Source organism: Mesorhizobium sp. L-8-10, from assembly GCF_016756635.1.
In the GTDB taxonomy this organism is placed as follows: Bacteria; Pseudomonadota; Alphaproteobacteria; order Rhizobiales; family Rhizobiaceae.
The window spans coordinates 8353736-8409889 of sequence record NZ_AP023263.1 but is presented as its reverse complement, the minus strand read 5'-3'; the positions used below and the strand labels follow the sequence as shown (position 1 = coordinate 8409889).

The following is a 56154-nucleotide window of genomic DNA, read 5'->3' as shown; positions in this document are numbered from 1 at the left end:
TCGACATAGTGATCCTGCATCGACAGATAGGTGACGTCGCCGCGCAGATGCGGCGGCAGCCGGTCGAGCAGCTTCGGCCGCGCCTTGGCAGCAACAGCCGATCCCGGAGATGGTTCTTCTGACAACGGGACTGTCGGGGAGGAGACAGCTGGAGTGGAGGCCGTCCTGGCCGCCGGTTGCCCGTTGTCGATAAGACCGAACAGCACGGTGACGGCGCCAGCGATGAGGCTGCAATTGACATAGAGGGTAAGGATGTCGCCGGTCGCGGTGGTGGGCTCGTCGAAGATCGCCATGTTGAGCAGCACCACGATCGCCGTCACCGGGAGCCCGGCCGTCAGCCCGGCAAGCGCGATTCTCACCGGCCGGTTCCCGACATCTCCGAGCAGGAAGTGGAAAAGCAGGCCGATGGACAGATAGCCGGCGAGGAAGGTGGCCAGCGCCGTGGCGAACCAATAGGCGAGGCGCGGCGCCAGAGCGAGGTGTTCATAGGTGTCGAACGGGCCGGCGACGCCGAGCACGATCGACACGGCAACGATCACGCCCCAGAAGCGCGGCGCGACGATCAGAACCTGCATTCTACGAAGCGCGAATTGCAGAATCCCGTCCTTCACGTACCCGACCGTCCGTTTGCGAAGATGCCTTTGATGCCGAAGCACCCGCCCGTCATGGTGCCGCCGACAAAGGGCCTGCGGCAACCGGGTCCTGGACGCAGATAGCCCGAGCGCTCGGGCGCTTCAACATGTCGGGAGAATTCGATGACGCTCCAGCCGCTCCTCGAGGCGCAGCCGGCGATCCAGATCCATGCTTTCGCCGCAATATCGGCCTTCCTGCTCGGCGCGGTGGTGCTGTTCCGCCGCAAGGGCGACAAGCTGCACCGGCTCGGCGGCCGCGTATGGGTGGCGCTGATGCTTGTGGTGGCGCTGTCCTCCTTCTTCATCCATACGATCCGGCTATGGGGCGTCTGGAGCCCGATCCACCTCTTGTCGATCGGCACGCTCCTGTCGCTGGCCTACGCGGTCCGCAAGGTTCGCGGCGGCGACGTCGTCGCGCATGCCGCAGCCATGCGGACCACCTATGTCGGCGCTCTCATCGTCGCCGGCGCCTTCACGCTGGCGCCCGGGCGAATCATGAACGAGGTCGTCTTCGGAAGGGCAGGTTCTGCCGACGCCGCGGGCTCGGGAGTAGCGGCGAGCCATCAAGGACCGACCGTTGTCGGCATCGTCACCCTCACGCCGCTCTGGGTCTGGCCGCTGCTTCTCTATGTTCTTTATGCCGGCTGGGAGGCGACCAGGGACCGTGTGGTCGCGCCCTGGCGACCGCTCGTGATGCCCGCTGTGGCCGCCGGCCTCGCGCTCCAGGAACTGTTCTCGCCAGGCCTTTCGCTTGCGGGTCTGGCCGCCTTTGCCGTCGGCGCGGCGGGCGGGAGCGTGGCCGGCCTTGTGCTCGGCCGACGTCGGCCCGCGGAGCGGCGTGGCGACGGCAGGTTGGCGCTCAAGGGCGACTGGGTTCCGCTCCTGCTGCTTCTTGGCATCTTTGGCCTGCGTTATGCGATCGGCGTCGCCCTCGCCATCCATCCCTCCCTTGGCCAGGATATGGGGTTCCTCGTGGCAAGGTTCGCACTCACAGGGCTGTTTGCCGCCATGATGATCGCTTTGACCATCGCCGCGCTCCCTGCCGGGACGGTCCGCCTGGCCGGGCTGGCCGGCCGGGCGGTTCAGCCCTCTGCCGGCAAGTGAACGGCCGCGAGCTTGTCGGGATTGCGCACGACATAGATCGCCGCGATCAGTCCGTTCTCGTCGATCGCGAGCCCGACCGTCTGGTCGAGCTTCCCGCCGATATCGATCAGCAGGCCGGGCGCGCCGTTGATCGAAGCGGCGCGCATGCCGACCGCGCTCGGATCATAGAGCTTGTGGTAGAGGCCGAAGAGCAGTCGCGCCACCTTGTCCTGTCCGGTAACGACGTTGAGCGCCGAACGCGCTCTGCCGCCGCCGTCCGAAACGAACTCGACGTCGCGCGCGAGCAGTTGCTTCAAGGGGCCGAGATCGCCGGTCTCGGCGGTGCGGGCGAAGCCGGCGACGAAGCTGTCGACGTCCTGCTGCCTGGCCTGGAAGCGCGGGCCGCCGCTCCTCAGCATCTTGCGGGCGCGTGACGCCATCTGCCGGCAGGCGGCCGGCGAGCGCTGAAGCGTCTCGGCGATCTCGTCGAAGGACAACTCGTAGAGATCGTGCAGGAAAAGCGCCGCCCGCTCCAGCGGCGACAGCCGCTCAAGCGCCCGCATCACGGCGAAGGAGATGTCGAGCGCGACGTCGCCGGCATGTTCGTCGATGCTGCCGGCGGCTTCGACCAGCGGTTCCGGCAGCCAGGGACCGACATAGGTCTCGCGCCGTTTCTGCGCCGACTTCTGCCGGTCGAGGCAAAGATTGGTGACGATCCGCGAGAGGTAGCGCCCGGAATCGACGGGATCGGCAGATGCGGCGAAGCGCAGCCACGCGTCCTGCACGATGTCCTCTGCCTCGCTGACCGAGCCGAGATAGCGGTAGGCGAGCCGCAGCAGGCGCTTGCGCTGGCCGAGATAGGCGGCCAGCCTTTCGTCTTGCATACCGGCCTCGTCAGGATCCTGCACCCGCCTTCTCCAATGCCGCTGTTTCGGCGCGAAGCGCGGCGACGACCGGCTCGCAGGCGTTGCCATAGCCCATGCCGCGCTTGAAGAGCGGATAGAAGAGACCGGAAACCGTCGCTGCCGCAAGCCCGGCGATGCCCTGTCTGCCCCAGCGCCGCTCGCATTCGGCGGCGATTTCGGCAAGTTCGGGATCGTTGGCGATGATTGCCGCCGCGTAGCGCGCTGCCAGCTTCATGTCGGGCGGTGCACCGGGCGAGCCTGTGAGGAGATCCGCGACGTCGGCTCGGGCCACACCGGCCTCGACTGCCATATCCACGACAAGCCGCAGGCACGATCCGCAGTCCGCCCACTTCGTACCGGTCAGCTTGGCGGCAAAATAGACGTTGGCCGGCAGGCCGAAGCGATGGCGCGTGAAGCCGTTGGCGAGGCCGAGCTTCAAGGCGCCAACGGCGTCGATATCGGCGAGCTCGCGCATATAGGCCGTGTCGTATCCGTAACGATTTTCGAATTGCGCGAACTGGCGCTTGAGCAGGGCGGCGAGCATCACGCGGCCCTCCCGGCAGGCGTGGCGCCGGCGCGTCCGAGTAGCGCGCAGAACGGCAGGAAGCCGGGTACCAGGATGACGAGCGTGTCGCGAAGTGCCGCCGCCGGCGTCGTGCCGTGGGTGATCATCTCGACGAGATGCAGGCCGGCGTGACCGCCGAGGAAGACCAGCGCCGGAACAAGCACGGCGGTGCCACCGGTCTTGGCCGCGAGCCAGAGTGCCGCGGCCGAGGCAAGGAAACCGAGACCGATGTCGCGGATGAAGTGGGCGTTGGCCGGCCCGGTGTCGACGACGCCGGGAACGGCCGCATACCAGGCCTCCGGCATGGCCAGCATGAACAGGCCGTTGAGGCCGTGGTAGACGCTGAGAAGGACAAAAAGAAGACGCATGGCTCGATACCTCCATATCCTCCCGACGAGATAGGGTGGCCGTGTGTGACATCGCCGGCGAAATTATTCCGGAAGGCGACGTTGGTAGGCGATGACGCGATCGTGTTTCCGCAGGGCTTCCGCGCTCCGCTTTTCCGTCATCAAACTGTCAATGCCCGCCTTTATGCCGACCCCGAAACGCCCGCCGGGCGCTTCTACCCAGACATCGGAGAGGTCGAGGCAAATGAGCAAGCATCCGCACGAATTCCGCACCAGCCTGCTGGAAGAGAATGACGGTCCCGGCCACAATCCCACGGCGAACCCGACCATGGGCGAGATCATCGCCACGCGGTTCTCGCGTCGCGCGCTGCTGAAAGGCTCGCTCGCCGTCTCGGCGATCGCCGCGACCGTGTCGCCGATCGCCCTGATCACCGCCGACAATGCCCGCGCCGAAGGCGGCTCGGCCTTCACCTTCGCCGAAGTCGAGGCCGGCATCGACGAAAACCACCACGTTGCCGAAGGCTATGACGCGGACGTGCTTCTGCGCTGGGGCGATGCGGTGCTGGCGGACGCGCCGGAGTTCGATCCGAAGAACCAGACCGCCGAAGCCCAGGCCAAGCAGTTCGGCTACAACAATGACTATGTCGGCTTCATTCCGATCGATGGCTCGGCGACGCACGGCCTGCTGGTGGTCAACCACGAATACACCAACGAGCACCTGATGTTCCCCGGCATCGTCACGATCGCCGAAGGCAAGGTGAAGGTCGCCGACGCCGACCAGAAGCGCGTCGACATCGAGATGGCCGCCCATGGTGGCACCATCGTCGAGATCCGCAAGGTGGACGGCAAGTGGCAGGTCGTACGCGACGGCAAGCTCAACCGGCGCATCACCGCTGCCACCGAGATGGAGCTCACCGGCCCCGTCGCCGGCCATGACAGGGTGAAGACCAACGCCGACCAGACCGGCACCAGGGTGATCGGCACCGTCAACAACTGCGCCGGCGGCGTGACCCCCTGGGGCACCTACATCATGGCCGAGGAGAATTTCCACGGCTACTTCATCGGCGAACTGCCGGCCGGCCATGCAGAGGCCGCCAACTACGAACGCCTCGGGATTCCCGAGGGCGCCTATTCCTGGGGCCAGTTCTACGACCGCTACGACATCTCGAAGGAGCCGAACGAGCCGAACCGTTTCGGCTGGATCGTCGAGGTCGACGTCGAGGATCCGACGTCGGCGCCGAAGAAGCGCACCGCGCTCGGCCGCTTCAAGCACGAGGGGGCCGAGTCGATCGTCGCCAAGGACGGACGCGTCGTCTTCTATCTCGGCGATGACGAGCGCTTCGACTATGTCTACAAATTCGTGACGGCCGGCACCTACAATCCGTCGGACCGCGCCGCCAACATGACGCTGCTCGACGAGGGCACGCTTTTTGTCGCCAGGTTCTCCGAGGACGGCAGCTTCGAATGGATGCCGCTGGTCCACGGCCAGGGCCCGCTGACGGCCGAGAACGGGTTCGACAGCCAGGCCGACGTGCTGATCGAGACCCGCCGCGCGGCGGATCTGCTCGGCGCCACCAAGATGGACCGTCCCGAAGACGTGCAGCCCAACGGCGTCAACGGCAAGGTCTATGTGATGCTGACCAACAACACCAAGCGCAAGGACGAGCAGGTCGATGCCGCCAATCCGCGCGCCAAGAACGCCTTCGGCCACATCATCGAGCTGGCCGAGGAGGGCGGCGACTTCACGGCCGCCAAGGGCAAGTGGGAAGTGCTGCTGAAATGCGGCGATCCCGCCGTCGCCGAAGTCGGGGCGACCTTCTCGACCGGCACCTCGCCCAATGGCTGGTTCGGCATGCCCGACAATTGCGCGGTGGATGCCGCCGGCCGGCTCTGGGTCTCGACCGACGGCAATAGTCCCAAGGCGACCGGGCGCACCGATGGCTTGTGGGCAGTGGACACCGAAGGAGCGGCACGCGCCACTTCCAAGCTGTTCTTCCGCGTGCCCGTCGGCGCCGAACTCTGCGGCCCGCTGTTCACATCAGACGACGAGACCGCTTTCGTGGCGGTCCAGCATCCGGGCGACGGCGGTGAAGACTGGGAGAAATTCGGCCGGCCCTCCTACTACGAGGACCTGTCGACCCGCTGGCCCGACTTCAAGGACGACATGCCGGTTCGGCCGGCCGTTGTCGCCATCACCCGCAAGGGAGGCGGCAAGATCGCGGTCTAGCAACGAGGCGGAAACTAACGGTTTGGGGGCCGTCGCGGTATCGTGGCGGCCTTCATCTTATCGCGGGCCGCCGCATGGCGAGGGAAGCTCACGCGATTAGCGGGCGTCCGTTCACGGCCATCCAGGCATTGTAATAGGGAGGCTCGCCGGTCACTTCGCGTCCGAGCCAGGGCGGGAGGTCGCGATCGGCGACGGCTTCCGGCGTCTCCAGTTCCGCAAGCACGAGGCCAGCCAGGTCGCCGGCAAAGACGTCCACCTCATAGATCCGATCCCGATGCACCACGTGGTGGCGCGTCTTTTCGATCACGTGCCCGACCGCGAAGGCCAGCATCTCCTCGGCGTCCTCGATCGGGATAGCATATTCGAATTCGTCGCGCTCGCGGCCGTGATCGCCGAACTTGAGGGTCAGCATCGCTGAGGCCCCGTCGCGGATACGCACGCGAACGGAACGATCCGCCGAGGCGTCGAGATAGAACTGGCGGATTCGCACCACTTTCCCGACGCCGTCACGCCAGGCATCGTCCCTCACCAGAAACTTCCGTTCGATTTCCTTGGCCATGACGCCGAATAAAGCGTGCCGGGCAGGATCTTGCAACGGCCTTGACTTTAATCAATCGTTTGATTAAACTTGTGCAAGCCGAATTTAGAAGAAGGTTTGCCATGGATCCGGTTCCCGCCACCTCCGCGGAGCAGACGCGCCGGGCGCTTGTGCATGCCGCACTGAGGCTGTTCGGCGCAAAGGGTTTCGACGGCACGTCGACGCGCGACATTGCGTCGGCGGCCAACGCGAATATCGGTTCGATCGCCTATCATTTCGGTGGCAAGGAGGGGCTGCGCGCCGCCTGCGCCGCCTTCATCGTCGAGACCATCCGGTCGATCGCCAGTCAGGCCCTGTCGCCCGGCACGGAAGGGCCGATCGGAAAAGCGGCCGCGGTCGCACAGCTGAACGCGGCGATCGAACGCATGGTGGCTTTCGTGGTCGCGCAGCCGGCGGCGGGAGAGATCGTCCAGTTCGTCCTGCGCGAGCTCGCCCACCCCACCGCGGCGCTCGACACGATCTATGACGGGGTGTTCGAACCCTTGCACAGGCGCCTCTGCGGACTGTGGGCGGAAGCGACCGGCGAAGACGCCGAGAGCGAGGCCACCAAGATCGCGGTCTTCACCATGATCGGGCAGGTCATCTACTTCCGGATCGGACGGGAGGCGGTGCTGCGCCGCATGGGTTGGAAGGAGTTCGGCTCCCAGGAGGTGAGGGAAGTGACCTCGGCGGTCAAGGGCAATCTCGCGGCGATACTGGCCGCGAGGAAGGAACCGGGGCGATGAGCGTGCTGTGTTCGATCCCCTATGTCGCCATGCTGTTTTCAGCCTGCAACCCGGCGCCGCTCGCCGTCGGCTATGTCGAGGGCGACTATGTGCTGCTGGCTCCGATCGACGTGGCGCAGGTGCGCGAGGTTTCGGTCAAGCGCGGCGAGCGGGTCGAGGCCGGGGCGCCGATTGCAGCGCTTGAATCGGACGACGCGACGATCGCCGTGGCGCGTGCCGAGGCGGCGCTCGCCCAGGCCGAGGCGCAACTGGCGGATCTGCAGATCGGTCGCCGGCCGGACGAGATCGCCGTGCTCGAGGCGACGCTTGCCTCGGCCGTCGCGCAGTCCAACGAGGCCAAGCGGGTGCTGGCGCGCGCGGCCGATCTGTTCAAGCGCGGGATTGCCGCGCAAGCGCAGCTCGACGAGGCCAGAACCCAGGCGGAGGTCGCCGAAGCGGCCATAGGCCAGGCCAAGGCCAATCTTGCCGTGGCAAAGCTGCCGGCACGGCCGGAGGCGATAAAGGCGGCCGAGAGCGCGGTGAAACAGGCCCGCGCCGAGCTCGATACGGCGCGCTGGAAACTCAGCCAGCGCTCGATCACGGCGCCAGCCGCCGGGCGGATCGATGATGTCATCCGCAATCCGGGCGACATTGCGGGCCCTGCGGCGCCTGTGGCGTCGATGCTGCCCGACGGAGCGGTGAAGCTGCGCGTCTACATTCCCGAGGCGGCCTTCTCGAAGGTCGAGGTGGGCAAACTGCTCACGGTGAATTGCGACGGTTGCCCTCCGGGGCTCACGGCACGGGTGAGCTACGTCTCGCCCGACCCCGAATTCACGCCGCCGGTGATCTATTCCCTGCAGGCCCGGCAGAAGCTCGTCTATCTGGTCGAAGCCCGGCCGGAAGGCGACGGCAGGAGCCTGCAGCCGGGGCAGATTGTTGATGTGGAGATTAGCGAATAGCGAGTAGCGAATAGGGAAGCGAGATGGAGCTGACGCACGACATGCCCGGAGTACCGGCCGCTGTTCGCTACTCGCTACTCGCTATTCGCTCGTTCTCCATTCGCTCGCGAGCCGAAGGCGCAGCGCCATGAATGCCATCGACGTCCACAATCTCGTCAAGCGCTTCGGCACCAAGACCGTTGTCGATCACGCGTCGATGACCGTCGCCGAGGGTGAGATCGTGGGGTTCCTGGGGCCTAACGGGTCCGGCAAGACGACCACCATCCGCATCATGTGCGGACTGCTGACGCCAGACGAGGGCTATGGAACGGTGCTCGGCTATGATCTGAAGGCAGAGCCGCTGCGCATCAAGCGCGAAGTCGGCTACATGACGCAGAAATTCTCCTTCTACGAAGACCTGACGATCGCAGAGAACCTCGAATTCGTCGCCCGGCTCTACCAGTTGAAGCCGGTCGCGGAGCATGTCGATCGGACGTTGGAGGACCTCGGCCTGGCAACCCGGCGCGACCAGCTCGCCGGGACGCTGTCCGGAGGGTGGAAGCAGCGGCTGGCGCTCGCCGCCTGCATCATGCACAAGCCGCGCCTGCTCCTTCTCGACGAGCCGACAGCCGGTGTCGATCCCAAGGCGCGTCGCGAATTCTGGGACGAGATCCATCGCCTTGCACGCGACGGCCTCACGGTGCTGGTGTCCACGCACTACATGGATGAGGCGGAGCGCTGCCACCGGATCAGTTATATCTCCTACGGTCGCATGCTGGCGACCGGAACCGTCGACGAGGTGATCCGCAACTCCGGCCTGTCGACCTTCGTCATCGAGGGACCGCACCTCGACGAGGTGCAGGCGGCGCTGCAGGGCAAGCCCGGCGTCGAGCAAGTGGCGCCTTTCGGCTCGACGCTGCATGTGGTCGGCTCGGACCGCAAGGCGCTGAAGGCCACGCTGAAGCCGATCGTAAAGCGTGCGGGCACCACGGTGCTGCCTGGTGAAACGAGCCTCGAGGACGTCTTCATCCAGTTCATGGGCGCGTCCAGGGACAACATGGCATGAAACGGAAGGGTTTCCACTCCATCTTCTCCTTTGCCCGTCTCGGCGCGCTGCTGCTGAAGGAGTTCATCCAGATGCGGCGCGACCGCATCACCTTCGCCATGATGCTGGGCGTGCCGCTGATGCAGCTCGTGCTGTTCGGCTTCGCCATCAACAACGACCCGAAGAGCCTGCCGGCCGCCCTGGTGGCGACCAGCAACGACCGCTTCACGCGCGCCATGGTCTCGTCGCTGCAGATGACCGGCTACTACCGCTTCGATCATATCGTGGCGAGCGAGGCCGAGGCCGAGGAACTGATCGCCAGGGGAGATGTCTCCTTCGTGGTGACCATCCCGGCCGATTTCGACCGCAGGGTGGAGCGCAACGAGCATCCGCAGATCCTGATCGAGGCCGACGCGACCGACCCGTCCGTGGCGAGCGGAGCGATCTCGACGCTCGGCACGGTCGCCTCCCAGGCGCTGCTGCGCGAGCAGGGCGTCGAAGCGGTCACGGCCAGGGATGCCGCCAACGCGCTCGAAGTGATCGTGCACCGGCGCTACAATCCGGAAGGCATCTCGCAATACAACATCGTGCCGGGCCTGCTCGGCGTCATCCTGCAGATGACCATGGTGATGATGACGTCCATGGCGCTGACGCGCGAGACCGAGCGCGGCACGATGGAGAACCTGCTCGCAATGCCGGCGAGCCCGTTCGAGATCATGCTGGGCAAGATCCTGCCCTATCTGGTGATCGGCGCCGTGCAGGTGGCGGTGGTGCTCATCGCTTCCAAGCTGCTGTTCGGCGTGCCCTTCGTCGGCTCGCTGACGCTGCTGCTCACTACTGTCCTGATCTTCGTCCTGTCGCTGGTGCTTCTCGGCTACACGATCTCGACGGTCGCCAGGACGCAGATGCAAGCCATGCAGCTCACCTTCTTCTTCTTCCTGCCGTCCATCCTGTTGTCGGGTTTCATGTTCCCCTATCGCGGCATGCCGGGTTGGGCGCAGGTTTTCGGCGAGATTTTCCCCCTCACCCATTTCCTGCGGATCATCCGCGGCGTCATGCTGAAGGGCGCGGACTTCAACGCCATCGCCTCAGAGGTCTGGGCGCTGATGCTCTTCATCGTCATCTTCGCGGCGATGGCGCTGGTTCGGTTCCGCCGTACGCTGGATTGAGGCGCCGGTCTCATCGCCTGTTCAGGGGCTTGCCCTTGTCGAAGAAATCGGCCCAGGGGTCCTTCTTCTGGAGCCATGACCGGGTCCGGGCAGCGCCGATCGTGAAATCGTCCGGGCCGACGCCTTCGGCCACCATCTCCCAGGTAATCGGCATGGCGACGGTCGCGCCTTTCCTGGCGCGGGACGAATAGGGTGCGACGGTGGTCGACCCGCGGCCGTTGCGCAGATAGTCGATGAAGATCCGTCCCTTGCGAGCCTTCTTCGAGAGCGTGGCCGTGTAGCGGTCGGGGGCAGCCTCGGCCAGCGCCTGCGCGAAGTCATGCGCGAAGCCCTTGACGGCGTCCCAATCTGCCTTGGGCTTCAGCGGCACGATCGCATGATAACCCTTGCCGCCCGACGTCTTGACGAAACTGGGCAGGCCGAGGTCGTCGAGCTTTTCTTTCACCTCGAGTGCGGCGCGGCGCACGTCCTCGATGCCGAGGCCCTCGTCGGGGTCGAGGTCGAACACGATCTGGTCGGGCTGCTCGATCTTGTCGATCGTGGCGCCCCAGAGATGGACCTCGACCACGCCATATTGGACCAGCGCGGCAAGTCCGTCGAAATCCCTGATTAAGAGCAACTCCTCGCCGTCTTCCGGATCGGACATCCTGCGGATCGCCTTGTGCATGCCGGGAGAGGCATGTTTCTGGAAGAAGCGCTGCCCTTGGACGCCATCGGGCGCGCGGACGAGCGCCAGGGGGCGATTAATGACGAAGCGTTCCATGCGCGGCCAGACGGCGGCATAGTGGTCGAGCAGATCGGCCTTGGTGATGCCCTCGTCCGGCCAGAGCTCCTTCTCGGGGCTGGAAAGGGCAATGCCGGTCCCGGAGCGGCGACCCGGCTGGCGCGAGCTCTTCTGCTTATCCTCGGCCCTCCGGGCGGCTTTGCCGTCGGCTTCCGGCTTCTCCATGACCACCTCCCTGGCCGGCTGGTCCTCCCGCAACCCCTGGAAAGAAGCATGACGGATGCTGCCGCCCCGTGTCCAGGACCGGAACTCGATTTCGGCGACGAGATCCGGCTCGACCCAGATCACGCCACGCTCGCGCCCGGCGGCGCCGTCATAGGGTGAAGCTTTCGTGCGCAAGGCGTCGAGCCTTTGCTGCAGGTCACGGATGACGCGGTCGGAAAACCCGGTGCCGACGCGGCCGGCGGGACGCAACCTGCCGTCCTCGCGATAGCCCACGAGAAGCGAGCGCAGGCCGCGCGCGGCCTTGTCCGAGGGCACGTAACCCGTGATGACGAATTCCTGACGCATGGTGCATTTCGACTTGATCCAGTCATGGCCACGGCCGCTCCGATAGGGCGCGTCGGCCCGCTTGGAAACGACCCCTTCCAGACCCATGCGACAGGCGTGTTCGAGCACGACATCGCCGGCCTCGGAGAAATGCTCGCTGAAGCGAAGCGGGCCATTTTCATCCTCTCCGGCCAGAAGATCGCGCAGCTTTTCCTTGCGGTAGAATAGCGGCTCGCCCCTGGTGTCGTTGCCATCGAGGGACAGCACGTCGAAGGCGTAGAAGAGCATGCGGCTGGTGCGTCCTTCCGAGAGATCGAGCTGGAGCGAGGAGAATACCGACACGCCGTTCTCGCCCAGCACGACGATCTCGCCGTCGATGAGGGCCGACGCACAATCGAGCTTCGCAAGGGCGGCGGGGATGGTTTTGCCGAAGCGATCGGTCCAGTCCAGCCCGGTGCGGGTGCGGAGTTTCACCTCGTCATCCGCGATTGCGGCCTGGATGCGATAACCGTCGAACTTCACCTCGTGCAGCCACTCGTCGCCGGTGGGCGGCTCGCTTTCCAGCCTCGCAAGGCAGGGCGGGACGAAATCGGGCAGTTCGGCGGCCTTAGGCCGTTTCTTCGGTGAGGCGCGTCGCGTCCCGCCAGCCCTTGCCGGCGTCGCCGCTGCCTTTCCGTTGCCGGCGGCTACCTCCTCGATCGTCCTGCCTGATCTGACCGATCGCGGCTCGTCCTCCAGCACGTCGCCCTTGGCCGAGGCAAAGTCGTCACGCGACTTGATCAGCAGCCAGTTGTCGCGTTTCTCGCCGGAGCGGGGGCGCAGGCGCACGAGATTCCATGCGCCCTTGAGCTTCTCGCCTTTCAATTCGAAGCGCAGATGGCCCTTCTTCATGCCGGCCTCGGGATCGCCCTCCGGTGCCCACGTCCCTTCGTCCCACACGATGACGGGGCCGGCCCCGTACTGGCCTTTCGGGATCATGCCTTCGAAAGAGGCATAGTCGATGGGATGATCCTCGACATGGACGGCAAGCCGCTTTTCGGAAGGATCGAGGCTCGGTCCCCGGGTTACGGCCCAGCTCAACAGCGCGCCGCCAAGCTCGAGCCGCAAATCGTAATGGAGCCTGGTGGCGTCGTGCTTGTGAACCACGAAGGCGAGCTCGGAAGTTTTCGTCTTCGTCCGGCGTCTCTTGCCGGAGGGCTCGCCGGTGATGCGGAAGTTGCGTTTGGCTTTGTATTGCTCGAGGCTGGCCATGACGTCATGCCGATTTGCGCTTGGCGGCGGTCGCCTTGCCGCGCGGTGCCGGACTTCGTTTGGAGGGCTTGCGCGATGCCGCGCGTCCGCCGTCCGCGGCGAGGCTCTTCTTCAGGGCGTCGAAGAGGTCGACGACATTGGAGGGCTTCGGCGCCGCCTTCGAGGGCGGAGCCTTCTTGCCCGACTTCTTCGCTTCGATCAGCGCGAGCAGCGCTTCCTCATAGCGGTCATCGAATTTGGACGGATCGAAGCTGGTCTTCCGCTTCGTGATGATCTGCGTGGCCAGATCGAGCATCTCCTTGTCTATCGTCACGTCCTTGATCTCTCCGAAGACGGTGTCGGGCCTTCGCACCGTGTCGCCGTAGCGAAGCGTCGTCAGGAGCATGCCCTTGTCGAGCGGTTCGAGCACCACCGGACGCTCTCGTCGGAACAGGACGATGCGGGCAAGTGCGGCCATCTTCTTCCGGGCAAGTGCGGCGCGAATAACGCCGAAGGCTTCCTCCGACATCTCGTCGGCGGGTGTGACGTAGTAGGGCGTATCCAGATACACGGCCTCGATCGTCGACTTCTCGACGAAACCGTCGAGGTCGAGCATATGCGAGGACTCGATCTGGACGGCCTCGATCTCGCTCTCCTCGATCTCGACGAATGTGTCGTCGCCGATCTCGTAGCCCTTGATCTCGTGCTTCTCGTCCACCGGCTTGCCGGTTTTGGAATCGACATATTCACGCCGGACGGTGTTTCCGGTAGCGCGGTTGAGGATACGGAACGATACTTTTTCGCTGTGCGTGGTGGCGGCAGTCAGCTCCACGGCGCATGTCACCAGGGACAGCTTCAGATAGCCCTTCCATATCGGGCGAGGGGCCATCAGCAATGTTCCCGCCGGATCTGTTTCGATGATGGCTGCCGTAGGCGTTGCATGACAGGGCCTTTTTCCCGCGAATTGGGCAACGCCTCGGGCCTTTCAAAGTTCCCCGGGGCAAAAAGGTTCTGGGCCAAATCTCCGGGTGAGGTGACGGTTGACGCTGTCCCCGCTGGGGCATAGTTTAGAATCATTCTAAACTAAAGGCCCTCCAAATGCTTTCTCGCGTCTTCGGTTTCGGCCGCCGGTCCTTCGATTCTCTGTCGGAACAGGAAATCCTCGCGCTGGCCATCTCGTCGGAGGAGGACGACGGCCGCATCTATCGCGCCTATGCCGACGGGCTGCGCGACGAGTTCCCTCAATCGGCCAAGGTTTTCGATGGGATGGCCGACGAAGAGGATTCCCATCGCGCGGCGCTGATCGACCTCCATCGCAAGCGGTTCGGCGAGCGCATTCCCTTGATCCGCCGCGAACATGTGCGCGGCTATTACGAGCGCAAGCCCGACTGGCTGGTACGGCCCCTCGGCATCGATCGTGTCCGGCAGCAGGCGGAGGAGATGGAGCGGCAGGCCGAGCGCTTTTATGTCGAGGCGGAGAAACGCGCCTCCGATGCCGCCACGCGCAAGCTGCTGGGGGACCTCGCCATTGCCGAACGCAGCCATGAAACGCTCGCGCGCCGGCTCGGCCAGAAGCATGTGCCCGAGGATGTGCGTTCGGAGGAAGCCGTCAGCGAACGGCGGCAGTTCATCCTGACCTATGTCCAGCCGGGGCTGGCCGGGCTGATGGACGGGTCGGTCTCGACACTTGCCCCCATCTTCGCCGCCGCCTTCGCCACCCAGGACACGTGGCAGACCTTTCTCGTCGGGCTCTCGGCGTCGGTGGGCGCGGGCATCTCCATGGGATTCACCGAGGCGGCGCATGACGACGGCAAGCTCTCCGGCCGCGGCTCTCCGCTGAAACGGGGCCTGTCCTCCGGCATCATGACGGCGATCGGCGGGCTTGGCCACGCACTGCCCTACCTGATCCCGCATTTCTGGACGGCGACATCGGTCGCGGCAGCCGTCGTCTTCGTGGAACTCTGGACGATTGCCTTCATCCAGAACCGCTATATGGAAACGCCTTTCCTCCGCGCAGCCTTCCAGGTCGTGCTCGGCGGAGCGCTGGTGTTCGGCGCGGGGGTGCTGATCGGCAATGCATGACCGCCGGCGATGGCCTCACCCATGCACGGCCCTGCTGTCGTCGGGCGCTTCCTTGCGCTCGCTCAGGCCGTAGTCCCGCACGACATGGGCGATCCGCAGCCGGTAGTCGGCGAAGATGCCGCCGCGTCCTGCGTTCTGGGCGCTCCTGTGCGGCTCGGTATTGCGCCATGCCTTGACCGCCTCCTCGTCGCGCCAGAACGACAGTGAGAGCAGCCTGGAGGGATCGGAGAGGCTCTGGAAACGCTCCACCGAGACGAAGCCGTCGATGCCGTCGAGCAGCGGGCGGAGGTCCGCGGCGATGCCGAGATAGGCGTCGCGCCGGCCGTCCGCCGGCACGACTTCGAAAATGACGGCGATCACGTCGCGCTCCTGCCGGCATGGGGCGCCGAGGCGAGCTTCAGGAAGATGCGATCCTCCCGCAGGATGAACTTTTCGCGCCGCGCGAATTCGTAGTTCTCCTTGCCCAGCGGGTCGGCGGCGAGCCGGGCGCGATAGGTTTCGTAGGCTGCCAGGCTGTCGATGTTGTAGACGCCGTAGGCGGTCGTCGCGGAACCTTCATGCGGTGTGAAATAGCCGATCAGGTCCGCCCCGCAACGCGGGATCGCCTGGCCCCAGTTGCGGGCATAGTCGACGAAGGCTTCCTTTCGGAACGGGTCGATCTCGTAACGGATGAAGCAGGTGACGGTCATGGTTTTCTCCTTTGGTCTTGGCGGCGGCGATGGTTCGACCTTTGTCGAAGCATCGATCCGCGGAGGCGGCTAATCTGGAGCCCGGGTCACTTCCGCCAGAACGGCTTGCCGCATTCGCGGCGCGCTTCCTCCGGCGATCGGCCGATGTCGGCGAGCATGCGTTCGTCGAGCGTGGCGAGATCGCATCGCTGGAGGTGGCGATCGTACCAGCGGGATATGATCGATGCGGCTCGCTTCAGCCGAAGCCTGCGCAGGAAGGAGCGCAGGGGCGGCGCGGAAGCGGGATCGGTGCGGGTGATGGCAGGCATGGCCGGCTCCTTTCGACGACCCGACCATAGGCCTTGCCGGACGAGAATGCTTCGATTATGATCGAACTATGCGTGATGGACCTGACATCGCCCGTATCGCCAGCCTGGTCGGCGATCCCGCCCGCGCCAGCATGCTGACGGCGCTGATGGACGGCGGCGCATTGACCGCCTCCGAACTGGCGCTGGAAGCGGGCGTCGCCTTGCCCACGGCGAGCTCGCACCTTGCCAAGCTTATGGATGGAGGACTGCTGACGCTGAAAGCCCAGGGCCGCCATCGTTACTACGGTCTCGCCGGAGCCGAGGTGGCGGCCATGCTCGAGGCCATCATGGGCGTGGCCGCGAGGTTCGGCCCGAAGCGCACCCGGCCCGGCCCGCGCGACGCAACCATGCGCGAGGCCCGTATCTGCTACGACCATCTGGCCGGCGAGCACGCCGTCGCCATGCTCGACAGTTTCCTGGAGCGCGGCATCGTGGTGCGCGAGGGGGAACGGCTCGGCCTCGGACCGTCCGGTGCAGGCTTCTTCGAAGCCGTGGGCATCGATATCGGAAGCCTCGGCGGTGCGCGTCGGCCGGTCTGCCGCGCCTGCCTCGACTGGAGCGTGCGGCGCTCGCATCTGGCGGGCGCACTCGGCGCGGCGATCTTCGATAGGATCATTGCCCGGAGATGGGCGCGGCGCGAGAAGGAGGGCCGCGCGGTCGTCTTTTCGCCGAAGGGGAAGACCGCCTTCGAGGCGACTTTCCTGCACTGATCGCGCTTCGTTCGCTGGCCGCGCGCAGCCAGCCAGTGTGTCCCAAAAACCACGCTACGAAGAATTAACCCGGCGGCACCACAACGCCGCGAAACTACCCTGTTTCAGCCATGATTCCCCGGCGTTCTGGGCAAAGATTAACATCGCGTTCACCGACGATTCACGTGTGTTCGCTATCATTCGCCTAGGTCGGAAGGGACAGCCGACGGGACAGGGACAAGGCAATGACAATCTGGAGCCGCTTCACGCACTACGCGTCCGCTTTTCGGGAGTTCTTCGCGCCGACATACCGGCCGGAGCGCCACTATATGCGCGGCCCGGGCCCTGCCTGCGCGCGCCGCCGCAACCGCTCGCTCGGGGCGCGGCCGAGCTTTCACTGATCCGACGGGCAGGCCTGCAGGGACACCGGCTCGCCCGCTTCGGCGCCGAGGTCGACACAGGTCCGCCCGGCGCACAGTCTCCAGCCGCTTGTCGTTGCCCCAGAGGCCGCCAGGACCAGGGACGGGCGCGGCGGCAGGTGGGGCACATAAGTCCACCAGCCATCCCGGAACACGGCCCCTTCAGGCGGCTCCATGCCTGCCCCGGAGCCCTTGATACGCGCCGCGATGATCTCGAGGCCAGCTGGTGTGACCTTCCAATCCTCCTCCCACCGCGTCTTCTCGACCGAATGGGTCCAGGAGAGGGTGAAGAATGACGCGGCGAGCACCGTCGTCTTGCCGGCGGCGGCTATGCACAGGCTCATGACGCCACGAGCCGCCGCGCTTGCCACCAATGACGGCCGATCAGCAGCGCCGTGAGCAGGAAGCCGGCCTCGTCGGTGAGCGGCAATGCGAGCACCAGGAGCAGGCCGGCCGCGAGAGTGGCGACGCGTTCCCAGGCAGCCATCGGTGAGACCAGGAAGCCGGTGACGGCAGCGCCCCACAGCACGATGCCGAGGCAGGCCTTGAGGACGATGTATCCGACCTCGACCGGATAGCCGAAGCTCGCGGCAACGGGACCGGCATCCTGCAGCATGAGCGCGGGCGTGTAGACGGCCATGAACGGCACGACGAAGCCGGCGATCGCCAGCTTTGACGCCTGGATGCCGATCTTCAGCCCCGACTCCTTGGCCATCGGCGCCGCGGCGAAGGCGGCCAGCGCCACCGGCGGCGTCAGGTCCGCCATGATGCCGAAATAGAAGACGAACATGTGGCTGACGATGAGCGGCACGCCGAGTTCGAGCAGGGCAGGGCCTGCCAGCGACGATGTGATGATGTAGTTGGGGATGGTCGGGATGCCCATGCCGAGCACGAGACAGGTGAGCATGGTCAGCAGCAGCGACAAGAACAGGCTGCTCTCGCCGATGGAGATGATGAAGCCGATGAAGGTCGAGGCGATGCCGGTCAAGGTCAGCGTGCCGATGACGATGCCGACGATGGCGCAGGCGATGCCGACGGGCAGGGCGTTCTTCGCACCCTCGGCGAGCGAGTCGCGGCAGATCAGCAAGGTTTCCCGGCCGCCCCTGAAGGTCAGGCAAGCGACGACGAGCGCACCGATGACCAGCGCCAGGATGTTGACGCCGTAACGCATGAAGGCCGCGGCGGCGAGGCCGAGCGCGACCCAGAACACGATGCGGAAGGCGAGCGGTCCGATGAGGGCCGCGAGCGGGGTGCCGAGGATAAGCACGACGGTGAGCGCCAGTCCCATCGTGCCGGCAAATATCGGCGTGTAGCCGGCGAAGAGCAGATAGACCAGCGCTGCCAGCGGCAGGACCAGCGGCCAGTGCTGCCTGACCGCGTGCCACGGGTTCGGCAGGCTCGCCTTCTCCATGCCTTTCAGCCTGGCCTTGCCCGCTTCGAGATAGACCATCCAGAAGCAAGTTCCGAAATAGAGCAGCGCCGGGATGATGGCCGCCTTGACGACCTCGGCATAGGGAACGTTGAGCGTCTCGGCCATGATGAAGGCGACGGCGCCCATGACCGGCGGCATGATCTGTCCGCCCATCGACGATGTTGCCTCGACGCCACCGGCAAAGGCCGAACGGAATCCGAATCGTTTCATCAGCGGAATGGTGAACTGGCCGCTGGCAACGACGTTCGCGACGCCGGAACCGGAAATCGTGCCCATCAGGGCCGAGGAGAGCACGCAGACCTGGGCCGGCCCGCCGCGCCAGGAGCCGACGAGACCAAGCGCGAAGTCGTTGAACAGCGCGATCATGCCGGCGCGTTCGAGGAACGCCGCGAACACGACGAAGATGAAGATGTAGGCGGCCGAGACGTAGATCGGCGTGCCGTAGATTCCCTCGGTCCCATAGGCGAAATTCTCGATGATCTGCGCGAGATCGTAGCCGCGATGGATGAGGGGCGGCGGCAAATAGTTGCCGAAGAAGCAATAGGCGAGGAAAAGGCCCGAAATGATCGCCAGCGCCGGGCCCATCAGGCGCCGCGCCGCCTCGAAGACGAGCACGATCAGTATGGCCCCGACGACGAGGTCGCTGGTGGTGAGGAAACCGGTGCGGCGCAGGATCGCCTCGTAGAAGACCCAGTTGTAGACGCCGGTCAGGAACCCGAGCAGGCCGAACGCCCAGAGCACCACCTTGCCGGTGGTCGATCGCGTCCTGAGGTTGGCGAGGAGCCCGAAGCCGAGCAGCAGCAGGAAGCCGACATGCATGGCCCGGATCACCTGGCTGGGCAGGTTGCCGTAGGCTGCCGTATAGAGCTGAAAGGCCGAGAACAGGACGGCGACGGTAAATGCGACCCGGCCGGCAGCACCGGCCCCCCAGCCCTCCGGAAGTCCTTCCGTCAGAATCTCGTCCGGCGCGGCAAGTACGGTCGGGGTGCTACTACGATCTTCAGCCATCGCTTCTCATGCCGCTCTTGTGCGCAGACCGACGGCGCTGCCCTCATCCGGCTGCCGCCACCTTCTCCGCAAGCGGGGAGAAGGTGCCGGCAAGCGGACGAGGGGCATTCTCAACCTCGCCCGATCATTTCAGCGCGCCGATCTCCTTGTAATAACGCTCCGCGCCCGGGTGCAGCGGCACGGGCATGCCGGCGAGCGCGTTCTCGACCTTGATCGCCTTGGCTGCGGCATGGGCGGCGGACAACTTGTCGAGATTGTCGTAGAGCGCCTTGGTCATCTTGTAGACGGTGTCCTCGGACACGCCGTCATGGGTGACCAGGAAATTGCCGACGGCCGCGGTCGCCACGTCCTCGGCCTGGCCCTCATAGGTTCCGGCCGGAATAGTCACCGCCTGATACGGGGCGCCGATCTCGGCGACGATGTCGGCCGGAACTGCCACGACATTGATCGGCAGCGAGGTCGCGAGATCGCGGATCGAAGCGACCCCGAGACCTGCCGACTGCAGCGTGGCGTCCAACTGGCGGTTCTTGATGAGTTCGACCGATTCGGCGAAAGGCAGGTACTCGACCTTGCCGAGGTCTTCGTATTTCATGCCGGCGGCAGCGAAGATCGCGCGGGCATTGAGCTCGGTCCCGGAAGCGGGCGCCCCGACCGACAGGCTCTTGCCCTTGAGGTCAGCCAGCGACTTGATGCCGGATTCCTTCGAGGCGACGACCTGGATATAGTTCGGATAGATGGCGGCGATGCCGCGCAGCTTGTCGAGCTTGGCCGGGAAGCCGGCCTCGGTGTTGCCTTCCCAGCCCAACTTCAGGGCGTCGCCGAGGGTGAAGGCGATCTCGCCCTTGCCCTGCTGCAGGAGATTGAGGTTTTCGACCGAAGCCTTGGTGGCCTGCACCTGGGTGCGTGCGCCCTCGATCGACTTGCCGTAGATCTCCGAAAGCGCCACGCCCAGAGGATAATATACGCCCGACGTGCCGCCTGTCAGCACGTTGATGAATTCCTGGGCGCCGGCGACCGCCGTGCCGAGCCCCAGCGTGAGCGCCACGGCGCCAGCCGAAATCAGTCTCCTGACGTGATGTTTCATGAGATTCCTCCCTCAAGACGATATGTGCCCCTGACCGAGTCAGGCAAGCAGTCTGCAATGATTATGCAGCGCATGCCAAGTCGGTTGTGGGGCGAAGCGCTTTCGTCCGCCGGCCGGCGGCCTACCAGAGGCGGTGCGTCTCGTTGAGATCGGCCAGAACGGGCTGCCGCTTGAGGGCGGAGCAGTGCCTGACGATGTTGGTCCACTCCTCGCGCGGGCGGTCACCCACGGGGTGCCAATGGGCGAGCATCAGGAGATAGACGTCGGCCAGCGAGAAGCGGTCGTCCACCAGCCATTGTCGTCCCGACAACGCGTTTTCGATGACGGCGAAGCAGCGGTCGCTCTCCGCAAGGGCGGCATTCTGGACGGTCTCCGCGGCGCCGGGATCGGATGTATAGCGTTGGGCGTAGAAATAGCGCAGCAGCGCAGGGTAGAGGGCTGAAGACATGAAGAACATCCAGCGCAGGAACTCGGCGCGGCCGGGTGATTGAGGTTGCGGAGCGAGTTCCGCCTCGGGAAAGCGCTCCGCGACGAGAGTCACCATGGCGCCTGATTCGGTGATCGACCGGCCGCAGGGCAAGGTGAGGACCGGCACCTGGCCGAGCGGGCTGATCGCCAGGAAGTCGTCGCCCGGTGCCTGCTTCGGCACATTGACCAGGGTGAAAGGTTGCCCGGCCAGGCGGAATGCCGCCTCGACGGCGAATCCGCCGGAGCCGGGCCTGCTGTAGAGTGTGTACAATTCTTGCTCCACCAATTGCGGCCTGACTGATGTCACAGCCCCTCGAACAAGGCGGTCGACAGATAACGTTCGGCGAAGGAGGGGATGATGACCACCATGTTTTTCCCCGCGCTTTGCGGCCGCGAACCGACGACGCTGGCGGCATGAAGCGCTGCACCCGACGAGATGCCGACCGGCACGCCCTCCAGCCGGGCGACGAGCCGGGCATTGGAGAATGCCTCTTCGTTGGAGACGGTGATGATCTCGTCATAGATCGAGGTATCGAGGATTTTCGGAGCGAAGCCGGCGCCGATCCCCTGGATCTTGTGCGGGCCGGGATTGCCGCCCGAGAGCACCGGCGAGGCTTCCGGTTCGACGGCGACGACATGGACACCCGGGCGGCGCTGCTTCAGCACCTGGCCGACGCCGGTGATGGTGCCGCCGGTGCCGATGCCCGAGACAAGGATGTCGACTTCCCCTTTGGTGTCGTTCCAGATCTCCTCGGCCGTCGTCGTGCGATGGATCTCCGGATTGGCCGGGTTGTCGAACTGCTGGGGGATGACGGCGTCGGGCAGCGTCTGGACGAGTTCCTCGGCCTTGGCGATGGCGCCCTTCATGCCCTTGGCGCCTTCGGTGAGGACCAGTTCGGCGCCGAGCAGCAGGAGCATCTTGCGCCGCTCCATGGACATGGTTTCCGGCATGGTCAGGATCAGCTTGTAGCCTTTGGCGGCGGCGGCGAAGGCGAGCGCGATGCCGGTGTTGCCCGAGGTCGGCTCGACCAGGACGGTGCGGCCCGGCGTGATTCGGCCCGAGGCTTCAAGCGCCTCGATCATGGCCACGCCGATGCGGTCCTTGACGCTGGCGATCGGATTGAAGAATTCCAATTTGGCGATGAGGTTCGCGACGATGCCCTTCTCGCTGGCGAATTTGTCGAGCCGGACCAGCGGCGTATCGCCTATGGTCTGCGTGATGGAATCATAGATGCGGCCGCGGCCGGCTGTGCGGATGGTGGGCTTGGTCACGGCTTGCCTCCTGAGGTCTTGTCGGAAAAATGACGAATCACGGGATGGGACGGCCTGAAGATCCTCCGGCTCGTCGGCGGGCCTCCGGCGCGCCTATTGCCGGGTTGCGATAGCCGCTGCCGCGCCGGCCATGAAGGCCGCGGCGGTGCGGTTGAGCGCCTTCAGCGCGCGTGGCGTGCTGAGCAGCCAGCGGGCCTTCGCTGCCAGCGCGAGATAGGGAACCAGCACCACCAGCAGCACCGCTATGGTGCACATCGCCAGCAGGCCGTAGTCGGTCGCGGTGATGGTATGCAGGTCGACCAGCGTCGGCGTCAGCGCCAGGTAGAAGATCATCGTCTTGGGGTTGCCGAGCGTGACCGTGAGGCCGGCGAGCAGGCTGGCGAATGCGCCGCCCCTAGCCTTGCGCGCCTCGATGGTCTCGGGCGTGATGCCGGACGTCCAGAAGCACCAGGCAAGCCAGGCGAGATAGGCGACACCCAGCCACTTGATGACGAGGAACACGGCGCCGAAGGTATGGGCGATGAAGGCGAGGCCCAGAACCGCCGCGGTCAGGTAAGTGAGGTCGCCAAGTACGAGGCCGAGCGCCATGAACAGCGACGAGCGGAAGCCAGAGCCGAGCGCCCTGGCGATCAGCGCGGTAAGCCCCGGCCCCGGGATGGCCGCGGCAACGGCGAGCGCGCCAGAATAGGCGATAAAACCGGCAAGCGTCATGACGTTCACCCTGCAAACGGACAAGGCGGCGCTTATCGCACGAAAGCGGACCGGCAGGGAAGGACGATCGCTTGCGCCACCGCGCGACCCCGGCTCCGCTTGCCGTCTCAGCGCACTAGGAACCCGCGTCCCAGCGTGTCGCCGTCCTCCAGCCAGTACTCCGCGGTGCCGGAGTAGTAGGCCTGACCGCCGACACGCGCGACGATGCCGGCGCGCCCGTCGGGGAATGTCATTGTCCGGGCCACGGAGCCCGTGAAGCGCGAGCCGACGACGCTTTCGAAGAGGCGTGCCTCGCCGGGTTCGATCTCGCCCTTGGCATGCATGGCCGCGAGCCTCGCGGTCACGCCCGATCCGGTCGGCGAACGGTCGACCTCGGCTTCCGCGAAGACGCAGATGTTGCGTGTCGCAACGCTGCTGGCGCCGTCACCTCCGTCGGTCAGGATCGTGCCGTAGAGGAAGGCGAGATCGGCATGGTCGGGATGGGCGAGCGGGAAGTCGCGCTTCACCTTGTCGGTGACGGCGCAGGCGGCGTCGACGAACTCGCGCGCGCGGCTCCGCCCGAATTCGAGACCGAACTGGCGGCAGTCGGCGAGCGCATAAAAAGCGCCGCCATAGGCGATGTCGAAGACGATCTCGCCGAAGCCGGACACGTCGATCCTCTGGTCGCGTGCGAACAGGAAAGCCGGCACGCTTTCGAAGGAAACCGCGCCCGCCTTGCCGTCCTTCACCTCGACCGAGGCGACGACAAGGCCGCAGGGGCATTCGATCCCGACCCGGGTGACGGGCTCGACGGTCTCGACCAGCTTCCGATCGACGGCGTAACGGCCGAGCGCGATGACCGCATGCCCGCACATGGTGGAATAGCCTTCGTTGTGCATGAAGAGCACGGCGAGATCGGCGCCGGGCAGATCGGGCTCGACCGGCAGGACCCCATACATGTCGTAGTGGCCGCGCGGCTCGAACATCAGCATGCGGCGCAGATGATCGAGGTGATCGCGCACATAGGCGCGCTTCTCCAGGATGGTGCCCGACGGAACCGCAGGGTAGCCGCCGGTCACGATCCGCACGGGCTCGCCGCCGGTGTGCATGTCGACGACGGTCAGGACTTCCTTCATTTCGAGAACATCGCCTGCAATTCCCCGAAGGGCATGCCCTCGCGGGAAAAGTCGAAGCGGCCCTCGTCGAGCATTTCACGCGCCGCCTCCCGCAGCATGCCGAAGGCGTAGGTCGTCAGCTTCGAGCCGAGCGAAATCCGTCTCGCACCGGCTTGCGCGAGCTGGGCGACGGTGAAGCCCGGCACGGCGAGCACATTGACTGGCTTCGACACCGCCTCGCAGACCGTTCGCACGGTCTCGATGTCCGTTAGGCCGGGCGCGTAGAGCACGTCGGCGCCCGCCTGCTCGAAGGCCTGAAGGCGACGGATCGTGTCGTCGAGGTCGTTGCGGCCCCACAGGAAATTCTCTGCTCGCGCCGTGAAGACGAAGTCGCGCTTCAGCGCACGTGCCGCTTCGGCCGCGGCAGCCACCCGCTCGACGGCATGGGAGAACTCGTAGATCGGGCTGTCCAGGTCGCCGGTATGATCCTCGATCGAGCAGCCGGCAAGTCCGGCGGCATCGGCGGCGAAGATGGTCTCGGCCGCGCTTTCGGCGCTGTCGCCCTTGCCCTTCTCGAGGTCGGCCGACACGGGCAGTTCGGTCGCGCCGGCAATGTCGCGGCAATGGTGGATCATCGCCTCGAAACCGACGCCGCCGTCGGGAAGGCCGCGAGAAAAGGCGAAGCCGGCGCTGGTGGTGGCCAGCGCCTTGAAGCCGAGCGCGGCGAGCAGCTTCGCCGTGCCGATGTCCCACGGATTGGGAATGATGAAGGCGCCTTCTGACTGATGAAGTGCCCGGAAGGCATTGGCCTTCGCGATGAGGTCCTTGTCCATGGCGTGGATCCGATAGATTGGAATGGTGGTGCCGCGAGTGTAGCGGCAGATCGCCCGGCCGCCAATCGCCGGCAGGCCGGTCTGCTGCCAGCCTGGGTGTCTCAGCCTTCTACCGCAGCGGGATCAGTCTGGCGAGCGCGCGCATGTCGTCGAACAGGATGCCGCCGGACGAAGAGAGCCCTTCACGATCGGCGAGAGGGTCGCCGCAATAGGAGAAGACGCGCATGCCGGCGGCGATGCCGGCCTGGGTGCCCGCGACGCTGTCCTCGACGACGACGCAGCGCTCGGGCGCGAAACCCATCACAGAGGCCGCATGCAGGAAGAGGTCGGGAAAAGGCTTGCCGCGTGCGACCATTGTGGCGCTGAACATCCTGCCTGCGAACAGCGGCAGCAGCCCGGTCACGCCCAGCGTGATCTGCATCTTGCTCAGCCGGGCGGAGGTGGCGACGCAGTAGGGCAGACCGGCTGCCTGGACTTCGTCGATGAAGCCCCGCACATTCGGGATGGTGTCGACGCCGGCGGCAAAGAGATCGGGCAGCGCCAGGTTCCAGCGTTCGACGAAATCCGCGCCGAGCGGGACGCCCTCGGCTTCAACCTCCGCCTGGACAGAGGTCATGCTGCGGCCGGAGAAGCGTTTGCGGCAATCCTCATAGCTGATCGCAAAACCCGCCTCGGTCAGCCATTGCGACAGCCTCAGATTGCCCGGTCCCTCGGTGTCGACCAGGACGCCGTCGCAGTCGAAGATGACGAGATCGGGAACCATCAGGCCATTCCGGTGGAGCCGAACCCGCCGGCGCCCCGTCCCGTCGAGCCCGCCAGGCTGCGTTCCTCGATGGTGGCTTGGACGACCGGTGCGATCACGAGCTGTGCGATGCGCATGCCGCGCTCCACCAGGAAATCCTCGTCGCCGAGATTGACGAGGAGCACCTTCACCTCGCCGCGATAGTCGCTGTCGATCGTCCCCGGCGTGTTGAGGCAGGTGATGCCGTGCTTGAGCGCGAGACCCGAGCGCGGGCGGACCTGGCCCTCGAAGCCTTCGGGTATCACCAGGACGAAGCCGGTTGGAACCAGCATGCGCTTGCCTGGCAGGATGAGCATGGGACGGTCGTCGGGGACAGCCGCGCGCAGGTCCATGCCGGCGGATCCGGCCGTTTCGTAGGAGGGCACGGCCAACCCGTCGGCATGGGGAAGCCGGACGACGCCGAGGAGCGGGATCATCATGGCAGTGTTTCCAGTGTCGTTTCGCGGCTCAATGGACCAGCAGGCGCGCCCTTGCAAGCGTCCAGTCTGTCCGTCCCCCGGAATCGAGCGCCGGTCGAGCGGGCTTCAGTGGGCAGAGAGCGTCCGGCTGCTTTCGAGCAGCCGCTGCCGGAGCTTGCCGTTTTGCTCCTCGGACGAATCGATCGGCAGCACAAGGCAGATCGTCGCCTCGACCTTGCCGTCGGCGGCGTAGATCGGGGCCGCGAGACATTGTGTATAGGCGTCGACCAATCCCTTGGTGAGGCAATATCCGTCCGAGCGCGCCTGGTCGACCGCCGCGAGGAACTGCTCGAGTTCGATGAGCCTGCCATCCGGCAGCCGGAGGTCGTCGGGCGCGATCATCTCCTCGATCTCGGCCCGTGTCTTGCCGGCGAGCAGCAACCTGCCCGAGGCAGTCCAGGGTATCGGGATCTGCAGGCCAACCGCCGAACTGATGCGGAAAGGCCGTGTTCCAGGGCACATATGGATGATCGTGTAGCGGCCATTCTGCAAGGTGCAGAACTCGCTTGTCTCTCCGGTCTCCTTGGCAAGGCGGTCGACCTCCTTGCGTGCCCGCTTCGCCAGCGGGTTCTCGCGCAGATAGTTGAGGCCGTAGAGATAGATCTTCTTGCCGAAGAAGATGCGACCATCCTCGGCCGCCATCTCCAGCAGCTCAGCTTCCATCAGGTCGTTGACCAGCGTGTAGGTCGATGAGCGCGGCGCGTTGAGAGCTTTCGCCAATGCGCCGATCCTGATGCCCTCGCCATGCCCATGAAGGAATTCGAGGATCTGCAGGATGCGGTCGACGCTGCGTTCCCGGCCCGTTGCCTGCTTGCCGGCGAATTCTCGAGGCTGGTCCGACACGATCTCTCCTGTGCCCTTGCGTAAGCGATGATAGCTGCTATTGTGTCCTTAGTAGAAGACATATGTCTTGTATACGAGACAGTCAACTCGAATCTGCGGGAGAGAGCATGGTCGTCGCCGGCCGGGATCGTGATGTCGTCGCGGTGAGGTTGTCTTGATGGCCGCATCGCTGCCCATGACCCACGCAGAGATCCGCGGGCGCATCGCGATGATCCCCCGCCTCGATATCGCTCTCAAGCAGACGCCGATCGAGGAAGCGAAGAATCTCAGCCAGGTTCTTGGCGGCCCGCGCATCTTCGTAAAGCGGGACGATCTCACGGGCGTCGCCTTCGGCGGCAACAAGCTGCGCAATCTGGAGTTCCGGCTGGCCCACGCCATGAAGGACGAGCCTGATACCGTCATCGTCGGCCTCGACCTGCAGTCGAACTCGGCGAGGCAGACTGTCGGCGCCTGCAACAAGCTCGGCCTGCGGACCATCCTCGTGCTGGAGGGGCGGCAGCCGAACAATGTCCAGGGCAATTTGCTCGTCGATTACCTGCTGGGAGCGGAGGTACATTTCGCCCGTGATCGCGAAGAGCAGCGCGCGAAGCTCGATTCGCTTGCCGCCGCCGTCGCCGATGCCGGCGGCCGGCCTCACATCCTCAACGACAATCCCATGTTCGACGTGGCTTCGGCCGTCGCCTATCTCGAAGTGACGCTCGAAGTCGTCGAACAACTCGCCGAGCGGCAGCTGTCGCCGGCCTGTTTCTACATGTCGTCCAGCGGCAAGGGGCAGGCCGGAATGGTCCTGGCGCAGAAGCTGCTCGATCTCGATTTCGCCATGCATGGCGTCACTGCGACCGACGAATTCCATATCCCCTCCCGGACCGCGGCGATCGCCAACCAGACAGCGGCGGCGCTCGGTCTGGATCTGGTGGTGGGCGAGGAGGATATCGTCAACTTCACCGACTTCGTCGGCAAGGCCTACGGCATCCCGAGCGAAGCCGGCAACGAGGCGGTCCGTCTCTTCGCGCGGACCGAGGGCATCATCCTTGATCCGATCTACACGGGCAAGGCGGCAGCCGGACTGATCGCGCATGTGCGCGAGGGCCGGTTCTCCAAGGACGAGGTCGTGGTCTTCGTCCATACCGGCGGCACGCCCGCCGTCTTCACCTGGAACGAACTGTGGCGTTGAAACGATGCCGGATGAGCGTGGTCCGGCGGTAGACAAGAAAGGGGAGAGACATGCATCGCAGAGATCTTCTGTCGGGAGCAGCCGTGTCCGCTGCCGTCGCGGCCTTGCCCGCCGGCACCATCAGGGCCCGGGCGCAGGCCTCGTCGGGAACGATCACCTTCGGCCAGAGCACGAGCATCCTGACGCTCGATCCCGCCCATGGCGCCTTTACCGGCTATCCCGGTGGCTACGAGGCGGCGCTGGTCCTGTTCGACAGGCTGCTCGATTTCGATGACGACATGCGCATCGTCCCGCAACTCGCCGAATCCTACGAGATGAGCCAGGATCTGAAATCCTGCACCCTCAAGCTCCGGCCCAATGTCACCTTCCACGACGGCACGCCGTGTGACGCGGCGGCCGTCAAGCTCAATATCGAGCGGATGATGGACAAGGAGCGCAACACCACCAACCGGCCGCTGTGGGACCCCATCGCAGGTGTAGAGACTCCGGACGCAACCACTGTCGTCATCAGGACCTCCAGGCCGTTCGCCCAGTTGCCCAACACGCTGGCGCATGGTTCGGGCGCGATCGTCTCGCCGGCGGCGCTTGCCAAGCACGGCGAGGCTAGTTTCGCGCAGAACCCGGTCGGCGCCGGCCCCTATATGCTGGAGGGCTTCAGTCCGGGTCAGGAACTCGCCCTCAAGGCGTTCGACGGCTATTGGGGCGGCAAGCCGGGTGCCGGCAGGATCGTCTTCAAGTTCATCGCCGAGCCAGCGACCCGCATCAACGCCCTCAGCACCGGAGCCGTCGACGTCATCGACTCCGTTCCGGTCCAACTCGTCCAGCAGATCAGCCAGTCACCGAATGCCGATATCATCCGACGGCCTGGACTGCGCCCGATCGGCCTGGCCTTCAACCTCACCCGGCCTCCGCTGGCCGATCAGAAGGTGCGTCAGGCGCTGAACCTTGCCGTTCCGGTCGCCACCATCGCAGAGAAGGTCTTCTTCGGCTTCGCCAAGGCGCCGGATTCGCCGCTCGCCTTCGACACGATCGGTCATAAGACTGTCGGCGAAAGCGTCTTCGATCAGGAAAAGGCAAAGGCGCTTCTGGCCGAGGCGGGTTACGCGCCAGGCAGTGACGGGGCAAAGCTCAGCCTTGCGCTTTATGCCCCCGAAGGGCTTTTTCCCGGCGACATAGCCGTAGCCGAAATCGTGGCCGCCTCGCTCAAGCAGGTTGGCGTCGACGCGGCGATCACCAAGATCGAGAAGGGCGCCTATTGGGATCATCTGCGCCAGGACAAGGCCAATCTGAAGTGGGACCTGGCCATGTTCGGCTTCAATCCGTCCAATGCGTCGGGCGCCTACCATATGGCGTCGCTCTTCCGCTCCAACGCCGACGACGACGCCAAGCCGGAGGTGTGGAACATCGGCCGCTACAAGAATCCCAGGGTCGACGAACTCCTGGTTACGGCCGACAGCGCGCCAGGTGAATCCGAGCGCATGGAGGCCCTCGGCGAGGCGCAACGCCTGGTCTGGGAAGACGCACCCTATCTGTGGCTGCAGATCAACGAGAACGTCACCGCCGTCCGCCAGGGGGTGACCGGCGTCGAGGTGCTGCCGATCGTCTTCACGTCGCTGCGCAACGCCGAGAGCTGATGGAGTGGGTGCTTTAGACGGCTGACGATGCTGAGGTTCCTGGTCAAGCGTTTCGCCACCATACCGCTGGTCGTGCTGGGCGTGGTGACGATCCTGTTCGTGATCTTCAAGTCCGTGCCCGGCGATGAAGCTTCCTTCGTCGCCGGAGCGACCGCGACCCAGGCCGAGATCGAGGCGGTTCGAGTCCAGCTCGGTCTCGACCGGCCGCTCGTCCAGCAATATGTCGGCCATGTCGTCGGGCTCCTGTCCGGCGACTTCGGGTTTTCCTCGACCTTCCGCGGCAATCCGATGCCGCACATCCTCGAGCGCTTGCCGGCCACGCTGGCGCTGACGGCTTCGGCGATTCTGCTCACCATCGTCGCGGGGATCCCGGCCGGTGTGGCGGCGGCCGCGAACCGCAACCGCTGGCCGGACTATGCCATCTCCTTCGTCGTCGTCGGCCTGCTGGCGATCCCGAATTTCTGGCTCGGAATGGTCCTGATCGCGTTCCTTTCCGTCAACCTCGGCCTGTTGCCGAGCTTCGGAGCCGAAGGGCCCCTGTCGCTCGTCATCCCGACCCTGGCGCTCGCCGCCCGCCTGATCGCGCTGGTCGCGCGAATGACGCGCGGCGTCGTCATCGAGGAACTGCGCAAGGACTATGTCCGCACCGCGCGCGCTAAGGGCATGGCCCCGCCATTGGTGCTGCGGCGCCATGTGCTGCGCAACGTCATGATCCCGACCGTCACCGTGATCGGCCTGCAGACCGGATATCTCCTGGGCGGCTCGGTCGTGGTCGAACGGCTGTGCGCTTGGCCCGGCATCGGCGACCTGATGCTGACCGCGGTCTCGGTACGCGACTACACGCTCATCCAGGCGATCACGCTGGTGTTCGTCGTCGGCTTCCTGTTCGTGAACATCGCCGTCGAGGTCATTTACCGTCTCGTCAACCCGAGGCTGCGCTATGCCTGAGGCTGTTTCCGTTCATCCGCGCAGGCTGCTCCGCAACCGCAACGTCTACCTCATGGCGGGCGCCCTCCTGCTGTCCTGCTTCGTCTTCCTGGCGCTGCTCGGTCCGGCGATCGTGCCCTATGACCCTAACGTTCAGGACTTGCTTGAGCTGCTCGAACCGCCCTCGGCCGCGCATCTCCTCGGCACCGACAATGTCGGCCGCGACATACTCTCGCGGCTGATCGCCGGCACCCGCTACACGCTTTCGATCGCGCTCGTTTCGGTATTCTTCGCCGGCCTGGGCGGCGTGGCCCTGGGCTCGATCGCCGGCTATTTCGGCGGGCTCACCGACCGGATCGTCACCACCGTCATCGACCTGCTGCTGACGGTTCCCAACATCGTGCTGGCCATTGCCATCGCTTCGGTGGCCGGGGCGAGTGCCACGGGGCTCACCATCGCCATCACCGCCAGTTTCATTCCGCCGCTCGCCCGCCTCGTGCGTGGGCGAGTCATAGAACTTGCCCAGGAAGACTTCGTCGCGGCCTCCATCACCATCGGCATGAGCCATGCGCGGGTATTGCTGCGGCACGTTCTGCCGAACGCCGTGACCGTCATCGTCATCGAGCTCAGCCTCAATGCGGGGCAGGCGGTGCTCATCGGTTCGGCCTTGGGCTTTCTCGGCCTCGGGGTTCAGCCGCCGGCGCCCGAATGGGGGACCATGCTCGGCGCCAGTCGCGAGTATCTCACCATCGCGCCGCATCTGGTCCTCGCGCCCGGTATCGCCATTTCCCTGCTCGTGCTCGCTTTCAATGCGCTCGGCGACGGATTGCGCGATCTCTTCGATCCCAATGCGAATTCCTAGATCAAAGGGTGCCAGAATGGACTTCGGCGTCATGGATTTCGGCGTCATCGACTGCCACGCCCACATCTTTCCTCCGGCGGCGGGCGCTTCCGGTTTCGCCGACGTGGCGACGCATCGCCTGCATCAGCAGCGCGCCATGCACATGCATGGCAACCAGCCCTACCGGCGCCGGCGCGACGATGCGATCGTGACTGAGCGTATGCTTTGGGATCCGACCGACCCGTCGCCGGCCGGAGCCCGCGACACCGCCTTCCGTGCAGGCCGCTTCGGACGGTTCGAATGGACGGATCGCGGAGAGGACTACTACGTCCAGTTCCTGCCGCCCTGGATGGACGATCTCTCCATGGATGCCGAGAGGCTCGTGGCGTTCATGGATTATGGCGGCGTCGCGCAGGCGGTGCTGCAGAACGACCATATCTACGGCAATCTCGCCGAGGACTTTGCCGCGGCTGCGGCCGCTCACCCCGGGCGCTTCGTCGGCCTGGCCCAGGTCGAGGAGGCCTTTGCCTTCACCGATGACGAGATCGCCCGGCTGCACGACCAGATCGGTCGGCTGGGCATGAGCGGCGTCTACTTCACGACGACGGGAATGTTCCGCAGTGGCTATCAGCCGTTCCACTCGGACAAGGCCTATGATCCGTTCTGGCGCGCGGTTGAAGAGAGCGGCCTGCCGGTCTGCTGGGTCCAGTCAGGGAGTTCGCCCGTCGGCACCTACGAAGACGAGATGAGACATCTGGCGCGGGTCGTCGAGCGCTTCCCGGGGATACATCACGTCCTGGTCCACGGCGTGCCGACGGCACTCTATGCCGACGAGCGGGACAGGCTCATCCTGCCCGACGTGCTGGCCATGCTGCTCACGCAGGCGCCCGTTTCCGCCGAGATCCTCTATCCTATCGCCTGGGGCGGCAAGCAGGACTATCCTTATCCGCGCGCCCACAATCACATCCGGCAGCTGGTCGACCGTTTCGGAGCCGGGCGTTTCGCCTGGGGCTCCGACACGCCGAATGTCGACCGCTACTGCACTTATCGCCAGTCGCTGACCTATTTCACCGGCTACAGCGATTATCTCTCGGATGCCGATCGAAGGGCGATCCTGCGCGACAACGCACTTGCCATCTTCCCTGCGCTGCGTGCGGCCCACGGGGCGGACGGATGAAGCCGGTCCTCTCCGTTGAAGGCCTGACGGTTCGCCTGACCACCGGCGGACGGTCGTTCGACGCCGTCTCTGATCTCGGCTTCCAGGTCGCCGCCGGCGAGGTACTGGCGCTTGTCGGAGAGTCGGGCTCCGGCAAGAGCATGACGGCGCTCTCGGTGATGCGCCTTCTGCCTCCCGCGGCGGAAATCACCGCCGGCAGCATGGCCTTCGGCGACCTCGATCTGGCCGCGGCGACGGAGCACGATTTGCGTGCCATACGCGGCAACCGGATCGGCCTGATCTTCCAGGAGCCCATGACGGCACTCAACCCCACAATGCGCGTGGGGTGGCAGGTTGCCGAAGCCCTCGAACTGCACAAGGGCATGGATGGGGCGGCGGCGCGCCGGCGAGTCGAGGAACTGTTCGACCTCGTCCGCATCCCCGATCCCAAGCGCCGTTTCGACGATTATCCGCACCAGATGTCGGGCGGCATGCGCCAGCGTGTCGTGATCGCGCTCGCACTCGCCTGCGATCCTGATCTGCTCATCGCTGACGAGCCGACGACGGCGCTCGACGTGACGACCCAGGCACAGATTCTCGATCTCTTGAGGGACCTGCAGAGTGAACTCGGCATGGCGACGATCCTCATCACGCATGACCTCGCGGTCGTCGCCGAGACCGCCGATCGGGTGGCGGTGATGTATGCCGGCCGGATCGTCGAGCAGGCGACCGCCGGGCAGCTCTTCGCCGCGCAGCGCCATCCTTACACCCATGGCCTCCTCGGCTCGATCCCACATGTCACGGCGCCCGACGAGGCGACGACACGGGGCCGCCTCGCCGAGATCAAGGGAACTGTTCCCGCGCTTTGGGACCTGCCCGAGGGTTGCGCCTTTGCGCCGCGTTGTCCGCGCAGCACCTATCGGTGCCGGAAGTCTCGACCGCCCCTGGTCGAGGTCGTGCCGCTGCGGCAGGAGGCTTGCTGGCATCCCGTCGGAGATGCCCGATGAGCCCCTTGCTCGATGTCCGCGACCTGGCCAAGACGTTCACCGTGAGCGGCGGCATTGGCGGTGAGCCGGCGACGGTCCACGCGGTCGACGGCGTGTCCTTCGCGATCGCCCGCGGCGAGACGCTGGGACTTGTCGGCGAATCCGGCTGTGGCAAATCGACGGTCGGCAAGATGATCGTCAGGCTGCTGGAGCCAAGCGCGGGCCGGATCCTGCTCGAAGGCACCGACATCACCCATGCCTCCTATGGCGCCATGCGGCCGCTTCGCCGCCGCCTGCAGATGATCTTCCAGGATCCCTACGGTTCGCTCGACCCGCGCCAGCGCGCAGAGGACATCGTGGCGGAGCCGTTGATCGTGCATGGCGGCTACGACGCGGGCGCGCGCCGTGCGCGCGTTGCCGAGCTCTTCGAACGGGTCGGGCTGCGCGCCGACCAGTTGCGCAATGTACCTTCCAAATTCTCCGGCGGGCAGCGGCAGCGATTGGCTATTGCGCGGGCGCTCGCCTTGAACCCGCCGCTGATCATTGCCGACGAGCCGGTTTCGGCCCTCGATGTCTCGATCCAGGCCCAGGTCGTGAACCTGATGTCCGACATCCAGCGCGAGCTCGGTCTCGCCTATCTCTTCATCGCGCACGATCTCGGCATCGTCCAGCACATCAGCGACAGGGTCGCGGTGATGTATCTGGGAAGGATCGTCGAGATCGGGCAAACGCGGGCCTTGTTCGCAAGCCCGCGCCATCCCTATACGCGCGCGCTCATGGACGCGGTGCCGCGGCCCGATCCCGCTCGTCGGCATCAGAGGGCCAGGATACCGCGCGGCGAAGTGCCGAGCCCCCTCGACCCGCCTTCCGGCTGCAGCTTCCACCCGAGGTGCCCTCTCGCCACCGAGAGGTGCCGCGTGGAGCGGCCACAGCTGCGGGTAGTCGGATCGGGCGCGGAAGCGGCCTGCCACAATGTCGAATAGGCGCCATCAGGACCATAGCCTGCACGCTCGTTTGCCGCGACCGTGGGCGCCCGAAGAAACACAAGGACGGAGCGACAGATGGACATGACCGAACGCAACGCGCAGCGCTCGCGGTCACCGCAGGAGAGGCTGGCGGAACTCGGCATTCTGCTGCCGCCTCCGCCGAAACCCGTCGCCAACTTCCTTACCCATGTGCAGGAAGGGGATCTTCTCTTCCTTTCGGGGCAGGGGCCACAGGAGGCCGACGGACGCGTGCACAGGGGCAAGGTCGGAGGCACGGTGACGGTCGCCCAAGCCTATGGGCATGCATGGCTCACCGGCATCAATCTGATTTCCGTCATGCAGGCCGCAGTCGGCGATCTTGCACGGGTCAGGCGCATCGTGAAGCTGTTCGGCATGGTCAACGGGGCGCCCGAGTTCGAGGACCATCCGCAGGTCATCAACGGTTGCTCGGACCTGTTCATTTCCGTCTTCGGCGACGCCGGGCGTCACGCTCGCTCGGCCGTCGGCCTGGCCTCTCTGCCGGGCAACATCACGGTGGAAATCGAGGCCGTGATCGCGGTGAACGGCTAGCCAACGGTCGATCGATCAGATCAACCGTTGGATCGCGCGACTACTGGCCTGCGCCGGTTGGCGCGAGGCCAGGCGGCCCGGATGGCCACGCCGGCGATCGAGGCTCCGTGGAGGCGCAGGCATCCTCAAGGGACGGCCCGTCGATCAGGCCTTTCGCGCCGGACGCGAAGCTGGCTCTGGCGGCCCAGTCGGCCTACTTAACATTCGACAGGCGCGCTTGCTCCTGTTAGAAGCGCCGCCGACAGGATGGCACCGGGAACAGTCTGCTTTTTGCTCCCTTGCGCGGTTCGGTCGGGGTCTCCACCGCCGATCCGGGAAGCAGGCAGTTCTCCGCCGCACGACAGGAATTTCCGCTTTGGCTGAAGACATCAAAAAGGCGGTCGCGCGCCGCCGCACCTTTGCGATTATCGCGCACCCGGACGCCGGCAAGACCACGCTGACCGAGAAGCTGCTTCTGTTCGGCGGCGCCATCCAGCTTGCCGGCGAGGTGAAGGCGAAGAAGGACCGGATCCAGACGCGCTCCGACTGGATGAAGATCGAGCGCGAGCGCGGCATTTCGGTGGTCACCTCTGTGATGACCTTCGAATATGGCGACCATGTCTTCAACCTGCTCGATACGCCCGGTCACGAGGACTTCGCCGACGACACCTATCGCACCTTGTCGGGGGTCGATTCCGCCGTCATGGTCATCGATGCCGCCAAGGGTATCGAACCGCGCACGCTGAAGCTGTTCGAGGTGTGCCGCCTGCGCGACATCCCCATCGTCACCTTCGTCAACAAGATGGACCGGGAGAGCCGTGATCCGTTCGAGATACTCGACGAGATCGAGGCCAAGCTGGCGCTCGACACCGCGCCGGTGACCTGGCCGATCGGCCGCGGCAAGACCTTCTCCGGAACCTATCATCTCGCCCAGAATGCGGTGCGCCAGAGCGACGAGCAGGAGGAACGTCTCCCGGTCCACGGGCCCGATTCCAACCGCGTCGCCGGCCTGCTGCCCGACAACGAGCGCGAGGCATTCATCGAGGAACTGGAACTGGCGCGCGAGGCCTGCCGTCCCTTCGATCGCGACGCCTTCCGCGAGGGTCATATGACTCCGGTCTATTTCGGCTCGGCGCTGCGCAATTACGGCGTGCGCGACCTGATCGAGGCGCTGGGTGAGTTCGGCCCGGCGCCGCGCGCCCAGGAAGCCGACAGCCGCACGGTCGAGGCGACGGAATCAGGCATGAGCGCCTTCGTCTTCAAGATCCAGGCCAATATGGATCCGAACCATCGCGACCGCATCGCCTTCGTGCGGGTCTGCTCGGGCAAGCTCGAGCGCGGCATGAAGGCGAAGCTGGTGCGCACGGGCAAGCCCATGAGCCTTTCGGCGCCGCAGTTCTTTTTCGCCCGCTCGCGCATCACCGCCGACGAGGCCTATGCCGGGGACGTCGTCGGTATCCCGAACCACGGCACGTTGCGCATCGGCGATACGCTGACCGAGGGCGAGGGGCTGCTATTCCGGGGCGTGCCGAATTTCGCGCCGGAGATCCTGCGCCGCGTGCGGCTGGGCGACGCCATGAAGGCCAAGAAGCTCAAGGAAGCCCTGCAGCAGATGGCCGAGGAGGGCGTGGTGCAGCTCTTCTCGCCAGAGGACGGCTCGCCGGCGATCGTCGGCGTGGTCGGCGCCCTGCAACTCGACGTCCTCAGGGAGCGGCTTTCGGTCGAATACGGCCTGCCGGTCGATTTCGAAATGGCGCGCTTCTCGGTCTGCCGGTGGATTTCTGCCGCCGAACGGTCCGAACTGCAGCGCTTCCTAGATACGCATCGCGGCGACATCGCCCGCGACCTCGATGGAGACCCGGTGTTCCTGGCGCCGCATGAATTCGGTCTGAATTACGAGGCCGAGCGCTGGAAGGCGATCAGCTTCGCCGCAGTCAAGGACTATCAGGTCAGGGAAGCGGCGTAGGGCGCCGAGCGTCCGACCGGGCCTGAAACGACGCATGGCGCCTGCCGAACCCGATCCCGATTTTCGGGATCATGCGATAGGGCTGCCGCGAGGATTTGGAGGATGCTCATGATTACCTTGTCGACCAGGCCGGAACCGATTTCGATCGAGCCGCGCAGCATGGCCGTGATCGTGGTGGACATGCAGAACGCCTTTGCCTCCAGGGGCGGCATGTTCGACCTTGCCGGTATCGACATTTCGGGCGCCGCGCCGGCCATCGACGCCAACCAGCGGCTGCTTGCAGCATGCCGCAAGGCCGGCATCGAGGTGATCTACCTGCAAATGGGGTTCAAGTCCGATCTCAGCGATGCCGGCGACCCGTCGCTGCCGGTCTATCACAAGGAACTGGCGCTGGTCATGATGCGCAACCGGCCCGAACTGGCCGGCCGGCTGCTCATAGAGGACACGTGGGACTGGCAGATCGTTCCGGAACTGGCTCCCGAGCCGGGCGATGCGGTCATCCGCAAGGCGCGCTACAGCGGCTTTGCCCGGACCGGACTTGAAGACCATCTCAACAGCCGCGGCATCCGCCATCTGCTGTTCACAGGAATCGCCACCAACATCTGCGTGGAGAGCACAGCCCGCGAAGCCTATTTCCGCGACTTCTGGCCGATCCTGGTCGAGGATGCGATGAACCAGTCGGGCCCGGACTTCAACCGCCAGGCGACGCTGTGGAACTTCGAGCACGCGCTGGGCTGGGTCACGACGTCGGCCGATGTGTTGAAGGCGCTTGGATAGGGCTGTGGCTGCGCTTTGATTGGTCGATGGCCGCCTTCAAACCGGCGAGAAGATCCCGACGATAATTGCATCAAGGCAACCTGCTACCCGCTCGCGCGGTATGCGTCTCGCTGGATTACCCCTCATCCGACCTCGCTGCGCGAGGCCACCTTCTCCCACCAGGCCGTGTGAGAACTGGACGGAGGCATAGCTTGGTGAGTGGTTTGGAAGCTGCGGCACGAGTTCATGCCCCCCTATGCTTGCGAGGACAGCAGGGTCTGGAGCAGCGCCGGCACACCCAGAATGTTCACCACCCGCTTCAGATTGTAGCCCAGGACGCTGAGCGCCAACTCGGACCTGGCCTTTTTCAGCCCGCGGACCAGGAACCGGGGATGGCCCATCATCCATTTGATGGTGCCGTAAGGGTGTTCGACCAGCATGCGCCGCTGCGCCATCCACTCGGGGTCGCTGATGGCGCGCCGGTGCATCGCCTCGCGCGCATCTTCATGGAAGTGGCGGATGATGGTGCGCTTGGCGGCCTGCGTGCACTTCGGCTTCAAGGCACAGTCCGCACAGGCCTTGGTCCCGTACTTCTTCTTCTGTTCCGTCCACGAGGTCTCCCGGTGGGTGAGCGTTTCGCCGGCCGGGCAGCGCCAGCTGTCGCTCTCGGCGTCGTAGCTGAACTGGTCGCGGGTGAAGTACTCTTTGCCTTCCGGGTTGACGGTTTCGGCCCGCGGCACGATGGCGGTGATGCCGTCGTCCTCGCAGCGCTGGCCGTGCTCGCCGTTCGAATAGCCGGCATCGGCCACCACCGCTACCTTGTCACCGTCCACGGCTTCGCGGCCGGCCACCGCCATCGGGTGGAGCTGGCACTGGTCGTTGCCGTCATTGGTCAGGTCGAAGGCAACCACCAGCTTGTGTTTTGCGTCGACCACGGTCTGCGCGTTGTAGGCCACCTGATGGCCGTGCCGAGCCGTGCGCATCAGCTTGGCCTCGGGCTCGGTGCGAACCCACTGGCTCAACCCGCGTCCGGTCAAAGCCTCGGCCTGCTGCTGGATCTGCTCGCGGCGCGCCCGCAAGGCCGCCACCGCCGCCGCAACGTCCACGCCATCCGTCTGCGCCGCGCGCTCGTCCCGGTCGGCTTCGTCCATCTGCGCAAGATAGGCGGCAATCTTGCGGTCCACGGCCGCCGTCGCCTTCTCCAGTTCCTTGGCCGTCACCACCTGCTTGCGGCTCGCCACCGCATCGATCTTGGTCCCGTCGATCGCAAGCAACGTGCCGCCGACCAGCGCCTGCTCCCGGCAGAAGCGCACGAAGGCCCGGCACACCCCAACGATCGCTTCCGGATGATCCTTGCGGAAATCCGCAATCGTCTTGAAGGCCGGCGCCGCGCGATGGGTGAGCCACATCACTTCAATGTTGCGCCGCGCTTCCGCCGCAAGCCGGCGGCTCGACCGCACCTGGTTCTGGTAGCCGTACACATAAAGCTTCAACAAATCGCCCGGATCGTAGGGTGGCCGGCCCGTGGCCTCGGGAACAACCTTGGAGAAACCGAGCTGCGCCAGATCGAGGCTGTCGACGAAGGCATCGATGACCCGCACCGGATGATCGGCACCGACCGCCTCGTCCAAGGTTTCCGGGAACAAGCTCGTTTGCTCCCGCGACTGGCCTGTCATATGCGCCATTTCGGCCTCGTCTCAAACTGCCAAAAATCCGGCAAATCACTGCTTTGGATCAACAATTTGAATCCGATCCAGGTTGATTTGGGAAGCCCAAGATGCTCCTCGACACATCCAAAAAACCAATGCCCGAGTTTTCACACGGCCTGCCACAAGGGGAGAAGGCAACGCCTGCCGCAACGCTTCCGCCAGTCGCGAGCGTTGGTGATTTGCAGAGGCGGCAATGCCGGGCTCCGGCCTTCTCCCCTTGCGGGAGAAGGTGGCCGCGCCCACGGGTCTTGCCTCCGGCAAGCCCGAGGACAGGCTCCGCGCGGTCGGATGAGGGGTTGCTTGGCGCGACAGACAATTGGACACCGAAAGGCAGATCGGCGCCCTCGCCAGCGCCGATCCGCTCAATAACCCGCTTCCCTGTCCACCAGATCCCGCAGCGGCTCGCCGCGCTCGAATGCGTCCATCTGGTCGAGCATCGGGCCGACGAGATGATCGGGGTCGGATGTCGCCGCCGCATGCGGGGTGACGAACACCTTGGGATGCGACCAAAGCCCGCTTGTCTCCGGCAGTGGTTCGGTTTCGAACACGTCAAGGCTCGCTTCTTTCAGCGTGCCGTCGTCGAGAGCGCGCAATATGTCCGCGTCGCGCTGCAGGCGGCCGCGTCCGGCATTGATCAGCACGGCCCCGCCCAGCCCGTTGCGGCGGCGTAACTGCCCCAGGAGATCGTAGTCGATCATGCCTTCGGTCGCCGCCGTCAGCGGCAGGAGCACGACGAGGATGTCGGTCGCATTCAAGAACGGGACGAGTCCCGCCTCGCCGTGATAGGTGGACACACCGTCCATCGGGCGGTCGGTGCGGCTCCAGCCGTTGACGCGGAAGCCGAGCGACAGCAGTGCCGTGGCGGAAGCGCGCCCCAACGTGCCGAGCCCCATGATGCCGACGGAAATGTCGCCGGCCGGCCGCTGCGGCGGCTCATGCCAGACCTTGCGGGCCTGCTGGCTACGGTACAGGGCGCCCTGGCGATGGTGGTCCATCACCCTCCAGACCACATATTCGGTCATGTACTGGGTCAGATTGTCGGCGACGACCCGCACGATCGGGACATCGGGCAGGCCGGGGTCGTGGAACACGTGGTCGACACCGGCGCCGACGGAGAAGATCGCCTTGAGATTGGGCAGCTTCGACAGGACATTGGGACGCTGCTTCCAGACGACCGCATAGGTGATCGAGGGATCCGCCTCGCCGTCCGGCTCAAGCACGACCTCCCGGCGGGCCGACAGGAGTTGGTGCCAGCGGCGCGGGTTGATGCCTGTGACCGACAGCAGGACGCGGCTGGTGGGTTGGCCCGACATTTCTCTTCTCACTTGGATTTCAGCATCGGATCTGTCCCGAAACCGGTAACCACTTTCGGGTCCGATGCTTTAGTTTACTGGCTGACCGCGCCCTCGGGCGCGGTTTCGATCCGGAACGCGGCCGAGATCAGCGCACGCGTATATTCCGTCTGGGGGCGCTCGAAAATCTGCGTCGACGGCCCGTGTTCGACGATCTTGCCATTGCGCATCACGATGACATCGTTGGCGAGCGCCCGGATCACCTTCAGGTCGTGGCTGATGAACAGATAGGCGAGGTCGTGCTTGGCCTGGAGGTCGCGCAGGAGGTCGACGACCTGGGCCTGCACGCTCATGTCGAGCGCCGAGGTCGGCTCGTCGAGCATCACGAAGCGCGGCTTCAATACCATGGCGCGGGCGATCGCGATGCGCTGGCGCTGGCCGCCGGAGAATTCGTGCGGATAGCGGTGGCGGGTGTCCGGATCGAGCCCAACTTCTTCCAGAACGTCGATCACGCGTCCCTCGCGCTGGTCGACCGTGAGTTTCGGCTCGTGGATCGCCAGCCCCTCCTGGATGATCTCGCTGACCGACATGCGCGGACTGAGCGAGCCGAACGGGTCCTGGAACACGATCTGCAACTCGCGGCGCAGCGGGCGCATCGCGTTGAAGGACAAAGCGTCGATGTCGTGTCCGTTGAAGTGGATCCTGCCCTCGGACGAGATCATGCGGCAAAGCGCCAGGCCCAGCGTCGTCTTGCCGGAGCCGGACTCGCCAACCACGCCCAGCGTCTGGCCGGCCCGCACCGTCACGTCGATGCCGTCCACCGCCTTCACATGGTCGACGGTCCGGCGGAAGAAGCCCTGCTTGATCGGGAACCAGACCTTGATCTTGTCGCCCGTCATCACGGGCTCCGCCGTCGCGTCGGCGACCGGCGGCCGGCCCTTGGGCTCTGCGGCGAGCAGATGTTTGGTGTAGTCGTGCTTCGGCTCGGCAAAGATATCCCTGGTCGGCCCGCTCTCGACGATCTTGCCGCGCGTCATCACACACACGCGATCCGCGATCTTGCGCACGATGCCGAGGTCGTGGGTGATGAACAGCATCGACATGCCGTTCTTGGCTTTCAGTCTGGCGAGCAGTTCCAGGATCTGTGCCTGCACCGTCACGTCGAGCGCGGTGGTGGGCTCGTCCGCGATCAGCAATTCGGGCTCGTTGGCCAGCGCCATGGCGATCATGACGCGCTGGCGCTGGCCGCCCGAAAGCTGGTGCGGATAGGCGTCGAGGCGCTTCTGCGGGTCGCGGATGCCGACTTCCTGCAGCAGTTCGAGCGTGCGTGCACGCGCCTGCCTATCGTTCAGGCCCTGGTGGATCGACAGGATCTCGCCGATCTGTCGTTCGATCGTGTGCAGCGGGTTGAGCGACGTCATCGGCTCCTGGAAGATCATGGTGATCTTGTTGCCGCGCACGCGCCGCAGTTCCTTCTCGCCCTTTGCCAGGAGGTCCTTGCCCTGGAAGAGGATCTGTCCGGAAGGATGGCTGGCCGGCGGGTAAGGAAGCAGCTTCAGCACGGAAAGCGCGGAGACCGATTTTCCGGAACCGGATTCGCCGACGAGCGCCACAGTCTCGCCCTTGGCGATGTCGAAGGAGATATGGTCGACGGCGGTGGTCGTGTTGCCACCCTGATCGAAGGCGACCGAGAGATCTCGCACGGAAAGCAGCGGAGAGTTCAAAGGGCAGCCTCCACGTCGGTCAGGCCAAAATCATTCCCCTTGAAAAGCAACGACTCCCCACGGGCCTTGGACAGGGCATAGGCGAAGCAGTCGCCCAGATTGAGCTTGGCCGGATGATTGCCCTTGCCGAATCTCTGATAGGCCTCGCGGGCAAGATGAGCCTGCTCCGCGGTCACGGTTGCGATTCTTATGCCGAACTCTCCCATCAGATTGTCCAACTCCGCTCCCTTTGCTGGGTGCCGCTGGTCGTCTGCGCGCACGGAGGCTTCGAGATAATTGATAGGCGACATGGAGAGCGCCTCGGCCAGAAGCATGCGGTCGCGAAAGGTGTCTTTCTCTGGCTCCTCAAGAAGCACCGCCAGCAGAGCCGAAGCGTCTACGATCATTTCGGCAGGCCGAACTCATCGTAAAGGTCGGAGTGGTCGCTCGTGACGCCGGGTGCCGTCGGGCCGGATCTGCGCAGGATCTCCTCTATCCTAGCCTTTCTCAACTCGAAATCGCTGTCCTTCTTGAGGCGTGCCAGCCGTTCCTGAAGGGACGTGAGCACGGCCGAAGTGAGAGACTCGCCCGTGTGCTGCGCAACCTCCCTTGCCAGGCGGTGGACCTCGTCGTTCTTGATATTCAGGCTCATCGCAGCCTCCACGGTAGAATGCCGTTGAAATTATACCATGTCGACTCACTCATTTGAACGTTTTCCTGGGATCGAAGGCGTCTCGTGTCGCCTCGCCGACGAAGATCAACAGCGACAGCATCAGCGAGATCACGACGAAGCCCGAGAGCCCCAGCCACGGCGCGTTGAGATTGCGCTGGCCCTGCTTGAGCAGTTCGCCGAGCGAGGCCGAGCCGGGCGGCAGTCCGAAGCCGAGGAAGTCGAGCGAAGTGAGCGTCGTGATCGAACCGTTGAGGATGAAAGGCAGGAAGGTCAGGGTCGCCACCATGGCATTGGGCAGGAGGTGGCGGAACATGATGGTGCGGTTGGGCACGCCAAGCGCCCGCGCCGCGTTGACATATTCGAAGTTGCGGGCGCGCAGGAACTCGGCGCGCACCACGCCGACGAAGGCGACCCACGAGAACAGGAGCATGATGCCGAGCAGGATGAAGAAGCCCGGCGGCAGCACGGCCGAGATGATCAGCAGCAGATAGAGCACCGGGATCGACGACCAGATCTCGATGAAGCGCTGGAAGAGCAGGTCGGTCCAGCCGCCGAAATAGCCCTGCACGGCGCCTGCCGATACGCCCACGATCGCCGAAGCCAGCGTGAGCGTGAGGCCGAACAGCACCGAGATGCGGAAGCCGTAGATGACGCGCGCGAGCACGTCGCGCGCCTGATCGTCCGTACCCAGCCAGTTCCAGTTGCCGATGGTGCAATTGGGGTCGGCGACGCCTAGCGGATAGCGTTCGCAGCGCTTCTCGATCGGATAGAGCCAGGACGGTTTAGCCGGGGCCGCCTCGGGGATCTCATTGTTCACGGTGCGATAGGAGTAGCGGATCGGTGGCCAGATCAGCCAGCCATTGGCCCTGATCTCGTCCGATATCACGGGGTCGCGATAGTCGGTCACCGCATAGAAGCCGCCGAACTTCTCCTCTGGATAGTCGATGACAGTCGGGAAAAGCAGCTCGCCCTTGTAGAAGGCCAGGATCGGGCGGTCATTGGCGATGAATTCGGCGAAGAGCGAGAGCACGAACAGGACGAGGAAGATCCAGAGCGACCAGTAGCCGCGCCGGTTCGCCTTGAAGTTCTGCCAGCGGCGCTGGTTGAGCGGCGACAGCCGTGGCCGGGCCGGAACCTCCCTCACCTCTTCGACCTCCGCTTTCCTCAGGACTTCGGCCATCACACGTCCCTCCGCTCGAAGTCGATGCGCGGATCGATCCAGGTATAGGTGAGGTCGGAGATGAGGCTGACGATCAGGCCGATCAGCGCGAAGATGTAGAGATTGGCGAAGACCACGGGATAGTCGCGATCGAGCACCGAGCGGTAGCCGAGAAGGCCGAGCCCGTCGAGCGAGAAGATGTTCTCGATCAGCAGCGAGCCGGTGAAGAAGGCCGAGATGAAGGCGCCGGGGAAACCGGCGATCACGATCAGCATGGCGTTGCGGAACACATGGCCGTAAAGCACCTGGCGCTCGGTCAGCCCCTTGGAGCGCGCCGTGGTGACATATTGCTTGCGGATCTCGTCGAGGAACGAATTCTTGGTGAGCAGGGTCGTGGTGGCGAAGGCCGACAGCACCATCGCCGTCAGCGGCAGCGTGAGATGCCAGAAATAGTCGACGATCTTGCCCCAGAGAGACAACTCGCTCCAATTGTCGGAGGTGAGGCCGCGCAGCGGGAACCAGTCGTAGAAGGAGCCGCCGGCGAACAGAACCATCAGGAGGATGGCGAAGAGGAAGCCAGGGATGGCGTAGCCGACGATGACGATGCCGCTGGTCCAGACGTCGAAGGCCGAGCCGTCCTTCACCGCTTTGCGGATGCCCAGGGGAATCGAGATCAGATAGGAGAGCAGCGTGATCCACAGGCCGATGGAGATCGACACCGGCATTTTTTCGATGATCAGGTCGATGACGGAGATATCGCGGAAGAAGCTCTCGCCGAAGTCGAAACGCGCATAGTCCCACAGCATCTTGAAGAAGCGCTCGAGCGGCGGCTTGTCGAAGCCGAACTGCTTCTCCAGTTGCGCGATGAATTCCGGGTCGAGTCCCTGAGCGCCGCGATATTTGGAAGAGATCTCGCCGCCGGCGTCGAAATTGGTGTTGTTGCCGGCGTCGGCGCCGCCGCCTGAAAGCCTGTCCGCGGAGTCGCCGCCCTGGCCGGTGATCCTGGCGATGACCTGCTCCACCGGCCCGCCCGGAGCGAACTGGATCACCGCGAAGGACACGGCCATGATGCCGAACAGCGTCGGGATCATCAGCAGGATGCGCCGCAGAATATAGGCACCCATCAGGCCCAAGCTCCCTTGAAAACAAACGGACGGCGGCGCTCTACGTTGCCCCCCTCTGTCCTGCCGGACATCTCCCCCCTTAGGGGGGAGATCAGCCGGCCGCTTGGCTTTCGCCAACCGGCAATGTTTCGAATTGAGCGCCGTCGCGGATGAAGGCGCGATCTCCCCCCTTGTGGGGGAGATGTCCGGCAGGACAGAGGGGGGCAACGTAGAGCACTGACGACTACGGGCCGCGTTCCTGAGCGCGCCGAAATACGCACCCGCCCCGAGCAGGATCGTCTGGTGGAAAGAGTATCAGCCCTTGCCAATTTGCTTCGCCTTCGCCTCGTCGAACCACCAGAGCGACTCCACCGGAAAACCGAAATCGGGCTTGGGCTCCTTGAAGCCGAACATGTCCCAATAGGCGGCCCGATGATTCGGGGAATACCAACTTGGAATCCAGTCGAGCCGCGCGCGCAAGATGCGATCGAGGGCGCGCATGGCCGTCACCAGGCCCTCGCGGTCCTGCGCCCGGCCGACGGCATCGACCATGGCGTCGACTGCCGGATCGATCGTTCCAGGAAGGTTCCTCGTCCCCGGAACCGTGGCTGCGCGGGAATGGAAGAAGCGCTCGACCCCCTCGCGGGTCGGGGTCGCGCTGAAGGATGCGGCCATGGCGATGACGTCGAAATCGAAGTCATTCTGGCGCATCTGGTACTGCGCCGAGTCGACCATTCGGATCGAGGCGTCTATGCCCACCGCGCGCATGTTCTCGACCCAGGGGGTGTCGACCCTGACAAACACGTCGTCCTGCACCAGGATCTCGACACCAAGCGTTTCGCCCTTCTCATTGCGCAGCAGCTTGCCGCCGCGTTTCCAGCCGGCGTCAGCCACCAGCCGCGCGGCCGTGCCGAGCAGCTTGCGGTCGCGGCCCGATCCATCCGATTTCGGCTGCGTCACGGCTTCGCCGAAGGCGGCTTCGGGGATCTTGCCTCGGAACGGCTCCAACAGAGCGAGTTCGGCAGGCGAGGGCAGACCCTCGGCGCGATAGGCCGACCGCTCGAACAGTGTTTGCGACCGCTCATAGGCGCCATAGAACAGGTTGCGGTTCGTCCACTCGAAATCGAAGCAGAGCGCTATCGCCCGGCGGACCCTCTCGTCGCGGAAGCGCTCGCGGCGCTGGTTGATCGCATGGGCCTGCATCGACGGTCGCTTCTCGCCGGGAAACTCCCGCTTGACGACCTTGCCCTGGGCAATGGCCGGAAAATCATAGCCGGTGGCCCAGATGCGCGACGTGAATTCCTGGCGGAAGAGCACGTTGCCCTTCTTGAACGCCTCGAAGCCCGCCTGCCGCTCGCGGTAGAAATCGATGCGGACCCGGTCGAAATTGTAGAGGCCGCGATTGACCGGCAGGTCGCGCCCCCAATAGTCGGCGACCCGCTCATATTCGATCGTCTGGCCGGGCCGCACCATTCCCACCTTGTAGGGGCCGGAACCGAGTGCGGCCTTCATCTGGCTCCCGTCGAAGGGATTGGCCTCGAAAAAGGGCTTCGAGACGATCGGAAAGCCGACGAGGTCGAGGATCGTCCGTGGGGACTGGTTGCCGGAGAAGTCGAGCCGCACGGTGGTGGCATCGACCGCCACGACCTCGGTCATCTCGCGAAGCGGCAGCAAGAGGTCGGGATGGCCCTTCTGCTTGTAGATATCGAAGGAAAAGGCCACGTCCGCGGCCGTCAGCGGCGAACCGTCGTGGAACCGCGCCTCGGGGCGCAGCCGGAAGACGAAGCTGTTGCGGTCGGCGCTGATGGTGACACTTTCGGCCAGCAGGCCGTAGACCGCATCCGGCTCGTCCAGCGCCCGGGCCATCAGCGAATCGAAGCACATCTCCATGCGCGGCGGGGCATCGCCGCGCTGCACGAAGGAGTTCAGCGTGTTGAACGACAAGACGTTCTGGTTGTAGACCCAGTTGGGCGGGGCGAAGTTGAACGTGCCGCCCTTCGGGGCGCCGGGGTTGACATAGTCGAAATGGGTGAAGCCGGGCCCGTATTTGAGGTCGCCGAAGGCGGAAAGCCCATGCAGCGGCTTGTCCGTGGGGCTGGCCGCGAAGGCGCGGCCGGGCAGGAGTGCCGCAGCCGCGGCCGCTCCTCCCAGGGCCAGCACGCTGCGGCGCGAGAGGCTGCCGCCCTTCAGGGGCGCAGGGAAGCGGATCGACAAGACGTTCGATCTCCCGGCTTCAATTGGCGTTCTTGTATCTGGCAGCCAGCGCGGCCTCCTTGTCCTTGTCGATCCACCAGGAATCGACGTCGGCGCCGATGTAGCTCGGCTGCTTCTCCGGAATGCCGAACTTGTTCCAATAGGCGATCCAGGCGTCCGGATTGTGCCATTGCGGTATCACGTAGTAGTTCCACAGCAGCACCCGGTCGAGGGCATGGGTCGCCGCGATCAGTTCGGCGCGGTCCTTGGCGAAGACGACCTTGTCGACGAGCGCGTCGACGACAGGGTCCTTGATGCCCATCAGGTTGCGCGAGCCTTGAATGTCGGCGGCCGGGCTGCTCCAGAAATCGCGTTGTTCGTTGCCCGGCGACTGCGACTGCATCATCACCGTCGTCACGACGTCGAAATCGAAGGCGCGCGTGCGGTTGATATATTGGCTGGTGTCGACGATGCGCAGCGTCGCGTCGATGCCGAGCTTGCGCAGATTGTCGATGAAGGGGCTTGTGATCCGGTCGTCGTTGGGGTCGCGGCCCAGGAATTCGATCCTGAACTGCTCGCCCTTGGCGTTGACCAGCTTGCCGCCCTTGTTCGTCCAGCCCGCCTGCTTGAACAGGTCGAAGGCCTTGCGCAAATTGTCCCGGGTCGCCTTGGGACTATCGAATACCGGCAGCTTGAACGGTTGCGTGAACAGCTCGGGCGGCAGCTTGTCCTTGAATTCGTTCAGGATATCGAGCTCTACGCCTTCCGGCAATCCGCTCGACGCCAACTCGCCGCCCTGGAAGTAGCTGTCGGTCCGCTTGTAGAGGCCGTAGAAGAGGTTGCGGTTCATGCTCTCGAAATCGAAGGCATAGGTCAGCGCTTCGCGAACGAGCCGATCCTGGAACTGCGGACGTCGCTGGTTCAGCACGAACCCCTGCATAGGCTCGCCTGCGGTCTGCTGGAACGCGTGCTTCTTCACGTCGCCGTCCATGAACGCGGGGAAGTTGTATTCGGTGGCCCACCGCCTGGAGCTGTTCTCGACCCTGATGTCCTCGTAGCCGCCCTTGGTGAAGGCCTGCCATTCGGCATTGTCGTCCTGGAAATAGACGTAGCGGCGCTTGTCGAAGTTCTGACGTCCGATATTGACCGGCAGCTTCGCGCCCCAGTAGTCGGGAACGCGCGCCCAGACGATCTCCGAGCCGGGTTTGAAGCTCTCGATCCGATAGGCGCCGGAGCCCAGCGGCGGCTCCAGCGTCGGCTGGGTAATGTCGCGTTTCTTGCCGGAGGCGTCCGCGCCTTCCCACCAATGCCTGGGCAGCACGACGAGGTCGCCCATGATGTGGGGCAGTTCGCGGTTGCCCTTCTGATCGAAGGTGAAACGGACTTCGTGCTCCGACAGTGCGACGGCTTCGGTGACATTGTGGAAGTAGCGGTTGTATGCCGGACTGTTGGCCTTCAGCACGTCGAAGGACCAGACGACGTCCTTCGCGGTGATCGGCTTGCCGTCGTGCCACTTCGCATTCGGGTCGAGCCTGTAGGTCGCCGATGAGAAGTCGTCGGGATATTGGAACGCCTCGGCGATGAGCGGGTGGCTCGTTCCCGGCTCGTCCGTCGCCTGGTTCATCAGTGTCTCATAAAGCAGCCCGCCCCCGAACTCGGTGAGGCCTGCGACCGGGGTGCCGCGCGGGATGAACGGGTTGAAGCTGTCGAACGTGCCGTTGACCGTGCTGTCGAGCGTTCCGCCCTTCGGCGCGTCAGGGTTCACATAGTCGTAGCGCTCGAATCCCTTGTCATATTTTGACACGCCGATCAGCGACGACACGGTGCGCCATTCGTCCGCCAGGGATGCGCCGAGGCCGAAGCCGAACAGGATTGCCGCGAGGCCGGCGGTTTGCGCAATCCGGTTCATGCGTTCGTTCATTCGGTCCTCCGCTTCGTGGCTGTCGTCAGTCTAGTGCATCCGTCCGGCATGGAAACCTTCGCCGGGGCGGAAACCGGACCGCATTTCGAATCTCTAACAAAAAAGCCGGGCTGAACCCGGCTTTTTCATGGTCCGAAGATTACATTTTCGTCATTGTGCGGGGGCAGGCTGCGCCGGGGCCGCACCTTCGGCGGGAGTCGCGGGGGCCGCGCCTTCGGCCGGTGCCGAAGCATTCTCGGGCGCGGGCGCCGCGCCGGCTTCTGGCAGCGGCGCCGGGCTGTCGGCCGTCGTGCGCAGATAGGCGATCAGGTTCGCGCGCTCCTCGGGCTTCTTGACGCCGGCGAAGCCCATCGCGGTGCCCTTGATGTAACCCTTCGGCGACGTGAGGAAGTGGTTCAGGTGCTCGTAGTCCCAGACGACGGATCCGCCCTGGGCGAATTCCTTCATCGCAGCCGAATAGGAGAAGCCCTCATGCGAGGCGATCGGCCGGTTGACGATATTCCAGAGGTTCGGGCCGACCTTGTTGGCGCCGCCGCTGTCGTCGGTGTGGCAGGCGGCGCACTTCTTGAACACCGCCTGTCCGGCGGTTGCGTCGGCCTTGGCGAGCAACGCGGCGATCGGCTCCTCGGCGGGCTGTTCGGCGCCGGCGGCGGCGCCGCCGTGATCTTCCTCGGCGGCTTCTATGCCGAAGCCGGGCTTTTCCGGAACCGGGGCGGCGAAGATCGAATCCGAAACGATGCCGATCGAGAAGACCACGAAGAGGGTTCCGAGGAACGCCCCGATCAGCTTGTTCAATTCAAACGAGTCCATTCGCCGTGAGGCTCCCTTTCCCCCGCCGCAGGCCGCAGTCGAGCCCACGCCGTACAGATTCCATTGCCGGCCGAAGCCGCTCAAATCGCGCGGGAAACTAGGTCTTTTGCTTGCCCCTTGCAACACCTATAAGGGCGCAGCCAGTGAGACCTTTTGCCACCTTCTGACAGCCTTTTCGACCGAGACCAGCCAGCCCGATGTCCAGCCTCGTCCTGATTCCTGCCCGCATGGCTTCGACCCGGCTGCCCGGCAAGCCGCTCGCCGACATCGCCGGCAAGCCGATGATCGTGCATGTGGCCTGCCGCGCGGCCGATAGCGGCCTCGGGCGGGTCGTCGTGGCGACCGACGCCGAGGCTGTCGCGGAAGCCGTGCGCGCCCATGGCTTCGAGGCCGTGATGACCCGAGGCGACCATGAATCCGGCTCGGACCGCATCTTCGAGGCGCTGAAGCGGCTCGATCCCGAGGCAAGGGTCGAAACGGTGGTCAACCTGCAGGGGGACCTGCCGACGGTCGAGCCCGCCACGATACGCGCAGCACTCGCTCCCCTCGATGATCCCGCCGTCGACATCGCGACACTCGGTGTCGAGATCTGCCGAGAGGACGACAAGACGAACCCGAACGTGGTGAAGATCGTCGCCTCGCCGGTCTCGGAGACGAGGCTGAGGGCGCTTTATTTTACGCGGGCGACCGCGCCGTGGGGCGAGGGGCCGCTCTATCATCATGTCGGGCTCTATGCCTATCGCCGCGCCGCGCTCGAACGTTTCGTCTCCTTGGGGCCATCGCCGCTGGAGAAGCGCGAGCGGCTCGAACAATTGCGCGCGCTGGAGGCCGGCATGCGCATCGATGCCGAGATCGTGCGCTCGGTGCCGCTGGGCGTGGATACGCCCGAGGACCTCGAGCGCGCCAGACAGATGCTTTCATAACGACAAGGTCGATCATGCCGCCGAAAACCAACAGAATCTCGTTCCAGGGCGAACCGGGCGCGAATTCCGATACCGCCTGCCGCAACGTCTATCCTGATATGGAGCCGTTGCCCTGTGCGACCTTCGAGGACGCCTTCATCGCGGTCGAGACCGGCAAGGCCGACCTCGCCATGATCCCGATCGAGAACACGATCGCCGGCCGGGTCGCCGACATCCATCATCTGCTGCCGGAATCGCGGCTGCACATCGTGGGCGAATATTTCCTGCCGATCCATTTCCAGCTGATGGTGCTGCCTGGCCGCAGGATCGAGGACATCAAGGCCGTCTACAGCCACATCCACGCGCTCGGCCAATGCCGCAAGGTGATCCGCAAGCACCGCTGGAAGCCGATGGTCGCCGGCGACACCGCCGGCGCGGCGAGGCTCGTGGCCGAGGAGGGCAATCCGCACAATGCCGCCCTTGCCCCAAGGCTGGCGGCCTCGCTCTACGGGCTCGACATCGTGGCCGAGAATGTCGAGGACGCCGACAACAACGTGACACGCTTCGTCGTGCTGTCGAAGACCGAATCCTGGGCGGAGCGCGTCGATCCCGCGGCGGCGATCATGACGACCTTCGTGTTCCGCGTGCACAACATCCCGGCGGCCCTCTACAAGGCCATGGGCGGTTTCGCGACCAACGGCGTCAACATGACCAAGCTGGAGAGCTACCAGCTCGGCGGCAAGTTCTTCTCCACGCAATTCTATGCCGACATCGAGGGGCACCCCGACGACGTCAACGTGGCGCAGGCGCTGAAGGAGCTGCGCTTCTTCTCGCGCGAGGTGAGGATACTGGGCGTCTACGACGCACATCCCTTCCGCGAGACGCAGGGCGGGGACGACTGAGCCCTTCTCATGGGCCGAGGCTCCACATCCCAGCGGTCGATCTCATCGACCGCTGGGGCGCGCGACTGCGCGCCGCCCCCGTGGCGCGAAAGCTACCGCATCGGCCCGAAAATCGTACTCGATTTTCGGAAAGCACGATGCGTAGACTCGAAGTGCTAGAGCGTCCTATGCGCGTCCAAATGGACGCGCGGCGCTCTGGCGGCCCGGATGGGCCGCGCCGGCGATTGAGGTAAGGTGGATGCTGACGCATCCACCGGGTGTGGATGCGTAAGCATCCACACCCATGGATATCAGCCGCTTTCGGCCCAGGCGCGGATGAGGTGGTGGGCGATCGCCGCCTTGGGGGGTACGAAGACGCCGCCGGTCGAGGTGCCGGCGAGGATTTCGCGCACCTGCGCGCGCGTGAACCAGCGGCAGTCTTCCAACTCGCGGCCGTCATAGCGGAGGTGTTCGTCGAGGGCTTCGCCGAAACAACCGATCATCAGCGAATAGGGAAACGGCCAGGGCTGCGAGGCGTGATAGACGACGCGGCCGAGCCGGATGCCGGCTTCTTCGAAGACCTCCCGGCGCACCGCATTCTCGATCGTCTCGCCGGGCTCGATGAAGCCCGCCAGCGCCGAATACATGCCGGGCGCGAAGTGAGGGCCGCGCCCGAGCACGCAGCGATCGGCGGTGACGGCCAGCATGATCGCCACCGGATCCGTCCGCGGGAAATGTTCGGTGCCGCAGTTCGCGCAGAGGCGCTTGTATCCGCCGGCCCGTATCTCGGTCGACGCGCCGCATTTGCCGCAGAAACGATGGCTGGAATGCCAGGCGAGCAACGCGGCTCCCTGCGCGACCACGCCCAGGCCCTCCTCGTCGAGCAGGCCCTGGACGTTCACCGAACGGTAGTCGATCGCCTTGATTTCGTCGGGCAGCTCTTCAGGATCGAGCCCCGCCGGCACGGCGAGCCGCGGTCCCTCCGGCGCCCAGCCGAGCAGCACGGCGTGTTCGAGCTTCGGCCTCAGCGGGGCGCTCTCGGACAATTCGTAATAGGGATCGAAGCCGGTACCGTTGAGCTTCAGATAGACCCGGCCGCCGCGCATCAGCATCAGCCGTGCCGAGCGATCGGCGAGAGCGGCCGATGCGGAGTCGTCGGCGCGTTCCTCGGACCGGCGATCGATCCTGTTGCCGGAATAGCCGACGAAATGGCTGGGCTCGCGCAACGGCGCGTCGAAGAGGCGAAATGTCATGGGGTCCTCGCAGCAGGCGCGGTGGTTGAGAGATTCAGCCGGGGGCTCCCCGGCATTCCGACGTCAAGAGTTTCAGAGATGGGGCCTCGCCGCCTCGCCAATAGTGGATGCCGCAAGGCGTTCATCGCAGGGGCGCGTCGCTCACAGGGCGCTGCGCAGCTTTTCCGAGAAGCCGTGCAGGTCTTCGCGGCGATAGGGCTCGCGGATGCCGTGCCCCCAGACGGGCCCCGGCCAGCCGGGATCGCCCTCGGACCTGGCGACGATGTGGACATGGAGTTGCCGCACGATGTTGCCGAGCGCTCCGCTGTTGATCTTGCTGCATCCGGTGACACTTTTCAGGGCCTGGGCGACCATGTTGGTCTCGAAGGTGAGCATGGCCTGGTCGAGCGGCGTCAGATCGTGGATTTCCTCGGCGCCGGGCCTTTGCGGCACGAGCAGCACCCAGGGCCAGCGGCGGTCGTTCATCAGCCGCAACTCGCAAAGGCCGAGCCATATGACCGGCTCGCTGTCGGCCTCCAGCCGCGCATCGAGCTTGAACCCGGCCGTCTTCACGGGCATCATGGGAGTTTCCTCGTGTCGTTGGATGAAGGCTAGAGCGCCGGCTATCGGCCTGCAAGCCTTTCCTTCAGGCGCATGTCGCACGGCTGGAGGGCGACGAATCGGCGCGCGGCTCTTGCGGACTTGCAATTTGCGGCGGGATTGCCGATATGGACAGCGGGAGGTTGGTGGTGGACGATCCACTCGCCAACCGGGTCAGGTCCGGAAGGAAGCAGCCCTAACGAGCCCGGAACGGGTCATTGTTCCAGCCTCCCACCTCTTCGCCATTCGTCCCCTGCTTCGGGCTGTCCTGTTGACGGCGCATTGCGGCGCGGGCGAAAATTCTTTCGAGGAATCGGCGCCTGATCGCGCCAACGGAGCGGCACCAGGCGATGAGCGAAGCCGGAAACGACCAGAAGGGCAAGGCCGGCGCCGCCTATCGCGTGCTCGCCCGCAAATACCGTCCGGCCGATTTCACGAGCCTAATCGGCCAGGAGCCGATGGTCCGCACCCTCACCAACGCCTTTTCGACCGGCCGTATCGCGCAGGCCTGGATGTTGACAGGCGTGCGCGGCGTCGGCAAGACGACGACGGCGCGCATCCTCGCCCGGGCGCTCAACTACAGGACCGCCGAGGTTGACCAGCCATCCGTCGACCTCTCCACGCCGGGCGAGCATTGCCAGGCGATCATGGAAGGCCGTCATGTCGACGTGATCGAGATGGACGCCGCCTCGCATACCGGTATCGACGACATCCGCGAGATTATCGAGCAGGTCCGCTACGCACCGGTATCGTCGCGCTACAAGGTCTACATCATCGACGAGGTTCACATGCTCTCCACGCAGGCCTTCAACGGCCTGCTGAAGACGCTCGAAGAGCCGCCGCCGCATGTGAAGTTCATCTTTGCCACTACCGAGATCCGGAAAGTCCCGATCACCATCCTGTCGCGTTGCCAGCGCTTCGACCTGCGCCGCATCGACGCCAGCCAGCTCACCGCGCATCTCGGCCGGATCGCCGGCCTCGAAGGCGTGAGCATCGAGGACGAGGCGCTGGCCATGGTGGCGCGCGCGGCGGAAGGTTCGGCGCGCGACGCTCTTTCCATCTTCGACCAGGCCATCGCCCATGGCGGCGGCACGGTGACCGCCGAAGCGGTGCGTATGATGCTCGGCCTCGGCGATCGCGGCCGCGTGATCGACCTCTTCGAGCATCTCATGAAAGGCGACGCGGCGGCGGCACTGAACGAGTTTCGGGCCCAGTACGACACCGGCGCCGATCCGGCGACGGTGCTTACCGACCTTGCCGAGTTCAACCATCTGGTGACCCGGCTGAAATTCATCCCCTCGGCGGCGGAGGACGCCTCGCTCACCGAGACCGAGCGCCAGCGCGGCGTCGCCTTTTCGCAAACCTTGTCGGTGCGCGTGCTCTCCCGTTGCTGGCAGATGCTGCTCAAGGGCATTCCCGAAGTGCAGGGTTCGAACCGACCGGTCAGCGCCGGCGAGATGGTGCTGATCCGCATCGCGCATGCCGCGACGCTGCCGACACTCGACGAGGCGCTGCGGTCGCTGGACGGCACGGCATCGGTGCCGGCCGGTGGCGGCCCGCGTCCCGCCGGCGGGAACGGCGCATCGCAACCCGCGGACAACGGCGCGAGCGCGATCGCCCAGGCGCGCATGCCCCAGGTCGCAGGCGGCGGCCAGACCATGCGCCTGGTGGACGCGCAGCCCCGCGAGATGCGGGCCGCGCCCGAGGCTGAGCCGGAAGCGCAAGCCGTTCCGGTGAAATCGCTCGCCGACATCGCCAATCTCGCCGACCAGCATCGGGACATGGCGCTCAAGGTGCTGGTCAAGCGCTGCGTGAGGCTGGTCAGCATAGAGCCCGGCCGCCTCGACGTGACGCTGACCAGCGACGCGCCCAAGACGCTGCTCGGCGATCTCACCGTCAAATTGAAGGCCTGGACGGGACGTCCATGGCTGGTTTCGCTGTCGCGCGAGGAGGAGGGCAGCCAGACCATTGCCGAAGTCGAGACCGAGAAGCGCGAAATCGCCATACTCGACGCCAAGAGCGATCCGACGGTCGCCGCCATCCTGGCCAAGTTC

General features: G+C 65.2%; 55 protein-coding genes and 1 other RNA gene (2 of these 56 only partly in view). 23 read left to right on the top strand and 33 right to left on the bottom strand.

Annotation, left to right across the window (positions count from 1 at the left end; all coding sequences use genetic code 11):
- Window positions 1-575, bottom strand: the 5' portion of a protein-coding gene (locus JN280_RS38910) for a LytTR family DNA-binding domain-containing protein (RefSeq protein ID WP_202309468.1). The gene continues 232 nt to the left of window position 1, outside the view; the window shows 575 of its 807 coding nt (coding positions 1-575); its start codon is at window positions 573-575; its stop codon lies off the left edge, out of view.
- Window positions 576-755: 180 nt separating this feature from the next.
- On the opposite strand from JN280_RS38910, the gene JN280_RS38905 reads away from it, so the two are divergent.
- Window positions 756-1736: a DUF6622 family protein gene (locus JN280_RS38905; protein WP_202309467.1), complete on the top strand. Its 981-nt coding sequence runs from the start codon at window positions 756-758 to the stop codon at window positions 1734-1736.
- On the opposite strand, the gene sigJ is transcribed toward JN280_RS38905, so the two are convergent.
- From sigJ to JN280_RS38890, 3 genes are read right to left on the bottom strand one after another with little or no spacing between them, the layout of a single operon-like run.
- The gene (gene sigJ, locus JN280_RS38900; protein ID WP_244742728.1) at window positions 1715-2623 is read right to left on the bottom strand and encodes an RNA polymerase sigma factor SigJ; all 909 of its coding nucleotides are present in this window, start codon (window positions 2621-2623) and stop codon (window positions 1715-1717) included. The two genes, JN280_RS38905 and sigJ, sit on opposite strands and share 22 nt — an antisense overlap.
- Window positions 2610-3167 carry a hypothetical protein gene (locus JN280_RS38895; protein ID WP_202309466.1) on the bottom strand — a complete coding sequence of 186 codons (558 nt, stop codon included), beginning with the start codon at window positions 3165-3167 and terminating at the stop codon, window positions 2610-2612. Before JN280_RS38895 ends, sigJ begins: the two co-directional genes overlap by 14 nt.
- Window positions 3164-3553, bottom strand: a complete 390-nt coding sequence (locus JN280_RS38890; protein ID WP_202309465.1) for a hypothetical protein — start codon at window positions 3551-3553, stop codon at window positions 3164-3166. Before JN280_RS38890 ends, JN280_RS38895 begins: the two co-directional genes overlap by 4 nt.
- A 223-nt stretch (window positions 3554-3776) precedes the next feature.
- Here JN280_RS38890 and JN280_RS38885 point away from each other — a divergent pair, with 223 nt between their 5' ends.
- Window positions 3777-5759: a PhoX family protein gene (locus JN280_RS38885; protein ID WP_202309464.1), complete on the top strand. Its 1983-nt coding sequence runs from the start codon at window positions 3777-3779 to the stop codon at window positions 5757-5759.
- A gap of 88 nt (window positions 5760-5847) precedes the next feature.
- On the opposite strand, the gene JN280_RS38880 is transcribed toward JN280_RS38885, so the two are convergent.
- Window positions 5848-6318, bottom strand: a complete 471-nt coding sequence (locus JN280_RS38880) for a CYTH domain-containing protein (RefSeq protein WP_202309463.1) — start codon at window positions 6316-6318, stop codon at window positions 5848-5850.
- Between the two features lie 101 nt (window positions 6319-6419).
- On the opposite strand from JN280_RS38880, the gene JN280_RS38875 reads away from it, so the two are divergent.
- The 4 genes from JN280_RS38875 to JN280_RS38860 all read left to right on the top strand — a co-directional run bounded on the left by JN280_RS38875 (window position 6420) and on the right by JN280_RS38860 (window position 10213).
- Complete coding sequence (locus tag JN280_RS38875; RefSeq protein WP_202309462.1) at window positions 6420-7082, top strand: CerR family C-terminal domain-containing protein; 663 nt, start codon at window positions 6420-6422, stop codon at window positions 7080-7082.
- Window positions 7079-8020, top strand: coding sequence for an HlyD family secretion protein (locus JN280_RS38870; protein ID WP_202309461.1), 942 nt, complete (start codon window positions 7079-7081; stop codon window positions 8018-8020). The genes JN280_RS38875 and JN280_RS38870 overlap by 4 nt, the downstream gene beginning before the upstream one ends.
- 127 nt (window positions 8021-8147) lie before the next feature.
- Window positions 8148-9065 (top strand): ABC transporter ATP-binding protein, encoded by a 918-nt coding sequence (locus tag JN280_RS38865; protein ID WP_202309460.1) that lies wholly within the window; start codon window positions 8148-8150, stop codon window positions 9063-9065.
- Window positions 9062-10213, top strand: a complete 1152-nt coding sequence (locus tag JN280_RS38860; RefSeq protein ID WP_202309459.1) for an ABC transporter permease — start codon at window positions 9062-9064, stop codon at window positions 10211-10213. The genes JN280_RS38865 and JN280_RS38860 overlap by 4 nt, the downstream gene beginning before the upstream one ends.
- A 10-nt stretch (window positions 10214-10223) precedes the next feature.
- On the opposite strand, the gene ligD is transcribed toward JN280_RS38860, so the two are convergent.
- Complete coding sequence (gene ligD / locus JN280_RS38855; protein WP_202309458.1) at window positions 10224-12737, bottom strand: DNA ligase D; 2514 nt, start codon at window positions 12735-12737, stop codon at window positions 10224-10226.
- 4 nt (window positions 12738-12741) lie between these two features.
- Complete coding sequence (gene ku, locus JN280_RS38850) at window positions 12742-13605, bottom strand: non-homologous end joining protein Ku (protein ID WP_202309457.1); 864 nt, start codon at window positions 13603-13605, stop codon at window positions 12742-12744.
- A 209-nt stretch (window positions 13606-13814) separates the two neighbouring features.
- Between ku and mbfA the strand changes: the two genes are divergently transcribed.
- Window positions 13815-14798, top strand: coding sequence for an iron exporter MbfA (gene mbfA / locus JN280_RS38845; RefSeq protein WP_202309456.1), 984 nt, complete (start codon window positions 13815-13817; stop codon window positions 14796-14798).
- Between the two features lie 15 nt (window positions 14799-14813).
- Here mbfA and JN280_RS38840 read toward each other — a convergent pair whose 3' ends face one another.
- The 3 genes from JN280_RS38840 to JN280_RS38830 all read right to left on the bottom strand — a co-directional run bounded on the left by JN280_RS38840 (window position 14814) and on the right by JN280_RS38830 (window position 15795).
- Window positions 14814-15158 (bottom strand): antibiotic biosynthesis monooxygenase family protein, encoded by a 345-nt coding sequence (locus tag JN280_RS38840; RefSeq protein ID WP_202309455.1) that lies wholly within the window; start codon window positions 15156-15158, stop codon window positions 14814-14816.
- Window positions 15155-15487 (bottom strand): NIPSNAP family protein, encoded by a 333-nt coding sequence (locus JN280_RS38835; RefSeq protein ID WP_202309454.1) that lies wholly within the window; start codon window positions 15485-15487, stop codon window positions 15155-15157. Before JN280_RS38835 ends, JN280_RS38840 begins: the two co-directional genes overlap by 4 nt.
- Window positions 15488-15573: 86 nt before the next feature.
- Window positions 15574-15795: a DUF1127 domain-containing protein gene (locus JN280_RS38830; protein ID WP_202309453.1), complete on the bottom strand. Its 222-nt coding sequence runs from the start codon at window positions 15793-15795 to the stop codon at window positions 15574-15576.
- A 68-nt stretch (window positions 15796-15863) separates the two neighbouring features.
- On the opposite strand from JN280_RS38830, the gene JN280_RS38825 reads away from it, so the two are divergent.
- Window positions 15864-16544 (top strand): ArsR/SmtB family transcription factor, encoded by a 681-nt coding sequence (locus tag JN280_RS38825; RefSeq protein WP_202309452.1) that lies wholly within the window; start codon window positions 15864-15866, stop codon window positions 16542-16544.
- 224 nt (window positions 16545-16768) lie between these two features.
- Window positions 16769-16924, top strand: a complete 156-nt coding sequence (locus tag JN280_RS38820) for a hypothetical protein (RefSeq protein WP_202309451.1) — start codon at window positions 16769-16771, stop codon at window positions 16922-16924.
- On the opposite strand, the gene JN280_RS38815 is transcribed toward JN280_RS38820, so the two are convergent.
- The 11 genes from JN280_RS38815 to JN280_RS38765 form a co-directional block, all read right to left on the bottom strand.
- A complete protein-coding gene (locus JN280_RS38815) occupies window positions 16918-17286 on the bottom strand; it encodes a DUF1850 domain-containing protein (protein ID WP_202309450.1) in 369 nt (122 codons plus the stop codon). The two genes, JN280_RS38820 and JN280_RS38815, sit on opposite strands and share 7 nt — an antisense overlap.
- Entirely contained in the window at window positions 17283-19382 is a 2100-nt protein-coding gene (locus tag JN280_RS38810) for a TRAP transporter permease (protein WP_202309449.1), read from the bottom strand. Before JN280_RS38810 ends, JN280_RS38815 begins: the two co-directional genes overlap by 4 nt.
- A gap of 124 nt (window positions 19383-19506) precedes the next feature.
- Window positions 19507-20466, bottom strand: coding sequence for a TAXI family TRAP transporter solute-binding subunit (locus JN280_RS38805; protein WP_202309448.1), 960 nt, complete (start codon window positions 20464-20466; stop codon window positions 19507-19509).
- Window positions 20467-20587: 121 nt separating this feature from the next.
- Window positions 20588-21205, bottom strand: a complete 618-nt coding sequence (locus tag JN280_RS38800) for a glutathione S-transferase family protein (RefSeq protein ID WP_202309447.1) — start codon at window positions 21203-21205, stop codon at window positions 20588-20590.
- A 32-nt stretch (window positions 21206-21237) separates the two neighbouring features.
- Window positions 21238-22206: a cysteine synthase A gene (cysK, locus tag JN280_RS38795; RefSeq protein ID WP_274609056.1), complete on the bottom strand. Its 969-nt coding sequence runs from the start codon at window positions 22204-22206 to the stop codon at window positions 21238-21240.
- 93 nt (window positions 22207-22299) lie between these two features.
- Entirely contained in the window at window positions 22300-22917 is a 618-nt protein-coding gene (locus JN280_RS38790) for a LysE family translocator (RefSeq protein ID WP_202309446.1), read from the bottom strand.
- Between the two features lie 107 nt (window positions 22918-23024).
- Window positions 23025-24032 carry a proline racemase family protein gene (locus JN280_RS38785; RefSeq protein WP_202309445.1) on the bottom strand — a complete coding sequence of 336 codons (1008 nt, stop codon included), beginning with the start codon at window positions 24030-24032 and terminating at the stop codon, window positions 23025-23027.
- Complete coding sequence (locus tag JN280_RS38780; RefSeq protein ID WP_202309444.1) at window positions 24029-24844, bottom strand: isocitrate lyase/PEP mutase family protein; 816 nt, start codon at window positions 24842-24844, stop codon at window positions 24029-24031. Before JN280_RS38780 ends, JN280_RS38785 begins: the two co-directional genes overlap by 4 nt.
- A 109-nt stretch (window positions 24845-24953) precedes the next feature.
- Entirely contained in the window at window positions 24954-25610 is a 657-nt protein-coding gene (locus JN280_RS38775; RefSeq protein WP_202315331.1) for an HAD family hydrolase, read from the bottom strand.
- A complete protein-coding gene (gene dut, locus JN280_RS38770; protein WP_202309443.1) occupies window positions 25607-26065 on the bottom strand; it encodes a dUTP diphosphatase in 459 nt (152 codons plus the stop codon). Before dut ends, JN280_RS38775 begins: the two co-directional genes overlap by 4 nt.
- Window positions 26066-26170: 105 nt before the next feature.
- The gene (locus JN280_RS38765; protein ID WP_244742725.1) at window positions 26171-26947 is read right to left on the bottom strand and encodes an IclR family transcriptional regulator; all 777 of its coding nucleotides are present in this window, start codon (window positions 26945-26947) and stop codon (window positions 26171-26173) included.
- Window positions 26948-27104: 157 nt separating this feature from the next.
- Here JN280_RS38765 and JN280_RS38760 point away from each other — a divergent pair, with 157 nt between their 5' ends.
- From JN280_RS38760 to JN280_RS38715, 10 genes are all read left to right on the top strand, one after another.
- A complete protein-coding gene (locus JN280_RS38760) occupies window positions 27105-28121 on the top strand; it encodes a pyridoxal-phosphate dependent enzyme (RefSeq protein WP_202309442.1) in 1017 nt (338 codons plus the stop codon).
- 50 nt (window positions 28122-28171) lie between these two features.
- Window positions 28172-29755, top strand: coding sequence for an ABC transporter substrate-binding protein (locus JN280_RS38755; RefSeq protein WP_202309441.1), 1584 nt, complete (start codon window positions 28172-28174; stop codon window positions 29753-29755).
- A gap of 27 nt (window positions 29756-29782) precedes the next feature.
- Window positions 29783-30703, top strand: coding sequence for an ABC transporter permease (locus JN280_RS38750; RefSeq protein ID WP_202309440.1), 921 nt, complete (start codon window positions 29783-29785; stop codon window positions 30701-30703).
- Window positions 30696-31544 (top strand): ABC transporter permease, encoded by an 849-nt coding sequence (locus JN280_RS38745; RefSeq protein ID WP_202309439.1) that lies wholly within the window; start codon window positions 30696-30698, stop codon window positions 31542-31544. Before JN280_RS38750 ends, JN280_RS38745 begins: the two co-directional genes overlap by 8 nt.
- A gap of 16 nt (window positions 31545-31560) precedes the next feature.
- Complete coding sequence (locus JN280_RS38740) at window positions 31561-32700, top strand: amidohydrolase family protein (RefSeq protein ID WP_202309438.1); 1140 nt, start codon at window positions 31561-31563, stop codon at window positions 32698-32700.
- Entirely contained in the window at window positions 32697-33686 is a 990-nt protein-coding gene (locus tag JN280_RS38735; protein ID WP_202309437.1) for an ABC transporter ATP-binding protein, read from the top strand. Before JN280_RS38740 ends, JN280_RS38735 begins: the two co-directional genes overlap by 4 nt.
- Window positions 33683-34648, top strand: a complete 966-nt coding sequence (locus JN280_RS38730) for an ABC transporter ATP-binding protein (protein ID WP_202309436.1) — start codon at window positions 33683-33685, stop codon at window positions 34646-34648. Before JN280_RS38735 ends, JN280_RS38730 begins: the two co-directional genes overlap by 4 nt.
- A gap of 78 nt (window positions 34649-34726) precedes the next feature.
- Window positions 34727-35221: a RidA family protein gene (locus tag JN280_RS38725; RefSeq protein ID WP_202309435.1), complete on the top strand. Its 495-nt coding sequence runs from the start codon at window positions 34727-34729 to the stop codon at window positions 35219-35221.
- A 355-nt stretch (window positions 35222-35576) separates the two neighbouring features.
- On the top strand, window positions 35577-37166 hold the full coding sequence (locus JN280_RS38720) for a peptide chain release factor 3 (protein WP_202309434.1): 1590 nt from the start codon (window positions 35577-35579) through the stop codon (window positions 37164-37166).
- Between the two features lie 108 nt (window positions 37167-37274).
- A complete protein-coding gene (locus tag JN280_RS38715) occupies window positions 37275-37943 on the top strand; it encodes a cysteine hydrolase family protein (RefSeq protein WP_202309433.1) in 669 nt (222 codons plus the stop codon).
- A 233-nt stretch (window positions 37944-38176) separates the two neighbouring features.
- On the opposite strand, the gene JN280_RS38710 is transcribed toward JN280_RS38715, so the two are convergent.
- The 10 genes from JN280_RS38710 to JN280_RS38665 all read right to left on the bottom strand — a co-directional run bounded on the left by JN280_RS38710 (window position 38177) and on the right by JN280_RS38665 (window position 50485).
- On the bottom strand, window positions 38177-39607 hold the full coding sequence (locus JN280_RS38710) for an IS1182 family transposase (RefSeq protein WP_202309432.1): 1431 nt from the start codon (window positions 39605-39607) through the stop codon (window positions 38177-38179).
- Between the two features lie 386 nt (window positions 39608-39993).
- On the bottom strand, window positions 39994-40944 hold the full coding sequence (locus JN280_RS38705; RefSeq protein ID WP_202309431.1) for a 2-hydroxyacid dehydrogenase: 951 nt from the start codon (window positions 40942-40944) through the stop codon (window positions 39994-39996).
- Between the two features lie 74 nt (window positions 40945-41018).
- A complete protein-coding gene (locus JN280_RS38700) occupies window positions 41019-42647 on the bottom strand; it encodes an ABC transporter ATP-binding protein (RefSeq protein WP_202309430.1) in 1629 nt (542 codons plus the stop codon).
- Entirely contained in the window at window positions 42644-43033 is a 390-nt protein-coding gene (locus tag JN280_RS38695; RefSeq protein WP_202309429.1) for a type II toxin-antitoxin system VapC family toxin, read from the bottom strand. The genes JN280_RS38700 and JN280_RS38695 overlap by 4 nt, the downstream gene beginning before the upstream one ends.
- A complete protein-coding gene (locus JN280_RS38690; protein ID WP_202309428.1) occupies window positions 43030-43278 on the bottom strand; it encodes a type II toxin-antitoxin system VapB family antitoxin in 249 nt (82 codons plus the stop codon). The genes JN280_RS38695 and JN280_RS38690 overlap by 4 nt, the downstream gene beginning before the upstream one ends.
- A 49-nt stretch (window positions 43279-43327) precedes the next feature.
- Entirely contained in the window at window positions 43328-44479 is a 1152-nt protein-coding gene (locus JN280_RS38685) for an ABC transporter permease (RefSeq protein ID WP_202309427.1), read from the bottom strand.
- Entirely contained in the window at window positions 44479-45582 is a 1104-nt protein-coding gene (locus JN280_RS38680; protein ID WP_202309426.1) for a microcin C ABC transporter permease YejB, read from the bottom strand. The genes JN280_RS38685 and JN280_RS38680 overlap by 1 nt, the downstream gene beginning before the upstream one ends.
- Before the next feature lie 294 nt (window positions 45583-45876).
- Complete coding sequence (locus JN280_RS38675) at window positions 45877-47775, bottom strand: extracellular solute-binding protein (protein WP_244742722.1); 1899 nt, start codon at window positions 47773-47775, stop codon at window positions 45877-45879.
- A gap of 19 nt (window positions 47776-47794) precedes the next feature.
- Window positions 47795-49675 (bottom strand): extracellular solute-binding protein, encoded by a 1881-nt coding sequence (locus JN280_RS38670; protein ID WP_446720703.1) that lies wholly within the window; start codon window positions 49673-49675, stop codon window positions 47795-47797.
- 150 nt (window positions 49676-49825) lie between these two features.
- Window positions 49826-50485 (bottom strand): c-type cytochrome, encoded by a 660-nt coding sequence (locus JN280_RS38665; RefSeq protein WP_202309425.1) that lies wholly within the window; start codon window positions 50483-50485, stop codon window positions 49826-49828.
- A 197-nt stretch (window positions 50486-50682) separates the two neighbouring features.
- On the opposite strand from JN280_RS38665, the gene JN280_RS38660 reads away from it, so the two are divergent.
- Entirely contained in the window at window positions 50683-51408 is a 726-nt protein-coding gene (locus JN280_RS38660) for a 3-deoxy-manno-octulosonate cytidylyltransferase (RefSeq protein ID WP_202309424.1), read from the top strand.
- Between the two features lie 14 nt (window positions 51409-51422).
- Window positions 51423-52289 carry a prephenate dehydratase gene (locus JN280_RS38655; RefSeq protein ID WP_202309423.1) on the top strand — a complete coding sequence of 289 codons (867 nt, stop codon included), beginning with the start codon at window positions 51423-51425 and terminating at the stop codon, window positions 52287-52289.
- A 290-nt stretch (window positions 52290-52579) separates the two neighbouring features.
- On the opposite strand, the gene nudC is transcribed toward JN280_RS38655, so the two are convergent.
- Window positions 52580-53521: an NAD(+) diphosphatase gene (nudC, locus tag JN280_RS38650; RefSeq protein WP_202309422.1), complete on the bottom strand. Its 942-nt coding sequence runs from the start codon at window positions 53519-53521 to the stop codon at window positions 52580-52582.
- A 141-nt stretch (window positions 53522-53662) separates the two neighbouring features.
- Complete coding sequence (locus JN280_RS38645; RefSeq protein ID WP_202309421.1) at window positions 53663-54082, bottom strand: HIT domain-containing protein; 420 nt, start codon at window positions 54080-54082, stop codon at window positions 53663-53665.
- Window positions 54083-54238: 156 nt separating this feature from the next.
- Here JN280_RS38645 and ffs point away from each other — a divergent pair.
- Together ffs and JN280_RS38635 are read left to right on the top strand one after the other, a co-directional pair.
- Window positions 54239-54335, top strand: an RNA gene (ffs, locus tag JN280_RS38640) — signal recognition particle sRNA small type.
- Between the two features lie 115 nt (window positions 54336-54450).
- Window positions 54451-56154 carry the 5' portion of a DNA polymerase III subunit gamma/tau gene (locus tag JN280_RS38635; protein ID WP_202309420.1) on the top strand. It continues 111 nt past the right edge of the window, so 1704 of the gene's 1815 nt are visible here — the first part of the coding sequence; it begins with the start codon at window positions 54451-54453; its stop codon lies beyond the right edge, outside the window.

Coding starts and splice junctions, on each gene's coding strand:
- JN280_RS38805 (WP_202309448.1), bottom strand. CDS start 20,466: ATGAAACATCACGTCAGGAGACTGATTTCGGCTGGCGCCGTGGCGCTC.
- ku (WP_202309457.1), bottom strand. CDS start 13,605: ATGGCCCCTCGCCCGATATGGAAGGGCTATCTGAAGCTGTCCCTGGTG.
- JN280_RS38870 (WP_202309461.1), top strand. CDS start 7,079: ATGAGCGTGCTGTGTTCGATCCCCTATGTCGCCATGCTGTTTTCAGCC.
- JN280_RS38825 (WP_202309452.1), top strand. CDS start 15,864: ATGCGTGATGGACCTGACATCGCCCGTATCGCCAGCCTGGTCGGCGAT.
- JN280_RS38875 (WP_202309462.1), top strand. CDS start 6,420: ATGGATCCGGTTCCCGCCACCTCCGCGGAGCAGACGCGCCGGGCGCTT.
- JN280_RS38705 (WP_202309431.1), bottom strand. CDS start 40,944: ATGTCGGGCCAACCCACCAGCCGCGTCCTGCTGTCGGTCACAGGCATC.
- JN280_RS38790 (WP_202309446.1), bottom strand. CDS start 22,917: ATGACGCTTGCCGGTTTTATCGCCTATTCTGGCGCGCTCGCCGTTGCC.
- JN280_RS38740 (WP_202309438.1), top strand. CDS start 31,561: ATGGACTTCGGCGTCATGGATTTCGGCGTCATCGACTGCCACGCCCAC.
- JN280_RS38730 (WP_202309436.1), top strand. CDS start 33,683: ATGAGCCCCTTGCTCGATGTCCGCGACCTGGCCAAGACGTTCACCGTG.
- JN280_RS38860 (WP_202309459.1), top strand. CDS start 9,062: ATGAAACGGAAGGGTTTCCACTCCATCTTCTCCTTTGCCCGTCTCGGC.
- JN280_RS38660 (WP_202309424.1), top strand. CDS start 50,683: ATGTCCAGCCTCGTCCTGATTCCTGCCCGCATGGCTTCGACCCGGCTG.
- mbfA (WP_202309456.1), top strand. CDS start 13,815: ATGCTTTCTCGCGTCTTCGGTTTCGGCCGCCGGTCCTTCGATTCTCTG.
- JN280_RS38645 (WP_202309421.1), bottom strand. CDS start 54,082: ATGATGCCCGTGAAGACGGCCGGGTTCAAGCTCGATGCGCGGCTGGAG.
- JN280_RS38670 (WP_446720703.1), bottom strand. CDS start 49,675: ATGAACGAACGCATGAACCGGATTGCGCAAACCGCCGGCCTCGCGGCA.
- JN280_RS38680 (WP_202309426.1), bottom strand. CDS start 45,582: ATGGGTGCCTATATTCTGCGGCGCATCCTGCTGATGATCCCGACGCTG.
- JN280_RS38830 (WP_202309453.1), bottom strand. CDS start 15,795: ATGCCTGCCATCACCCGCACCGATCCCGCTTCCGCGCCGCCCCTGCGC.
- JN280_RS38725 (WP_202309435.1), top strand. CDS start 34,727: ATGGACATGACCGAACGCAACGCGCAGCGCTCGCGGTCACCGCAGGAG.
- JN280_RS38820 (WP_202309451.1), top strand. CDS start 16,769: ATGACAATCTGGAGCCGCTTCACGCACTACGCGTCCGCTTTTCGGGAG.
- JN280_RS38810 (WP_202309449.1), bottom strand. CDS start 19,382: ATGGCTGAAGATCGTAGTAGCACCCCGACCGTACTTGCCGCGCCGGAC.
- JN280_RS38695 (WP_202309429.1), bottom strand. CDS start 43,033: ATGATCGTAGACGCTTCGGCTCTGCTGGCGGTGCTTCTTGAGGAGCCA.
- nudC (WP_202309422.1), bottom strand. CDS start 53,521: ATGACATTTCGCCTCTTCGACGCGCCGTTGCGCGAGCCCAGCCATTTC.
- JN280_RS38710 (WP_202309432.1), bottom strand. CDS start 39,607: ATGGCGCATATGACAGGCCAGTCGCGGGAGCAAACGAGCTTGTTCCCG.
- JN280_RS38865 (WP_202309460.1), top strand. CDS start 8,148: ATGAATGCCATCGACGTCCACAATCTCGTCAAGCGCTTCGGCACCAAG.
- JN280_RS38715 (WP_202309433.1), top strand. CDS start 37,275: ATGATTACCTTGTCGACCAGGCCGGAACCGATTTCGATCGAGCCGCGC.
- ligD (WP_202309458.1), bottom strand. CDS start 12,737: ATGGCCAGCCTCGAGCAATACAAAGCCAAACGCAACTTCCGCATCACC.
- JN280_RS38760 (WP_202309442.1), top strand. CDS start 27,105: ATGGCCGCATCGCTGCCCATGACCCACGCAGAGATCCGCGGGCGCATC.
- JN280_RS38780 (WP_202309444.1), bottom strand. CDS start 24,844: ATGGACAAGGACCTCATCGCGAAGGCCAATGCCTTCCGGGCACTTCAT.
- JN280_RS38880 (WP_202309463.1), bottom strand. CDS start 6,318: ATGGCCAAGGAAATCGAACGGAAGTTTCTGGTGAGGGACGATGCCTGG.
- JN280_RS38690 (WP_202309428.1), bottom strand. CDS start 43,278: ATGAGCCTGAATATCAAGAACGACGAGGTCCACCGCCTGGCAAGGGAG.
- JN280_RS38685 (WP_202309427.1), bottom strand. CDS start 44,479: ATGGCCGAAGTCCTGAGGAAAGCGGAGGTCGAAGAGGTGAGGGAGGTT.
- JN280_RS38905 (WP_202309467.1), top strand. CDS start 756: ATGACGCTCCAGCCGCTCCTCGAGGCGCAGCCGGCGATCCAGATCCAT.
- JN280_RS38890 (WP_202309465.1), bottom strand. CDS start 3,553: ATGCGTCTTCTTTTTGTCCTTCTCAGCGTCTACCACGGCCTCAACGGC.
- JN280_RS38750 (WP_202309440.1), top strand. CDS start 29,783: ATGCTGAGGTTCCTGGTCAAGCGTTTCGCCACCATACCGCTGGTCGTG.
- JN280_RS38655 (WP_202309423.1), top strand. CDS start 51,423: ATGCCGCCGAAAACCAACAGAATCTCGTTCCAGGGCGAACCGGGCGCG.
- JN280_RS38815 (WP_202309450.1), bottom strand. CDS start 17,286: ATGAGCCTGTGCATAGCCGCCGCCGGCAAGACGACGGTGCTCGCCGCG.
- JN280_RS38665 (WP_202309425.1), bottom strand. CDS start 50,485: ATGGACTCGTTTGAATTGAACAAGCTGATCGGGGCGTTCCTCGGAACC.
- dut (WP_202309443.1), bottom strand. CDS start 26,065: ATGATGATCCCGCTCCTCGGCGTCGTCCGGCTTCCCCATGCCGACGGG.
- JN280_RS38785 (WP_202309445.1), bottom strand. CDS start 24,032: ATGAAGGAAGTCCTGACCGTCGTCGACATGCACACCGGCGGCGAGCCC.
- JN280_RS38735 (WP_202309437.1), top strand. CDS start 32,697: ATGAAGCCGGTCCTCTCCGTTGAAGGCCTGACGGTTCGCCTGACCACC.
- JN280_RS38835 (WP_202309454.1), bottom strand. CDS start 15,487: ATGACCGTCACCTGCTTCATCCGTTACGAGATCGACCCGTTCCGAAAG.
- JN280_RS38755 (WP_202309441.1), top strand. CDS start 28,172: ATGCATCGCAGAGATCTTCTGTCGGGAGCAGCCGTGTCCGCTGCCGTC.
- JN280_RS38885 (WP_202309464.1), top strand. CDS start 3,777: ATGAGCAAGCATCCGCACGAATTCCGCACCAGCCTGCTGGAAGAGAAT.
- JN280_RS38745 (WP_202309439.1), top strand. CDS start 30,696: ATGCCTGAGGCTGTTTCCGTTCATCCGCGCAGGCTGCTCCGCAACCGC.